Source organism: Actinophytocola sp. (assembly GCF_035762905.1).
In the GTDB taxonomy this organism is placed as follows: domain Bacteria; phylum Actinomycetota; class Actinomycetes; order Mycobacteriales; family Pseudonocardiaceae; genus DASYTH01.
In genome coordinates this window covers 1-51254 of the sequence record NZ_DASUCC010000025.1, presented here as the reverse complement: position 1 = coordinate 51254, position 51254 = coordinate 1, and the positions used below count along the sequence as shown (strand labels likewise).

Annotated in this window: 44 protein-coding genes; 15 read left to right on the top strand and 29 right to left on the bottom strand. The window is 70.1% G+C overall.

What is annotated here, in order from left to right; translation table 11 throughout:
* From VFV67_RS03505 to VFV67_RS03495, 3 genes are all read right to left on the bottom strand, one after another.
* Window positions 1-408: calcium-binding protein (locus tag VFV67_RS03505; RefSeq protein ID WP_414636161.1), on the bottom strand; the 408-nt coding region annotated here is incomplete at its 3' end.
* 139 nt (window positions 409-547) lie between these two features.
* Window positions 548-793, bottom strand: coding sequence for a UBP-type zinc finger domain-containing protein (locus VFV67_RS03500; protein ID WP_326467126.1), 246 nt, complete (start codon window positions 791-793; stop codon window positions 548-550).
* Between the two features lie 81 nt (window positions 794-874).
* Window positions 875-1777, bottom strand: a complete 903-nt coding sequence (locus VFV67_RS03495) for a LysR family transcriptional regulator (protein ID WP_326467125.1) — start codon at window positions 1775-1777, stop codon at window positions 875-877.
* A gap of 1353 nt (window positions 1778-3130) precedes the next feature.
* Between VFV67_RS03495 and VFV67_RS03490 the strand changes: the two genes are divergently transcribed.
* Window positions 3131-3271 (top strand): hypothetical protein, encoded by a 141-nt coding sequence (locus tag VFV67_RS03490; RefSeq protein WP_326467124.1) that lies wholly within the window; start codon window positions 3131-3133, stop codon window positions 3269-3271.
* A 399-nt stretch (window positions 3272-3670) separates the two neighbouring features.
* Here VFV67_RS03490 and VFV67_RS03485 read toward each other — a convergent pair whose 3' ends face one another.
* Complete coding sequence (locus VFV67_RS03485; protein WP_326467123.1) at window positions 3671-4219, bottom strand: carbohydrate kinase family protein; 549 nt, start codon at window positions 4217-4219, stop codon at window positions 3671-3673.
* A 307-nt stretch (window positions 4220-4526) separates the two neighbouring features.
* Here VFV67_RS03485 and VFV67_RS03480 point away from each other — a divergent pair, with 307 nt between their 5' ends.
* A complete protein-coding gene (locus VFV67_RS03480; protein ID WP_326467122.1) occupies window positions 4527-5222 on the top strand; it encodes an SDR family oxidoreductase in 696 nt (231 codons plus the stop codon).
* A gap of 93 nt (window positions 5223-5315) precedes the next feature.
* Window positions 5316-6056 carry a ribonuclease activity regulator RraA gene (locus tag VFV67_RS03475; RefSeq protein WP_326467121.1) on the top strand — a complete coding sequence of 247 codons (741 nt, stop codon included), beginning with the start codon at window positions 5316-5318 and terminating at the stop codon, window positions 6054-6056.
* Between the two features lie 224 nt (window positions 6057-6280).
* Here the strand turns inward: VFV67_RS03475 and VFV67_RS03470 are convergent, their stop codons facing one another.
* From VFV67_RS03470 to VFV67_RS03460, 3 genes are all read right to left on the bottom strand, one after another.
* The gene (locus VFV67_RS03470; RefSeq protein ID WP_414636162.1) at window positions 6281-7090 is read right to left on the bottom strand and encodes an NYN domain-containing protein; all 810 of its coding nucleotides are present in this window, start codon (window positions 7088-7090) and stop codon (window positions 6281-6283) included.
* A gap of 59 nt (window positions 7091-7149) precedes the next feature.
* Window positions 7150-7854 carry a VanZ family protein gene (locus VFV67_RS03465; protein ID WP_326467118.1) on the bottom strand — a complete coding sequence of 235 codons (705 nt, stop codon included), beginning with the start codon at window positions 7852-7854 and terminating at the stop codon, window positions 7150-7152.
* A gap of 263 nt (window positions 7855-8117) precedes the next feature.
* Window positions 8118-10199, bottom strand: a complete 2082-nt coding sequence (locus VFV67_RS03460) for an MMPL family transporter (protein WP_326467117.1) — start codon at window positions 10197-10199, stop codon at window positions 8118-8120.
* Between the two features lie 63 nt (window positions 10200-10262).
* On the opposite strand from VFV67_RS03460, the gene VFV67_RS03455 reads away from it, so the two are divergent.
* Window positions 10263-10745 (top strand): MarR family transcriptional regulator, encoded by a 483-nt coding sequence (locus VFV67_RS03455; protein ID WP_326467116.1) that lies wholly within the window; start codon window positions 10263-10265, stop codon window positions 10743-10745.
* A 33-nt stretch (window positions 10746-10778) separates the two neighbouring features.
* Entirely contained in the window at window positions 10779-11738 is a 960-nt protein-coding gene (locus tag VFV67_RS03450; protein ID WP_326467114.1) for a DUF5996 family protein, read from the top strand.
* 148 nt (window positions 11739-11886) lie between these two features.
* Here the strand turns inward: VFV67_RS03450 and VFV67_RS03445 are convergent, their stop codons facing one another.
* The 3 genes from VFV67_RS03445 to VFV67_RS03435 all read right to left on the bottom strand — a co-directional run bounded on the left by VFV67_RS03445 (window position 11887) and on the right by VFV67_RS03435 (window position 15105).
* Window positions 11887-12093, bottom strand: coding sequence for a hypothetical protein (locus VFV67_RS03445; protein WP_326467113.1), 207 nt, complete (start codon window positions 12091-12093; stop codon window positions 11887-11889).
* 62 nt (window positions 12094-12155) lie between these two features.
* Entirely contained in the window at window positions 12156-13076 is a 921-nt protein-coding gene (locus tag VFV67_RS03440; protein WP_326467112.1) for a hypothetical protein, read from the bottom strand.
* Between the two features lie 544 nt (window positions 13077-13620).
* Complete coding sequence (locus VFV67_RS03435) at window positions 13621-15105, bottom strand: serine hydrolase domain-containing protein (RefSeq protein WP_326467111.1); 1485 nt, start codon at window positions 15103-15105, stop codon at window positions 13621-13623.
* 85 nt (window positions 15106-15190) lie between these two features.
* Here VFV67_RS03435 and VFV67_RS03430 point away from each other — a divergent pair, with 85 nt between their 5' ends.
* Window positions 15191-15817: a TetR/AcrR family transcriptional regulator gene (locus tag VFV67_RS03430; protein WP_326467110.1), complete on the top strand. Its 627-nt coding sequence runs from the start codon at window positions 15191-15193 to the stop codon at window positions 15815-15817.
* A 39-nt stretch (window positions 15818-15856) separates the two neighbouring features.
* Here the strand turns inward: VFV67_RS03430 and VFV67_RS03425 are convergent, their stop codons facing one another.
* The 7 genes from VFV67_RS03425 to VFV67_RS03395 all read right to left on the bottom strand — a co-directional run bounded on the left by VFV67_RS03425 (window position 15857) and on the right by VFV67_RS03395 (window position 27073).
* A complete protein-coding gene (locus tag VFV67_RS03425; protein WP_326467108.1) occupies window positions 15857-16804 on the bottom strand; it encodes an alpha/beta hydrolase in 948 nt (315 codons plus the stop codon).
* The gene (locus VFV67_RS03420) at window positions 16801-20850 is read right to left on the bottom strand and encodes an amino acid adenylation domain-containing protein (RefSeq protein WP_326467106.1); all 4050 of its coding nucleotides are present in this window, start codon (window positions 20848-20850) and stop codon (window positions 16801-16803) included. The genes VFV67_RS03425 and VFV67_RS03420 overlap by 4 nt, the downstream gene beginning before the upstream one ends.
* 13 nt (window positions 20851-20863) lie before the next feature.
* Complete coding sequence (locus VFV67_RS03415; RefSeq protein ID WP_326467104.1) at window positions 20864-22132, bottom strand: MFS transporter; 1269 nt, start codon at window positions 22130-22132, stop codon at window positions 20864-20866.
* Entirely contained in the window at window positions 22122-23354 is a 1233-nt protein-coding gene (locus tag VFV67_RS03410; RefSeq protein ID WP_326467103.1) for an aspartate kinase, read from the bottom strand. Before VFV67_RS03410 ends, VFV67_RS03415 begins: the two co-directional genes overlap by 11 nt.
* Window positions 23351-24193 carry a homoserine O-acetyltransferase/O-succinyltransferase family protein gene (locus VFV67_RS03405; RefSeq protein WP_326467102.1) on the bottom strand — a complete coding sequence of 281 codons (843 nt, stop codon included), beginning with the start codon at window positions 24191-24193 and terminating at the stop codon, window positions 23351-23353. Before VFV67_RS03405 ends, VFV67_RS03410 begins: the two co-directional genes overlap by 4 nt.
* Window positions 24190-25557 carry a diaminobutyrate--2-oxoglutarate transaminase family protein gene (locus VFV67_RS03400; protein ID WP_326467101.1) on the bottom strand — a complete coding sequence of 456 codons (1368 nt, stop codon included), beginning with the start codon at window positions 25555-25557 and terminating at the stop codon, window positions 24190-24192. Before VFV67_RS03400 ends, VFV67_RS03405 begins: the two co-directional genes overlap by 4 nt.
* A gap of 172 nt (window positions 25558-25729) precedes the next feature.
* Window positions 25730-27073 (bottom strand): SidA/IucD/PvdA family monooxygenase, encoded by a 1344-nt coding sequence (locus tag VFV67_RS03395; RefSeq protein ID WP_326467100.1) that lies wholly within the window; start codon window positions 27071-27073, stop codon window positions 25730-25732.
* A gap of 301 nt (window positions 27074-27374) precedes the next feature.
* Between VFV67_RS03395 and VFV67_RS03390 the strand changes: the two genes are divergently transcribed.
* A complete protein-coding gene (locus VFV67_RS03390) occupies window positions 27375-28214 on the top strand; it encodes a helix-turn-helix transcriptional regulator (RefSeq protein ID WP_326467099.1) in 840 nt (279 codons plus the stop codon).
* 34 nt (window positions 28215-28248) lie between these two features.
* Here VFV67_RS03390 and VFV67_RS03385 read toward each other — a convergent pair whose 3' ends face one another.
* Entirely contained in the window at window positions 28249-29199 is a 951-nt protein-coding gene (locus VFV67_RS03385; protein ID WP_326467098.1) for a hypothetical protein, read from the bottom strand.
* Window positions 29200-29445: 246 nt separating this feature from the next.
* On the opposite strand from VFV67_RS03385, the gene VFV67_RS03380 reads away from it, so the two are divergent.
* Window positions 29446-31032: a Na+/H+ antiporter gene (locus VFV67_RS03380; RefSeq protein ID WP_326467096.1), complete on the top strand. Its 1587-nt coding sequence runs from the start codon at window positions 29446-29448 to the stop codon at window positions 31030-31032.
* A gap of 380 nt (window positions 31033-31412) precedes the next feature.
* On the top strand, window positions 31413-33017 hold the full coding sequence (locus tag VFV67_RS03375) for an FAD-dependent oxidoreductase (protein WP_326467094.1): 1605 nt from the start codon (window positions 31413-31415) through the stop codon (window positions 33015-33017).
* On the opposite strand, the gene VFV67_RS03370 is transcribed toward VFV67_RS03375, so the two are convergent.
* Complete coding sequence (locus tag VFV67_RS03370; RefSeq protein ID WP_326467093.1) at window positions 32995-36504, bottom strand: ATP-binding protein; 3510 nt, start codon at window positions 36502-36504, stop codon at window positions 32995-32997. The genes VFV67_RS03375 and VFV67_RS03370 overlap by 23 nt on opposite strands.
* 222 nt (window positions 36505-36726) lie before the next feature.
* Here VFV67_RS03370 and VFV67_RS03365 point away from each other — a divergent pair, with 222 nt between their 5' ends.
* Together VFV67_RS03365 and VFV67_RS03360 are read left to right on the top strand one after the other, a co-directional pair.
* Window positions 36727-37503, top strand: a complete 777-nt coding sequence (locus tag VFV67_RS03365; protein ID WP_326467092.1) for a hypothetical protein — start codon at window positions 36727-36729, stop codon at window positions 37501-37503.
* 75 nt (window positions 37504-37578) lie between these two features.
* Window positions 37579-38364: an endonuclease/exonuclease/phosphatase family protein gene (locus VFV67_RS03360; protein ID WP_326467091.1), complete on the top strand. Its 786-nt coding sequence runs from the start codon at window positions 37579-37581 to the stop codon at window positions 38362-38364.
* A 125-nt stretch (window positions 38365-38489) separates the two neighbouring features.
* Here the strand turns inward: VFV67_RS03360 and VFV67_RS03355 are convergent, their stop codons facing one another.
* Entirely contained in the window at window positions 38490-39461 is a 972-nt protein-coding gene (locus VFV67_RS03355) for an aldo/keto reductase (RefSeq protein WP_326467090.1), read from the bottom strand.
* A 192-nt stretch (window positions 39462-39653) separates the two neighbouring features.
* Here VFV67_RS03355 and VFV67_RS03350 point away from each other — a divergent pair, with 192 nt between their 5' ends.
* On the top strand, window positions 39654-40190 hold the full coding sequence (locus VFV67_RS03350) for a DinB family protein (RefSeq protein WP_326467089.1): 537 nt from the start codon (window positions 39654-39656) through the stop codon (window positions 40188-40190).
* 22 nt (window positions 40191-40212) lie between these two features.
* On the opposite strand, the gene VFV67_RS03345 is transcribed toward VFV67_RS03350, so the two are convergent.
* The 5 genes from VFV67_RS03345 to VFV67_RS03325 all read right to left on the bottom strand — a co-directional run bounded on the left by VFV67_RS03345 (window position 40213) and on the right by VFV67_RS03325 (window position 43316).
* The gene (locus VFV67_RS03345) at window positions 40213-40503 is read right to left on the bottom strand and encodes a hypothetical protein (RefSeq protein WP_414636160.1); all 291 of its coding nucleotides are present in this window, start codon (window positions 40501-40503) and stop codon (window positions 40213-40215) included.
* 41 nt (window positions 40504-40544) lie between these two features.
* A complete protein-coding gene (locus VFV67_RS03340) occupies window positions 40545-41798 on the bottom strand; it encodes an acyl-CoA dehydrogenase family protein (protein ID WP_326467087.1) in 1254 nt (417 codons plus the stop codon).
* Window positions 41799-41962: 164 nt separating this feature from the next.
* A complete protein-coding gene (locus VFV67_RS03335) occupies window positions 41963-42181 on the bottom strand; it encodes a hypothetical protein (RefSeq protein ID WP_326467086.1) in 219 nt (72 codons plus the stop codon).
* A 75-nt stretch (window positions 42182-42256) separates the two neighbouring features.
* Complete coding sequence (locus tag VFV67_RS03330) at window positions 42257-42907, bottom strand: SRPBCC domain-containing protein (RefSeq protein ID WP_326467085.1); 651 nt, start codon at window positions 42905-42907, stop codon at window positions 42257-42259.
* 1 nt (window position 42908) lies between these two features.
* Window positions 42909-43316, bottom strand: a complete 408-nt coding sequence (locus VFV67_RS03325; protein WP_326467084.1) for a metalloregulator ArsR/SmtB family transcription factor — start codon at window positions 43314-43316, stop codon at window positions 42909-42911.
* Between the two features lie 203 nt (window positions 43317-43519).
* Between VFV67_RS03325 and VFV67_RS03320 the strand changes: the two genes are divergently transcribed.
* The gene (locus VFV67_RS03320) at window positions 43520-44527 is read left to right on the top strand and encodes an RNA polymerase subunit sigma-70 (RefSeq protein ID WP_326467082.1); all 1008 of its coding nucleotides are present in this window, start codon (window positions 43520-43522) and stop codon (window positions 44525-44527) included.
* Window positions 44528-44569: 42 nt separating this feature from the next.
* Here the strand turns inward: VFV67_RS03320 and VFV67_RS03315 are convergent, their stop codons facing one another.
* Window positions 44570-45136, bottom strand: coding sequence for a dihydrofolate reductase family protein (locus tag VFV67_RS03315; RefSeq protein ID WP_326467127.1), 567 nt, complete (start codon window positions 45134-45136; stop codon window positions 44570-44572).
* 894 nt (window positions 45137-46030) lie between these two features.
* The gene (locus VFV67_RS03310) at window positions 46031-46612 is read right to left on the bottom strand and encodes a TetR/AcrR family transcriptional regulator (protein WP_326467081.1); all 582 of its coding nucleotides are present in this window, start codon (window positions 46610-46612) and stop codon (window positions 46031-46033) included.
* Window positions 46613-46694: 82 nt separating this feature from the next.
* Here VFV67_RS03310 and VFV67_RS03305 point away from each other — a divergent pair, with 82 nt between their 5' ends.
* Together VFV67_RS03305 and VFV67_RS03300 are read left to right on the top strand one after the other, a co-directional pair.
* Window positions 46695-46901: an SRPBCC domain-containing protein gene (locus tag VFV67_RS03305; RefSeq protein WP_326467080.1), complete on the top strand. Its 207-nt coding sequence runs from the start codon at window positions 46695-46697 to the stop codon at window positions 46899-46901.
* Window positions 46898-47725 (top strand): SDR family NAD(P)-dependent oxidoreductase, encoded by an 828-nt coding sequence (locus VFV67_RS03300; RefSeq protein WP_326467078.1) that lies wholly within the window; start codon window positions 46898-46900, stop codon window positions 47723-47725. Before VFV67_RS03305 ends, VFV67_RS03300 begins: the two co-directional genes overlap by 4 nt.
* A 53-nt stretch (window positions 47726-47778) precedes the next feature.
* Here the strand turns inward: VFV67_RS03300 and VFV67_RS03295 are convergent, their stop codons facing one another.
* On the bottom strand, window positions 47779-49788 hold the full coding sequence (locus tag VFV67_RS03295) for an ABC transporter permease subunit (RefSeq protein WP_326467076.1): 2010 nt from the start codon (window positions 49786-49788) through the stop codon (window positions 47779-47781).
* On the bottom strand, window positions 49785-51215 hold the full coding sequence (locus VFV67_RS03290) for an extracellular solute-binding protein (protein ID WP_326467074.1): 1431 nt from the start codon (window positions 51213-51215) through the stop codon (window positions 49785-49787). Before VFV67_RS03290 ends, VFV67_RS03295 begins: the two co-directional genes overlap by 4 nt.
* Window positions 51216-51254: the final 39 nt, after the last annotated feature.

The following is a 51254-nucleotide window of genomic DNA, read 5'->3' as shown; positions in this document are numbered from 1 at the left end:
GTCCTGGCTGCCGTCGTTGGAGGCGCCGACGAGGATGTCATTGCCGGCGCTGCCGGAGATGGTGTCGATGCCCAGCCCGCCGGTGAGGGTGTCGGCGCCGGTGCCGCCGGTGAGGGTGTCGTTGCCGTCGCCGCCGTTGATGGTGTCGTCGAAGTCCGAGCCGGTGATCGTGTCGTTTCCACCGTTGCCGTTGATGGTCTTGGCGGGGTTGGTGCCGCCGCAGTCGATCGTGTCGTTGCCGGGGCTTCCGGTCACGACCGTGTCGGTCTGGGTCACGCCGGGACCCACGACGCAGTTGACCGCGGCGGACGCGGTCAGCGGGGCCAGTGCCCACATGAGGGGGACCGCAAGGGTTGCGGCCATGGTGACGACGATCCCCCGGCGGATCTGTTGATGGTGAATCCTCACGATGTCTCCTTTGGAGTCGCACCGAATCCTCGGAAAGTCCGACGGGGTGCGTCCACTACGGAGCAGACCACGGCAGGCGCGGTGCTGACGATGGTCAACCCTGTCTCGATCGAGACGGATCGGCACTCGACATCGTGGTTTAGACCGGCCGCGCGTCGGGGTAGGACCAACCAGACATCCGTTCGGACCCGATGACGGTGGCGATGGGATGGTCGGTCTCGGCGTAGTGCTCGGCGGCGTGGTCGTTGGGCGAGCCTTCCGCGCAGCCGACGTGACCACAACTGGCACAGATCCGCAGGATCACGCCGTCGACGCCACCGGCCAGGCACTCCTCGCAGCAAGCGAGGTCTACCCCCGCGACCGGGTGGTTCCTCGATTCGCCCATGTGCACCAGCTCCCGCCCTCCCGTTGAGCATGGGACCGGGTGGGACACCGGACAATGGCCAATGCCGTATCGATCGATGCGCTAGCTGGGCGCGGTCCGCGCGAGCTGATGGGCGATCTGGATCAGCGCTTTGAGCACCGGGGAGTTGTCGCCGGCCCGCCAGGCCAGCCCGACGTCGAGCATGGGGGTCGGCTCGACGAAGGGGCGGTAGACGACGCCTGGCACGCGCAGCTGACCGGCGGTGCTGGCGGTGACGATGGTGACGCCGGCGGCGGCCAGCACGCCGCGCACCATGCCCTCCTGGCTGACCTCCTCGGTGACCACGTTCGGGCGGTGGCCGTTGCGGCCGAACACCGAGGCGATGATGGTGTCCCAGGAACCGGGCGACCAGTGCCGGGCGAACCACACCAGCGGCTCGGCGGCGACCTGCTCGGCGGTGACCGCGGCCAGCGTGGCCAGGCGGTTGCGCTCGGCCGCGGCGACCACCAGCGGCTCGGAGGCGACCCGCAGCCAGGCCAGATCGTCGAAGTCGCCCAGCGGCATCCAGAAGAACGCGGCGTCGATGACCCCCTCCCGCAACTGCACCCGGCACGCCTCGTCGTACTGCGTCGACAGGGTCAGCTCAACACGGGGACACTCGGCCCGGAACCGATCCACCACGACCGCCGGCGCGCCACGATCGGACCCGTTGGCATAGGCCAGCCGAAGCCGACCCTCCTTACCACAGCCCGCCTGACGCACCAGCACGATGGCGTCATCAGCCCGGTCGAGGATGCCCCGGGCCAAACCCACCAGCAGACGGCCCGGCTCGGTCAACCGCACCCGACGACTGGTGCGGTCGAAGACCTCAACCCCCAACTCGTGCTCCAGCCGCCTGATCTGCTGACTCAACGCCGGCTGAGCGATGTGCTCCCGCTCCGCCGCCCGCCCGAAATGCAGCTCCTCAGCCACCGTCAGGAAGTAGCGCAACTGGCGTAACTCCACGGGCTCCTCCCTCGTCCCACAAAGGCACCCACACCGGCACGAACCGCTCTCGGCACGGTGCAGACGGCAGGGCGGGGGCAGCGGCGGGGCACGACTCCCGCCGGCCGGTCCGGCCGGACGAGGGTCGTGCCAATCCAGCTCTGGTGCTAAATGGGAAGCAGGGCGCTGACGGCACCGACAATGCCGAACACGGTACCGGTGACGATGCCGATGACAGAGTCGATCAGACCACCGAAGATGACGATTCCCATGACGAGGTTCTCCTTTACTGCTAGGTCCTCCAAGGGTCTGGTGCTCTAAATGGGGAGCAGGGGCAGGATGACCGCGCTGGCGGCGCTGGTGATGGCCACCACGGCGCCGTTGACGATGCCGAGGACGGAGTCGATCAGACCGCCGATGATGACGATTCCCATGAGACGCTCCTTCGTAGTGGGTGGAACATTATTGTGCGTTGTGCGGACGAGTGTGCTCTCCCTGGCACGGTGGTCAGCCGGGCATGGCGGTCAACGTTTCAGCACGCGTTGTCGATGCCATCGCGAGGCGCGGTGTCGTTGGTTGCCAGGCACCTGATTGCAGGGCACCGCGCGGCGGCGCCGAACAGTACCGGACGATGGTGCGGGTAGGCCGCATGCCGGCTTCTTCCTGGCACACCATGAGGAATGACCGCACCGGGTGTGGTTCGCCAAACGGAGGAGAACGTGGACTACCATTGTTCGAAGCCACTGTGGAAGCTCTCATCTACGCAAAAAAAAAAAAAGAACCTCGGCTCGTGATCTGTGTTTGCTAACATCGCGCACACAGGTCACGCCACCGGGGTCCAGGGCAACACCGTGCAGCCTACCCCGCAGAAGGGATAACAGATACCCCAGTCCCCCGTATGGGGGGGTACCTCCTGGTCCGCCCGAGGAGCTAAGGATGCACCCGATGTGCATCCCTATCAGGTTCGATGTACTGCTAGTCAGCCCACCGATCCTGCCAATCGGCGTGGCTGATGAAACACAGACTGCGATAGCAGAACATCAAATGACCAGTTGGTGAACTGCCGGCCCTCGTCTATTGGCCGCCACGCGGAGACCCGCACCGAACGTCCAACAGCGGCGACGCCCACTAATGTCGGCGAGTAGGGGCACCCTGCCTAACGCCAGCGGTCGCGGGCGACGGCCCGGATGATCGCCGAGACGAGTCCGGTGATCGAGGTTCTATCGACCTCGGGTGTTGTCAGGTCATCCGTCCGGGCCACGGCCGATGCGCGGAGCGCGTGGGCCAGGTCGGAGTGGGGGTCGAACAAGGTGTGCATCCCGGTGATGGACAGGGGCAGCAGGACCGGGCGGGTGGGCGCGACCAGGCGCCGCCATGCGCGCGAGCCTGTACCGGGCGCTGCGCCAGGCGATGTCGGCCGTTGCCATCCTGTGGACCGACTGTGACCACGAGGATCGCGGAGACGTGGCGTGGGTGGCGTACCAGTGGGCAGCATTGATGGGTCCGGCGTGGTGACGGCTCGATGGTTTCGGAGGCTGGGGTTCACCGCGGTTGCGGGCCGCGCAGCACGGGCTCGAAGCACATCGCGCCGCGCTTCGCCCGCGGCGCCCGGGTGAATCCACAGCAACGAGAGATCGGGGTTGGCCAAGCTGTGCGATCAGGTCGGTTAGTAAAGCGAACCCGACGGTGATGGCGGTGTTGCCACGAGGTCGCGCGGCGATGTTGACCAAGGGCTGTGGCGTGGACGCCGGGCTGGCGACGGCGATCGGCAGGACGTGTTGACGCGCGCCCGGTGCTTTGCCGCGCCCAACCACGACCGTGCGCCGAGCCGGTATCGAGCCGACTGAACCGGTGAGCCCATCCCCCGCACCTTGCCCCAATTCACGGGCAATCGTCACGCTCGACACTCCCTTCCTACGAGCGGGTCACGCGGTGTCCAGTGATAGTGACGAGATGTGGCGGTTTCGTGGCAGGCCGGAAGTCAGCTATGTTGATCGAGTCGCAGGTAGGTGTTGGCGAAGACGCGGATGGCTTGGGCGAACACTGCGTGGTCGTCCGGTCGTGGTTTGGCGATTCGTTGCAGGGCGAATCCGTCCAGGATGGCGACGAGGTGTCTCGGTGCTCAGCCCCTGCGCGACCTGGGCAGCGGTGGCGCAGCCGGGCAGCGTCTGTGAGCGACGCGCCGTTGGTGCTGGCCATGACGAACCCGGCCGAGAACGCGTCACCGCATCCGGTTGTGTCGACGACGTCGATCTTGAAGGCCGGCACCTCGATGACCTCGTCAGCGGTCACGACGATGGCGCCCTTGCGGCCTTGCGTCACGGCGACGCATCCGACTCCTGCTTCGATGAGGGCGCGAGATCCCGTCACCAGGTCCTCGGCCCCGGTTAACCCGAGTACCTGCTCGTCGTTGGGCAGCAGGTAGTCGGTGTGTGGCAGGGCGCCGGCGATCCACTGCAGCATTCCCGGGTCGCCGGGGGCGAGCATGTCGACCGAAGTGGACAGTCCGGCCGCCTTGGCCCTGGGCGCCGCACTGTGCTGCCGGCGCCCGGTCCGTAGCCACAGAACAAGAATCCATTGCCTGCCGCGCCCGGAATCGGTGTCAGGATGGGCGTACCGTCATGCACAGGGTTCGTCGCGGGCCGGCCACCTGGTGCCGGCTGCTCGCTTGTGATCAACGAATCGGCCGAGCATCAGCCGATCGCGACCTTGAGAGGCTCGAGCGGCCGCGCCCTGCCAGGCAAGCTGGCCAGTCAGAAGGAGCTCGATCATGAAGATCACCGTCTTCGGCGCCAACGGTGCCACCGGCCGGTTGCTGACCAAACAGGCGCTGGCCGCCGGTCACACCGTCACCGCCGTGACCCGCCGACCAGCCGACTTTCCGATCACGCACGAACGCCTGCGCGTCGTGGCGGCCGACGTACACCACGCCCCCGCCGTCGACCACGCCATCGAGGATGCCGACGTGGTGCTGTCCACGCTGGGCGTGCCATTCACCCGCAAACCGATCACCGTCTACAGCGACGGCATCCGCACCATCACCACCGCAATGTCCCGGCACGGCATCAAAAGGGTGGTCGCGGTCAGCTCCAGCGCCACCGAGCCACACCATCACGCCGACGGCGGCTTCCTACTCAACCGGGTCCTGCAGCCCATGGTCACCGCGACGATCGGCAAGACCACCTACGCCGACATGCGGCGCATGGAACGACACCTGCGCGACAGCGACCTGGACTGGACCATCATGCGCTCCTCCGGCCTGTTCGACGCGCCCGCCGTGACCAGCTACGCACTACACGAGAACCAAGCGCCGGGCATCTTCACCAGCCGCGCCGACCTCGCGGCGAGCCTGCTCGAACAGATCTCCGACACCCGTTTCCTCCGCAAGACCGTCGCCGTCACCACCACCGAGGGCACCCCAACGCTGTTCCAACTGATGCGCCGCGAAGCCTTCAAGAAAGGCTGACCGCCACATGGCCATGGCCGGACTACGCTCGGACCGGAATCTCATCGAAACTCTCCGATAGTTACGGTCTGCGCGGACGAGGGAGCTACCGGCGTGGTCGAGACGCACGACATCGTTCGCCCGCCTGCTGGGCTCAGTGCGGCCCTCGGGGCCATCGGCAGCGCAACGGCCAGCGCCGAGCTCAGCCGCATGGGCATCCGCAGCGCGTTCATCCAAGGCCCGGTTTCGGTGACCCCCGGCGTGCGCGTGGCCGGCCCGGCGCTGACGCTGCAGTTCCTGCCGAAGCGGGAGGACCTTCACCCCGTAGCCGAGTACGACGAGCCGGAGAAGCAGCTGCACCGGCACGTCATGTACCACGCCCAGCCCGGCGACATGATCGTCGTCGACGCGCGCGGTGACATGAGCAGCGGCGTGTTCGGCGAGATGATGCTGACCTACTTCAAGGGCCGCGGCGGCGCCGGCGTGGTGATCGACGGGTGCCTGCGCGACATCGGCGAGGCCAAGCAGCTCGGTCTCGGGCTGTGGATCCGGGGCGCCACGCCGAACTTCCACGCCCAGACCAACATCGTCCCGACCGCCGTCAACGTGCCGGTGGCGTGCGGTGGCACGCTCGTCGAGCCGGGCGACATCGTCGTCGCCGACGACGACGGGGCGGTCGTGGTGCCGATCAAGCTTGCACCCACCCTGCTGGCCGTCGCTCAGGAGCATGCGGAATGGGAGGAGTTCTCCCGGATCCGGCTGGCCGAGGGCGGCGACATGCGGCTGTACTACCCGCTGTCGGACGAGGCCCGGCCCGAGTACGAGCGGTGGCGCGCCGAGCAGGGCCCGGCCTGACGGGCGCTCTCAGCTCCGCAGCCGGTCGTGGCTCGACTCCCCGTCCCAATGCGTCGTCTCGGCGAAGAACACCGGATGAGCGTGATCGTCGCGGTCCAGCGGCACGGTGCACATGAGCACGACCGGGTTGGCGCTGCTGGGAGGTGCGGGCCGGAGGTCGCAGCATCCCCGAGGCGCTCGCCGCGGCCGTCGGGCCGACCGGATACGTACTGGCGACACCCCCGTCATCGAGAGGTTGATCTACCGGTTGGGGTAGTTCGGCCGGGCTTGGCGGAACGGCGCCGCTTGTCCCGGGCGTAAACGATTGCGGGTTTGCCGTCGCCGGGGCTGCGGCGGTCCAGTTCGAACAGCGTTGTCGCCGCGAGCAGGTCGCTGAGCTTGGCGTATCCGTAGCTGCGGGAGTCGAAGTCGGGCTGCTGGTTGGTGATGATGTGACCCACCGAGCCCAGCGGCGCCCAACCGTCCTCGTCCGAGGCCCCTTCGATCGCGTTGCGCAGCTGGTTGAGCAACGCGCTGTCCCGCTTGAGTTGCGCGGCCGATACAGCCGGCTTCGACCTCGGTGTCTCGTCCGGCGCGGCGACCGGATCCTCTGGGTAGGTGAGGTTCTCCACGTAGATGAACTTGTCGCAGGCCGCGACGAACGGCTTGGGCGTCTTGCGTTCGCCGAACCCATACACCGTCAGGCCGGACTCGCGCAGCCGCGCCGCCAGCCGGGTGAAGTCGCTGTCGCTCGAGACGATGCAGAACCCGTCGAACCGATCCGAGTACAACAGATCCATCGCGTCGATCACCATCGCCGCGTCCGTGGCGTTCTTGCCGCTGGTGTAGGCGAACTGTTGGATCGGCTGGATCGACTGGGCCAGCAGCTGATCCTTCCAGCCCCGCAGGCTCGTGCCGGTCCAGTCCCCATAGGCACGCTTGACATGCGCGGTGCCGTACTTGGCCACCTCGGCCAGCAGTCCCTCGGTGATCGACGGCTGGGCATTGTCCGCATCGATGAGAACCGCCAGCCTCGCGGCGTTTTCACTGACCATGCCTACCCCTCCCGTCCACCGCCCGCGCAGTGTATGACTGTGCACACCGGACGCGCTGCTCAGCCTCGCGGTGCCGGTGCGGGGTGAGGCTGGTCCGAGGGCGTTTGGGCCGTGGTGCGCCACCAGCGGCGCGACGCCAACGCGGCCAGCACGGCGCCGGCGGCGTTGACCAGTACGTCGTCCACCGAGGACACTCGGTCCAGTCGCAGAACGTACTGTGCGGTTTCGACCAGGACCGAGCAGCCCGCGGCGAGCGCCAGGATCCGCGGCACGGAGGCCAGCGCCGCGAACCGTATCGGGCCGAAGAACCCCAGCGCCGCGAAGACCAGCAGGTTGCCGGCGATCCCGACTGGGCCCATCACGAGCAGGTCCCGCAGCGGTACCAGGCTCACCCGGCCGGGGACGGTGCCGGCCCCGGAACCCGGCATCATGATCATCCACAGGAACGGCACCGTCCCGTAGACCATGCCCACCTCGGCCAGCGACATCCGCCACGCCGATGTGCCGCCCGCGGCACGCCGGCGGCGGGCCAGCGCCCACACCACCAGGGCGGCCAACGGCAGCGTGACCAACGTGATGAACACCACGCCGTTGAACGTGTCGAAGCAGCCGTGCCACCGCCCGGCCATGCACGTCGAAGCGGACATCATGAGCGGCCGCCGCACGACGAACACGGCGCTCGCGACGCCGAGGATCGCCAGGCCGAGGAGCACGATCCGGCGCGTGCGGCGGGGCGGTGTCGACCGGGACACGTCGTGGTTCATGCCTCCATTGCAGACGCAGGGCTGTTGCGGCACCGTATGCGTTTTCGATACGCCCGCAGTCGGCGGCGGGCGACCCTTCCGAACCCAGCTTCCGGGAGCCAGCGGACCACCGATGAGCACGCCGACCCAGGTGACAACGTGCACCGCGGCGACCAGCACCGAGAGCCGGCCAACCAGGCGGGAAGAGCCTTATCGCGCAAGGACAACACCGCGCGATCCGGGAGCCCGCACGGCCAGGTTGAGCACGGTCCAGGCGATTCCGGTCAGGGCGGTGGGCTGGTCGCGGGGCGGCTGAGGCGGGAGGGCCACCAGACGTGGCGTCCGATGTCGACGGTGAGGGCGGGCACCAGGAGGGAGCGGACGACGAGAGTGTCGAGGATGACACCGAAGGCGACGATGAAGGCGAGTTGGGCGAGGAACAGGATGGGCAGGACGGCGAGGGCGGCGAAGGTGGCGGCGAGGACGAGGCCGGCGGAGGTGATGACGCCGCCGGTGATGGTCAGGCCGCGCAGGGTGCCTTCGCGGGTGCCGTGGGTCTTCGCCTCCTCACGGACGCGGGTCATCAGGAAGATGTTGTAGTCGATGCCCAGGGCGACCAGGAAGACGAAGCCGAACAACGGCACGACCGGGTCGGCGCCCGGGAAGCCGAGGATGTGGTTGAACACCAGCGCGGACACGCCGAGGGTGGCGGCGTAGGACAGCACGACGGTCGCGACGAGCAGCACCGGGGCGAGCAGCGCGCGCAGCAGCAGTGCCAGCACGGCGAACACGACCAGCAGCACGATCGGGATGATCACGGTCCGGTCGCGTTCGGAGGTGGTCTGGGTGTCGAGCAGGATCGCGGTCGGGCCGCCGACCTTGGCCGACGCGTCCGGTACGGCGTGCACGGCGGTGCGGATGCGGGCCACGGTCGCGGTCGCGGCAGCGGAGTCGGCGGGGTCGGTGAGCACGGCGTCCACCCGGGACAGACCGTCGACCTGGCGGGGTGAACCGTCGGCCGCCACCGTGACCCGGGTCTCGGCGACCCCGTCGACCCGGGCCGCCGCTGCGACCTCGTCGATCCGGTCGGCCTGCGCGATGATCACGGTGGGCGTGCCCGCGCCGGACGGGAAGTGCCGGGACAGGACCTGCTGCCCGGCGACCGAGTCCACCGGGGTGAGGAAGATGTCGGACTGGGCGGTGCCGGATGCGCGCAACTGCGGTACGAACGCGGCCGCACCCAGCAGCACCAGCGCGGTCACCAGCCACACCACCCGCGGCCGCGCCGAGATCACGCGCGCGACCCGGGCCCAGATTCCGGTGCCGTGCGGGTCGTTCGTGCCGGGCCGGGGACGCTGCGGCCAGAACGCCGACCGGCCGAGCAGCGCGAGCACCGCGGGCAGGAACGTGGTCGAGGCGAGCAGGGCGGCGGCGATGCCGATCGCGGCGACCGGCCCGAGCGACTTGTTGGAGTTGAGGTCGCTGAACAGCAGGCACAGCACGGCCAGGATCACCGTGCCGGCTGACGCGGCGATCGGCTCGATGGTGGCCCGCCAAGCGGTGCGCATCGCGGCCAGCCGGTCGTCCGTCGTGCGCAACTCCTCCCGGTAGCGGGACACCAGCAGCAGCGCGTAGTCGGTGGCGGCCCCGACCACGAGGATGAACAGGATGCCCTGGCTCTGCCCGTTGAGGTCGATCACGCCGCGGTCGGCCAGCAGGTAGATGGCCAGGCTCGCCAGTCCCAACGCGAACGCCGCGGACGCCATCACCACCACCGGCAGCACCGGGCTGCGGTAGACCAGCACCAGGATCAACGCGACCACCGAACCGGCCACCACCAGCAGCAACCCGTCGATGCCGCCGAAGGCCTCGGACAGGTCGGCCACCTGCGCCGCCGGCCCGGTCACCAGCACGGTCAACCCGTCCGGCCGGCCCTCGGCGAGCACCTCGCGGATGTCCGTGACCGCCTCCGACACCTCGGTCCGATCGTCGATCGGCACGATCAGCCCCAACGCCGCGCCGTCCTCGGAGGCAACCGGAGGGATCGGCTGCCCCGCCGTGATCCGGGTGGCCCGGTCAGCGAGGTAACGCCGGTCATCGTCGGTGAGCCCGCCCGGCCGTTCCGCCACGACGATCGCCGGCACGGTCCGCTCGGTGTCGAACCGCCGCTGCAGGGCGGCGACCTCGGTGGCCTCGGCCGACTCCGGCAGGAACGCCGCGCTGTCGTTGACCGCGACCTCGCTCAGCTTGCCGGCGAACGGCCCGCCGATCCCGCCGAGCACCAGCCAGGCGACCGCGACCAGGGCGGGAAGCAGCCAGTGCGCCCGCCGGCGGAACACCGTCGAACTGGGCACGGCCACCTCCACGATAGATAATTCTACAATCGCATATTTCTATCATCGAAACAAATGGTGTGGTAAGGATGGCCGGTGGCACAGGACCAGGATCAGGGCTCGGATGCCGAACTGGCACAGCTGCTCCGGCAGCTCGTCGTCGAAACCGACCGGTTCGCCGAGATGTTCGGCGCGGCGCACGGCATGCACCGCACCGACCTCAACGCACTCACCGTGATCATGGACGCCGCGCGGCGCGGCGCCCCCATGTCACCGAGCCAGCTCGCCGCCGCGCTGCACCTGAGCGCCTCGGCCACCACCGCCGTGCTGGACCGGCTCGAAGCTGCCGGACACCTGCACCGCGACCGCGACCCCACCGACCGGCGCCGGGTCGAACTGGTGATGGCCGACCACGCCATGCAACTCGGCCAGCGCTTCTTCACCCCGCTCGGCGCCGAACTCGCCGAGGCGTGGGCGACGCTCACCGCCCGGGAACGCCGTACCATCGCCCGATTCCTCGCGGCGAGCATCGACGCCACGGTGCGGGTGCGCACCCGGCTCGTCCAGCCGCGACCGTGACCGGCTCGCCAGCGACCGTGCCGCGAGGCTGGCATGGTTGACGCCATGGAGCTGTTTCCCTCGATGCCGCTGGCAGCGTGGCAGGACACCAAAGCCACCCTGCACCGCTACGTCCAGGTGGTCGGCAAGATCCGGCTCGCCGCCAGCAGCCGGCGCAACCACTGGTGGAACGTGCCGTTTCACCTCACCGGGCGAGGGATCACCACCCGTCCCATGGGGTTGGTTGACGGCAACCAGATCTTCACCATCGACTTCGACTTCGTCGACCACCAACTGATCGCCAGCACCACCGACGGCACGGCGATGTCCTTCCCGCTTTACGGCCAGTCGGTGGCCTCGTTCTACCGCGACCTCCTCGCTGCCCTGGACGCGTTGCGCGTCCGGGTGACGATCGCGAATGCCAGACCGTTCGACCTACCGGACGCGAACCGACCGTTTCGCGACGACACCGAGCACAGCGCCTACGACCCCGCCATGGTCACCCGCTACTGGCAGGTGCTCTCCCAGGTGAACCTGGTGCTCGAGGAGTTCGCGGCGCGGTTCTCCGGCAAAGCCAGCCCCGTGCACCACTTCTGGCACACCTTCGACATCGCGCACACCCGCTTCTCCGAGCGCCACGTCGACCAGCCCGCGCAGGCCGACCCGGTGACCCGGGAGGCCTACTCCCGGGAGGTGATCAGCTTCGGCTTCTGGTTCGGCGACGACGCCTTTCCCGAGCCCGCCTTCTACTCCTACACCGCCCCCGAGCCGCCCGGCCTGACCGGCGAACCACTCCACCCCGCCGGCGCGGAATGGATCACGCAGCGCGACAGCCACCTGGCCGTACTCCACTACGAACGAGCCCGCGCCGAGCCCGACCCACGCGGCGCAGTCCTCGCCTTCTACGAAAGCGCCTACCAGGCCGGCGCGCGACACGCCGACTGGGACATCGCGCGGCTCGCCTGTCCCGGCGGGATCACCGACCCCCAGCCGTCATCACCCACTCCGCCGTAGCCGATGGTTGGCGACAGGACTGCCGGAGTGCGCGGGTGGTCCGGCGAGGTCCGGCTACTGCTGCAGGCGACGGCGGCGGCCACGGTCGCGTGGGTGATCGCCAAGGAGATCGACCCGTTCTTCGCGCCGGTCGCCGCCGTGGTCGCGCTCAGCTTTCGCCCGCGGCGAGCGCGGCCTGAGCGCGGTGCGGCTGCTCGCCGGTGTGTGCATCGGGATAATCGCCGGTGAGCTCATGGTCAGCATTCTCGGCGGCGGCTACCCGAATATGGCGCCGGCCATCTTCATCGCGGTGCTTGCCGCGTTCTCGCTGGGGCCCACCGAACCAGGACATGGTCGAACCTCCTGCGGTGATCATCGATACCCTTGTGATCGCAACCGTTCGAACGCATCGCTGCTCGTGGCGGCGTTTCACACTCTCTAGGCGTTTGCTCGGCGGAGGCGTTCGGGTGCCTGTGCGCGGACGGCGTCAGAGGACACCGGTGGATCGGCGTGCAGTGCTTCCCATCGGAGGTCGTGCGCTGCCGGCCACAGGCTGGCCGCCCATGCGATCTCCTGTTCCTCCGCGGTGAACCGGCGCCCCCGAAGGTCCTGATAAGCGGCCAGGAACGCCGCGGAACTCTCGATCGGCGGCAATGTGGCCGGCCCGGTCTTGGGGAACACTGCACTCGCCGCTCCCACCAGTGCCGCCTCTGGCTGCCATGCCAGGCTGTCCCAGTCATGCACGGCCCACACCTGGCTGTCGTGCCAGCGCAGGTTCTGCGCTTCGAAGTCGGCGTGGCCCAGCACGCATGGCAGGTCGGCGGCCAGCATCCGCGCGCGGGTCCGCTCGGCCACCTCGACGACGTAGGCCGGCACCACGCTCTGGTCCCGTTCGTCAAGGAACCCGATCGCTGGCCATACCCCGGAATCGGTGTGGTCCCAACGTACCCAGCGCGGATTCGGCAGCGGCGGCGCGACGGTCACATGGACCAGTTCGCCCATCAGCCGGGCGAACACCTCCGCGTAGCGCACGGCGATCTCCGGCGAATCGCCCTGCAGCAGCTCACCGCCCGGCCGGTACTCCTCAGCGTGCACGGCCAGCGCACCGACACCGACCGCTGGCGTGAGCGGCTGGGCACACGGAAACCCCCGCTGCGCCAACCGGGCCTGCGCGGCAACACACGACGTGGCCCGGCCGTCGTCCTCCCGGGCCTTCACCACGACGTCGCGGCCGCCGGCCAACCGCAGCCCGAACACCGCCGATATCGACCGCACCTCGAACAGCACGCCGACCGGCCCGTCTCCCAACTGGTTCACACACCAGGTCGGCAGCCAGTCCGGCAGATCTTCCAATGGCACGATGACGACTGTGCCATATGTGCCGGAGACGATCTGGACGTGCCAACGACAAGGCCCAGGCACGAGATCACAAGCGCCGCAAGGTCATTCCTGCTGTCAAGCACCGTTCGTGGCGCGAGCGAGAAGCCGCGCCGCCACCGACCGGGAGGGGCGCCAGTCGTCGAATGAGAAAGCCGATGCTGGGAACGGTGGGTACACGGTGCGCAGGCGTACGCCTCGATCAGGTCACGGACCAGCCAGCGCAGGCTGGACTGACGCCGGCCGGATTCGCAGGCATGGGACGAACTGGTCGAGGCCGCCGTCGACCAGCCGAACCCACGTCATCGACTGCGCGGTATCGTGCTGTCCGTTGAGGACGGACGCTGGTTGACGCGGTAACCGCCTGGCGGGCCGAGCACTTGCCGCGGTTCGGCGAGGAGCAGGGCGAGGCGCGCTGTCTGCAGCACCTGCGCCTGCGCGCTGGCATCTGATACTGGCGAGGATGTAGGCGGCACCCGGGTGGCGGGATCGTCGGATACCTATGGCGGTCGGTGGTGTGGCTGGATTATCGGGGCTTCGGTTGTGCCTGGCCAGAGTGTCGGGTGAGCAGGGTTCGTATCAGCAGTGCGGTGGCGGTGGCGGTCAGTGCGAGCCCGAGGGTGATGATCGCGATGGTGAGGTGGCCGAGGTCTGGCTGGAATCGCAGGATGTGTCGCAGGTCCAGGTCGAACGCGTGCGGCAGCCACCACCCGAGTCCCACGGCGGACATCAGGCCGGCCATGGCACCGGTGGTGGCGCCGAGCACGGTGGGCCAGCTGCGGCGGGATCTCGCGGGGCGTAGGAGTCGGTGTGCCGTCACGGCGAGCCCGACCGCCAGGATCAGGATGACGGCGCCGAGGGCGAGCAGTGGGAGGGTGGCCGATGGGGGCGTCGGCGGGTCGGGCTCGCCGCCCAGGGCCAGGGTGAGCGCGCCGAAACCGGCCGCGTTGAGCGCGGCGTCGTGCAGAAACGACCAGGCGTTCTGCTGGACGGCCACGGCCCAGCCGCGGTCCGGAGCGGTGATCACGAGGGTGTGGTAGCCGGTGACGGCGCCGGCGTGCCACACGATCCGCGTGCCCACCGCGTTCAGGGTGCCGATCCGCCAGCCCGGCCCGTAGTGCCCGCCGGCCGCGACGGGCCCGGGCCGGTGCAGCTGCGCGATGGCGCGCTGCGAGAGCACCGCCGTGCCGCGGTAACGGCCGGCGTTGGTGTGCAGGATGGCCAGGTGGGCCAGGTCGGTGACGCTGCCGGCCAGATATCCGTAGGGGACGCCGGAGGTGTCGAACGTTTTCGGTGCCCGGCGTACCGAGCCGAAGTAGTACTCGTGGCCGGGCGGCATCCGTTCGGCCTTGTGCGCGTCGGTGATGGTGTCGGCCATGTCCAGCGGCGCGAACAATTCCCGGTGCAGGAAGTCGGCAAAGGACAGTCCGGTGACCTGTTCGGCCAGGGCGGCGAGAATCATCGCGTTGGCCGGGCTGTACTGGTGGAGCTGTCCGGGTTGGGCGGTGGGGTGCGCCGAGGCGAGGTCGCCGACCCAGCGGCGGATGCCGCCGGGTGCGTTGTCGTCGCGGTCGGAACGGGCGTAGCCGTCGCGGGGTGAGATCCCGCTGGTCTGCTCCAGCAGGTGCCGCACGGTGATCTTCCCCGCCGTGTCCGGCTCGGCCAGCCGCAGCCAGGGCAGCTGCCTGACGACGGGGTCGTCCAGCCGCACCCGCCCGGTATCGACCAGCCGCATGATCGCCGTGGCGGTGACCGGTTTGGACACCGAGCCGAACCCCATCGGGGTCCGTGGGGTCATCGGCCGGCCCCACCCGTCGACCCCCCACGCCCCGGAGCGCACCACCCGATCCCGATGCACCAGCGCATAGGCCAGGCCAGGAACCTCGTTGGCGCGCATCCGCCCGGTCAGGAACGCCTCGATACGCGTCGCATCCGGCTCGGCGGGCTGCGCCGCGACGACCGGCATGCTGGACAGAACGAGCACGCTCGCGCACCACCGCAGCCACCCCATCCTCAGCACCCCCACCACCGTTACAGTATATTCATATTGGTTCTAATATGGACGTATTGTCAACGCTCGAGCGAACGGTGGCGGGATGGCCCGGGAGGAATACCACGCGCTGCGCCGCCGGCAGGTCGCCGAGGCAGTCGAGCGGCTGGTCGCCGCGCACGGTCTCGACGGCGTGACGGTGGCCAAGACCGCCGCCGAAGCCGGTGTCTCGGTCGGCCTGGTGCAGCACTACTTCGCCAGCAAAGACGACCTACTGCGCTACGCCTACACCCAACTCACCGAACGCACGCTGGCCCGCGCGATCGAGCAGGCCGAGGAACTGGACCGGCACCGCAGCCGCATCCAGCAGGCCCTTGCGCACGCCTTGGCCGAACGCCTCCCCCTGGATGAACCACGACGCGCCGAGTGGCGAGTCGCCTTCGCCTTCGCCACCCGCGCGGTGGACAACCCGAACCTCGCCGCAGTGCGCAACCACACCGAAGCCCAGATCCGGGCCCGCCTCGCTCAGGCCATCAGCAACGGCAAGAAATGCGGGGAAGTCCGCAACCACACCGACCCCGACACGCAGGCGAGCCGGCTGCTCGCCCACCTCGACGGGCTGGCCCTGCACACCTACCTCGACCCCACCGCCCTGCCCGCCTCGGCCGCACTGGCCGCCCTGCACGACTACCTCAGCGGGATCTTCCCCGGCCGCTGTCGCGCCCACGACTGACCAGCTGGCCGCCCGAACTGGGAACTCGCCGGGGAAAGGTCAGGGGGTGAGGGCACGGCGGAGGGTGGCAAGGCGGTCGGTGGCCATGCGTCGGGTGATGGCGGCGCCGATGACGATGGTGGAGCCGTGGAAGGTGGCGGGGTACAGGTGCATTTCGGTGGGGACGCCGGATTGGACCAGGCGTTGGCCGTAACAGAGTGCCTCGTCGCGCAGCGGGTCGAATTCGCAGGCGATGACGCAGGCCGGGGGGAGGTCGGACAGGTCCTCGGCGCGGGCGGGGGCGGCGTAGGGAGAGACTCGGGGGGCGCCGGGAGAAGTGGTGGCGTCCAGGTAGTGGTGCCAGGACAGGTCCGCGTTGCGCCGGTTGAGCATGGGGGTGTCCAGGTACTGGCGCATCGATGGGGTAGCCATGCGGTCGTCGAGCATGGGGGTTTCCAGGTATTGGAAGCACAGTGGGGGGCCGGTGCGGTCCCGGGCGAGCAGAGCCAGGGCCGCGGCCAGGCCGCCGCCGGCGCTGCTGCCGGCGACGGCGATCCGGGTGGGGTCGACCTGCAGGGCGGGGGCCGAGTCGGACAGCCAGGTGAGCGCGGCGTAGCAGTCCTCGACACCGGCGGGGAAGGGATCTTCCGGGGCCAGGCGGTAGCCGACCGAGACCACCACGGCGCACAGTTCGGCGGCGAAGTAGGTGGCCGAGGCGTGCACGGACTCCAGGTCGCCGGTGACGAAGCCGCCGCCGTGCAGGTAGAGCATGGCCGGCAACGGGTCGGTGACGCCGGCCGGGGTGTAGACCCGCACCGGGACCGGCGGTGCTCCGGCCGGTCCGGCGACGGTCAACTGGCGCGACTCGACCGGACGGTCCGGCCGGAAGGCGGGCCACTGGCGCACCTGGCGGCGCAGCAGGTCCCGGGCCGCCGCCACGTCGGCGTACGACAGGTCGGGCAGCACCGGCAGCCACCGGGCCAGCTCGGGGTCGATGCGGTGTCTCATCGTCCGGCCAGGTCGGTCAGGACGGACCCGATCAGCTGCACGCCGGGCGGCTCAAGGAACGAGTAGTGGTCACCGGGCACCCGCTGCCCGCGCACCGGCCGGCCGAGCGCGCCGGTCCAGTAGTCGGTGTCGTCCGGCCCGCTGGTCGGGGTGACGACGACGACGTCGGTGTCCAGCGGCCGGGGGGTGTACCCGGCGATCAACCGGTAGTGCGCCCGGTAGACCTGAAATCTGCGTTCGATCTCCGCGCGCGCCGACGCCTGGTCCCGCTCGCCGGTGATCAACCGATCGGCCAGCCAGGCCAGCTGCTCGACGGCGGTGTGCGTGGCCGGGTCCGGCGGCTGCCCGGTGTCCGGCCCGAGCAGCCGCGCGGCATCGGTGACGTAGGCACCGGCCAGCTCCGCCTCGGCCGTCGGCACCGTGTCGTGCACGAGGGTTGGTGCGTCCAGCAATGCGACGAACGAGACCTCGGCGCCCAGCCGCTCGGCGACCCGCAGCGCCACCAGCCCGCCGAGGGACCACCCGCCGAGCCGGTACGGCCCGTCCGGCTGCACCGACCTGATCAGATCGGCGTAGCCGTCCACCATCTCGGCCAGCGAGCTGACCGCCTGCGATCCCGGTCGCAGGCCCGCGGCCTCGATGCCCCACACCTGGTAGACACCGGCCAACTCCCGGGCCAGCGCCGCGTACCCGTGCACCGTCCCGCCGATCGCATGGATCAGGAACAGCGGTGGCCCGCCGGTCCCGGTGGACAGCCGGACCAGCGGACCGGACGGCGCCGGCTCGGCCCGCGGCGCGGCGGTGACCGGCTCGACCTCCCCGCCGGGATCGTCGAGACCGCTGTCGGCCAGCCCGTGCACCTCGCGGAGCACCACGGCGAGTTGGGCCGGCGTCGGCGCCAGGAAGATCGCGGTCAGGTCGGTGTCCACCTGGAACTCCTCGCGCAGCCGGGCGATCAGCTGCATGGCCTGCAGCGAGTTGCCGCCGAGCTCGAAGAAGCTGTCGTCCACGCCGATCCGGTCGTGGCCGAGCAGCGCGCCGAACGTGTCCACGACGAGCGCCTCGACCACGGTGCTCGGCGGGTTGGACACCTCGCCATCGGCCGCCGCGGCCGGCTCCGGCAGCCGCGACCGGTCTACCTTTCCGTTGGCGTTGAGCGGAAACGAGTCGAGCACCAGCAGGTGTGCCGGGATCATGAAGTGCGGCAGCTTACCGGCAAGGTGCGCCCGCAGATCGGCGCGGGGCGGGGCCGGATCGGCCTTGACGTAGCCGACCAGCTCCTTGTTCCCGTTCTGCTCCCGGACCACGACCACCGCCTGGCGCACCGCCGGATGCTGGGCCAGTACCGTCTCGATCTCGCCGAGCTCGATCCGCAGGCCGCGGATCTTGACCTGGTCGTCGAGCCGGCCGAGGTACTGCAGGTTGCCGTCGGACATCCGGCGGGCCAGGTCGCCGGTCTTGTACAGCCGGCCGTCCGGCGCGTCGCCGTACGAGTCGTCGACGAACCGCTGCGCGGTCAGCTCGGGCCGGTTCAGGTAGCCGCGGGCCACCCCGGCTCCCCCGATGTGCAGCTCGCCGGCCACCCCGACCGGCACCAGGTTGCCGTACCGGTCCAGCACGTGCGCGGTGTAGTTGGCCAGCGGCCGGCCGATCGGCAGCGGATCGGTCTCGGCTCCGGTGCACTCCAGCATGGTGGCCCCGACGGTCGTCTCGGTCGGCCCGTAGCCGTTGACGAACCGCAGGCCGGGCCGGACCCAGCGGCGCACAAGCGCCGAGGAGAGCGCCTCGCCGCCGGCGATCACCACGCGCAGGTCGGGGAAGTCCTCGTCGGCGATCAGTTCGAGCACCGCGGGCGGAAGGCACATGAACGTGATCCGCTCGCGCCGGATCAGCTCGGCCAGCCGCGGCGGCGACAGCAGCGTGTCCGTCCGGCCGAGCACCAGGGTCGCGCCGGAGACCAGTGCGCCGAAGATGTCCAGTACGGACACGTCGAAGTTGAGCGAGGCGAACTGCAGCACCCGATCGCCGTCGGCCAGCGACCAGTGCCCGATCTCGGCGAAGGCGAAGTTGACCGCCTGCCGGTGCTCGATCACCACCCCCTTGGGACGGCCGGTCGAGCCGGACGTGTAGATCACGTACGCCACGTTGGCCGCGGTGGCCACCGGAGCCGGGTTGGCCGAGCCGGCGTCGTCGTCGCCGATCTCCTCGATCCGCAGTGCGGTGGCGATGCCGGCCGGGACGGCGCCGGCGCTGTCCGCGTCGGTCACCACCACCGGCACATGCGCGTCCTCGAGCATGAAACCCAGCCGGTCGGCCGGATACTCCGGATCCAGCGGCAGATACCCGCCGCCGGACTTGAGAACCCCCAGCAGCGCGGCGATCCGCGGGATGCCGCGCCCCATGCACACGCCGACCAGGTTTTCCGGCCGCACGCCGAGTTCACGCAGCCGGTGTGCGACCTGGTTGGCCCGGACGTTGAGCTGGGCGTAGGTGAGCGCCGCGCCGTCCAGTTCCACCGCGACCGCGTCCGGGATGCGGGCCGCCTGCCGTTCGAACCACTCGTGCAGGCACCCCGGCGGCGCGGCCAACGAACTTCCGTTCCACACCGCGAGCTCCCGGACGCGGTCCGCATCGGACAGCAGCGGAAGCGCGGACAGGCGCTGGCGCGGATCGGCGACGATGCCCTCCAACAGCACCTGAAAATGCCGCAGCAGCCGGGCGATGGTGTCCGGGTCGAACAGCGCCGAGGCGTAGGACGCCACGATGCGCAGCCGGTCGGCCAGCGCGCTCGCCGTCAGCAGCAGGTCGAACTTGGCCGAGGTGTTGAACAGCTCCTCCTGCCCGACGGTGAGCCCGGCGGCCGCCAGCCCGGTCTCGTAGCCCTCGGCCACGTTGAAGCCGACCTGGAACACCGGGTGCCGGCTGGGATCGCGGTGCACGCCAAGCGCGTCGACCAGCCGGACGAACGGCAGATCCTGGTGTGCGTAGGCGCCAAGGGTCGCGGTGCCGACCCGGTCGAGCAGTTCGAGGAACGTCGGGTCGCCGGAGCAGTCCACCCGGATCGCCAGTGTGTTGACCAGGTAGCCGATCAGCGGGGTCAACTCGGTCCGGGTCCGGTTGGCGCTCACGGTGCCGACCACGAGGTCGTCCTGCCCGGTGTAGCGGTGCAGCAGGGTGTTGAACGCCGCCATCAGCGTGGCGAACAGCGTGGTCCCGCCGGTGCGGGCGATCGCCCGGAGCCCGTCGAGGACCGCGCGGTCCACCTCGGTGCTCTCCAACCCGCCCGCGTAGCTCTGCACGGGCGGCCGGGGCCGGTCGGTCGGCAGCGACAGGTTCGGTGCCCCACCAAGGGTTTTCGTCCAGTAGTCGACCAGCTCGTCGAGCACCCGGCCGTGCAGCCGGTTCCGTTCCCAGACCGCGTAGTCGGCGAACTGGACCTGCAGCTCGGGCAGTGTCGCCGCCCCGCCGGCCACCTTCGCCTCGTAGGCGGCGAGCAGGTCGCCGGTGAACACTCCGAACGACCAGCCGTCGAAGATGGTGTGGTGCACGGCGATCAGCAGCACATGCCGCTGCGCGGACAGGCAGGCCAGGTGCAGCCGGATCAGCGGTCCGCCGTCCACATCGAACGGCCGGCCCGCCTCCTGCTCGCGCAGCCTGTGCAGCCGCGTCTCGCGTTCGCTCTCGCCGTACGGCGCCAGGTCGTGGACCTCCAGGCGGGTTCCGCCGGGTGGCTCGTCGATCACCTGGTAGGGCCGGCCGTCCTTGGCCAGCAGCCGGGTGCGCAGCACCTCGTGCCGGGTGAACACCGCGTCGAGTGCCGCCCGCAGCGCGTCATGGTCCAGCGGGCCGGTGATGTGCAGCGCCCCGGTGATGTTGTAGGTGGGCAGCCCGGGAGCCAGCGCCTCGATGAACCACAGCTGTTCCTGGCCGTGGGACAGCGGAATCGGGTCCATGCCGGCCGGGCGCGGTCCGATCGGCGCGTTGGCGTTGTTCCGGCCGGACGACACGCGCGCGATCAGCGCCGAACGTTGAGTATCCGAAAGCATGGTCTGCCTCTCCTTAGCTGGCATAGGGTTTGTCCGGCATCGTGCGGATCGTGTAGGCCGGTGAGAACGGGATCCAGGCGATCGGCACCGCCAGCCCGGCAACGCCGATGATCAGCGCACCGCGCAGGCCGACCAGCTCGGCCAGCACGCCGCCGAGGAACGCGCCGAACGGGACCGTGCCGTACAGCAGCAGCCGGTAGCTGGCGTTCATCCGGCCGAGCAGCCGGTCCGGGGTGATGCACTGCCGCAGGGTGAGCGCGGTGATGTTGAAGACGGCCAGGTTCGCGCCGTGCACGGCCAGCGCGGCGGCCAACGCCACCAGCGCGGCCGGCCCGGAACCGTGCGGAACCAGCAGCAGGATCGGGGCGACGCAACCGATCAGTGTCGCGACCCGCAGCGCGCTGCCCACACCCAGCCGGGCGGCGACCCGTGCGGCGGCCAGCGCGCCGATCAGCGTGCCCACCGAACCGGCGGCGAGCACGAAGCCCAGTTGGGCCGGGCTCAATGCCAGCTCGCGCAGCGCGTAGACGCTGAACACCGTGATCACGATGTTCTGGAAGAAGTTGTACGTCGCCGACTGGGTGGCCAGGTTCTTCAGGGTGCGGTCACCGAACACCGCGCGCAGGCCCTCGTGGATCGACCGCGCGAGGCCGTCCTGCCCGCCGGCCGGCGGGCTCGGCTCGCGGTGGGTGATGAGGGCCAGCGGAACGGTCGCCCCCGCGAACACGGCCGCGCAGATCACCAGCGTGTTCGGCGCGGTGAGGACGCCGATCAGCAGCCCGGCCAGACCCGGCCCGGCGATCGCGGCCAGCGAGAAGCTGGTCTGCAGCCGGCTGTTGGCCTCGGTGAGCCGGCCGCGGTCCACCAGGCCGGGCAGGTACGAGGTCGAGCCGACGTCGAACACCACGGTGAGCACGCCGACCAGGAACGCGACGGCCAGCAGCAGCGGGACGGAAAGCACCCCGAGCAGCGCGGCCACCGGGACGACGCCGACCACCAGCGCGCGGGCCAGGTTGCCGGCGACAAGTACCGGCCAGCGCCTTCGCCGGTCGAACCACACCCCCACGAGCAACGACAGCACGATGAACGGCACGAACCGGGCGACGTTGAGCAGGCCCACCTCGAACGCGCTGGCGCCGAGCTCGACCACCGCGGTCAACAGCACGGCCAGCTCGGTGACCTGCGCGCCGAACAGGGAGATCGTCTCGGCGCCCCAGAACTTGGCGAAGTCCCGGTCGCGCAGCAGCGACCGGCCGGCGCGGTTGGCCGGGTCAGCCGGCATCGGTGCTCCCGGTGGGCAGTGCCGCGGCCAGGTCGGCCGCGGCACCCGGCGCGAACGCCTCGTGCAGCGCCCGGACGGCGTCCGTGACCGCCTCGGTGGGCAGGTGGCCGGTGATCCGGCCGGGCGCGCTGCTCACCAGCTCGGCGGGCATGCCACCGGCCGCCAGGATGTCCAGCAGCCGGCCGGCGATCCACGGCCGGTCGATGCTCGCCGGACCGACCAGGGTGACGCTGCCCAGGTCCTCGCGGATGCCCGGATCCAGATCCGCCGCGGCCAGGGCGGCGCCGACCGCGGCGGCGGACCCGTCCGCGGTGAACCGCAACCGGGGGCCGACCACGCTGGCCGCGGTCATGGTCAGGCCGTCCCGGTCCAGCGCCGCGGACACCTCGGCCGGCGACGCGTGCGTCAGCGTGTACACCGGATCCCGGGCGATGTGGGCGATCCCGCGCAGGTGCCCGGCACCGGCCGGCATCGCCCGGATCCAGGTGCCCGGCTCGGTGGTGAAGCTGGACCGGACGTGGATGTCGATCCCGTGCTCCACCGCGAGCTCCACGGCGCGCGGTTGCAGCACCCGGGCGCCGGCCCGAGCCAGCCGCAGCATCTCGTCGTGGCTGACCTGCGCGAGCATCCGGGCGTCCGGCACGACCCGCGGGTCGGCCGTGAACACCCCCGGCACGTCGGTGTAGATGTCGCACTCCCCCAGGCCAAGCGCGGCGGCCAGGGCGATGGCCGAGGCGTCGGAGCCGCCCCGGCCGAGCGTGGTGACGTCACCGGACTCCGACACCCCCTGGAAGCCGGTCACCAGCACCACCGCGCCGGCGTTCAGCTCCGCCTCGATCCGGTCCGGGGTGATCCGCAGCAGGCGGGCGCTGCCGTGCACACCGTCGGTCAGCATCCCGGCCTGCGCGCCGGTGAGCGAGACGGCCCGCTCGCCGAGGTCGCGCACGGCGATCGCGCCGAGCGCGCAGGACATCGCCTCGCCGGTGGACAGCAGCGCGTCCAGCTCCCGGGGTTCCGGCTCGGTGGACAGCTGCTGGGCCAGCCGCACCAGCCGGTCGGTCGTGCCGCCCATTGCCGACAGCACGGCGACCACCTGAGTTCCCTTGCGCAGCGCGGCAACCACGCGCGCGGCCATCCGGCGCAGCTTCTGCCAGTCGTCCACCGACGTGCCGCCGAACTTCCAGACCACCCGCCGGCCCGTGCCGGGTCGCCGCACACTCATGAGGCGCCCCGCGCCGCCGCCGGGACGGCCGCCGGTTGGCAGACCAGCCGGACCCAGTTGGCGAAGAACACCATGCTGTGGCTGCGCCACCGGTTCACCGGCCGGTCCAGCTCGACGCCCGCGGGCGGCCGCACGTTGGGCAGCCCCAGATCGACGTCGCGCCGGTACTCCTCGGCCAGCCGGCCGGCCGCGTACTCGGGGTGGCCGATGTGCATCAGCACCTTGTGGTCGGCGGACTCGGCGATGACCGTGCCGGCCCCGGCGGACCGGGCGATCACCCGCACCCGGCCGGCGGCCGCCAGACGGTCCACACAGGACTCGTCGAACCCGGCGTAGCGACTGTGCGCCGTCCAGAACCGGTCGTCGAGCCCGGTGGCCAGCGGGTGGTCGCGCACCAGCAGCTCGGTTTCGAACACCCCGGAAACCTTGTCCTCCCATACGGTGTGCGACATGTCGAGGAGCAGGTGCCCGACCGCGAGCGCGCCCCAGCACAGGCCGAGGACCGGAATCCCGCGCATGGCGGCGTAGCCGACGATCTCGGACAGCTCGGGCAGGAACCGGACCTCGTGGAACGGCAGGTGCTCGACGGCCGCACCGGTGACGACCAGCCCGTCCAGCGGGCCTTCGGCCAGCGCGGCGGCCAGGGGGCGGTAGCGCCGGTCGATCGACGCCCGGTCATCGAGCGCGTACCTGCGCTCATTCACCTTGAGCCACACCGGTTCCATCGGCGCGGCGAGGGCGAACTGAGGGAGCAGCATGGTTTCGAACTGCTCGGCCCTCGGCATCAGGTTCACGAAGCCGATCCGGGGCACCGCCGGCCGGCCGGCCACGGCCCTCATCGGACCGCCTCCGCCAGCTCGGCCTCGACCGTGTCGAGGGCGACGCCGATGATCGCCAGCGCGTCGGCGGTGACCTCGGCCGTGACGTTCAGCGGCGGCAGCAGCCGGACCACGCAGTCCTCCCGACCGCCGAGTTCCAGGATCAGGCCACGGCGCAGCGCCGCCCGCTGCACCCGCCGGGCCACCTCCCCGGCGCCGGCCCCGGCGTGTCCGGCCAGCTCGATGCCCAGCATCAGGCCGCGGCCCCGGACGTCGGCGATCAGCGGGCTGGCCTGCTGCATGCCGATCAGTCCGGTGAGCAGCTGATCCCCCCGGTCCCGCACGTTGGCCAGCAGGTTGTCCCGGTGCAGCACGGTGAGGTAGGCGTTGCCGCTGGCGAAGGCCAGGTTGTTGCCGCGGAAGGTGCCGATGTGGCTGCCCGGCGCCCAGGTGTCCAGATGGTCCCGGTACAGGATGATCGACACCGGTAGGCCCAGCCCGGACAGGCCCTTCGACGCGACGATCACGTCCGGCTCGATGCCGTACGGCTCGAACGCGAACCAGGTGCCGGTTCGGCCGCAGCCGGTCTGCACCTCGTCGATGATCAGCGGGATGTCGTGCTCTGCGGCGATATCGGCGATCCGGTGGACGAACTTGGCCGGCGCCGGGATCGACCCGCCCTCGCCCTGGACCAGCTCCATGATGATCGCGGCGGGTTTGCTCACCCCGCCGTGGGTGTCGGCGAGCGTGTTGGCCAGCACCCGCGCGCAGTTCACCGAGCAGGTGTCCGGCGTCAGCCCGACCGGGCACCGGTGGCAGTAGCCGAACGGGGTGAAATGAACTCCGGGCAACAGGTTGTGCAGGCCGTCCTTGGGCGCGGTCTCCGACGTCAGGGACAGCGCGCCCTGGGTGGAGCCGTGGTAGGAACCCTGGAAGGCGACCACCCCGCCGCGGCCGGTCGCCTTCTTGCAGAGCTTCACGGCGGCCTCCACGCCGTCGGCCCCGGTCGGCCCACAGAAGTGGATCTTCATGCGGTCCCGCAGGCCCGGCGGGAGCATGCCGAGCTGCCGCCGGGCGAACTCCGCGCGCACCGGCGTCGGGAAGTCGAGGCCGTGGGTGATCAGCCCAAGCTGGTCCCGAACCGCCGCGACCAGCTCCGGATGGTTGTGCCCGAGGGCGAGTACGCCGGCGCCGGACAGGAAGTCGATGTAGGTGCGACCGTCCACATCGGTCACCACGCTGCCGGTCGCCTCGGCGATGGCGATCGGCAGCCGGCGCGGGTAGGTGCGCGCGTTCGACTCGATCTCGGCCTGGATGTCCAGCAGCGACTGGGCGTTGCGATCGGGCACGGACAGGTCGGGCTGGGTGGCCGGCACCGCAGTCATGGCTGGTCCGCCTCTCCGGAATTTACCGTGGTGGTCACGTTGGGTCGGCACCGTCGATTTCGGCGTGTGCCGGTGGCTGGGTCGCGTTCCGTTCCCCTTGGGTGCGGTTGGCGGCCACCCGGCTCGAACAGGCTCCGCGCCCAGCGGCGGCTTGGCGTTGACACAAGGGGTGTCATGACGCCTCCTTTCCGGCCAGCGCCGCATGACCCGGTGCGCCGTTGCGGCCGGCGGTGGCCAATGCGACGTGCAGGCTCTCGGTGATTGCCTTGGAGCGCAGGGCAAGCAGGCTGAACGACCCGGCGTCGCCGAGCCCGTGGCTGGTCTCGCAGAGGCCGTTGACGTAGATCGGCGGCACGCCGGGCTCGGTGCCGACCCGGTAGTCCAGGCCGACCGACAGCCCCAGCTCGTCGTCGATCCGCAGCACCCCGGCCAGCCCGGCGAGCAGCGCCGGAACGCGCTCGGCGCGGTCGTGCCCGCCGAGGTCGCGGTAGCCGGTGGCCAGGACCACCCGGTCCGCCGTGATCCGCTCCCGCTCGCCGGTGATCTGTTCGGTCATCGAGATCGTGACCGGACCGGACGAGCGCCACGCGCCATCGATGTACTGGTTGGTGCGCATCGTGACCCGGTTGCGGCCGTCCAGCTCGTCCTCGTACATCAGCGAGTAGAGCCGGTCGATCACGTCCCGGTCGGCCGAGGAGTAGTTGGTCGGCCGCAGCTGGGTGCGCAACCGGTCCTTGCCGGCCGGCGAGGCGTGAAAGTAGTAGTCGACGAACTCCGGGAAGTACACCTCTTCGGAGAACGGGCTGGTGTCCTTCAGCCGGTAGCCGAAGGCGGTCATGATGTTGACGATCTTCGCCCGCGGGAATCGCGCGGCCAGATCCAGCACGATCTCGATGGAGCTCTGGCTCGCGCCGACCACGGCCAGGGTGCCGTCATGGTCGGCGGGCAGGCCGGCGATCCCGTCCAGGTACGTGGACGAGTGCAGCACGTCCGGCCCGACGAGCCCGGCGAAGACCGGGGGGACGTAGGCCGAGCGCCCGGTGGCGATCACCACCGCGCCGGCGCGGATCAGCTCGCCGCCGGCCGTCTCGACCTCGACCGCCGGGTGCCCGCCGTCCGGCCCGGTCAGCCGCACCGCGGCGACCTCCATGGCGTAGTCCACGTCGGCCGGCACATGATTGGCCACCCACTGGACGTACCGCGCATACTCCTTGCGCAGCGGATAGTGGTCGGGCAGGTTCAGATACCTGAACAGCCGGCCGTTCTCGTGCAGATAGTTGACGAACGTGTAGCGGCTGCGCGGATTCCGTGGCGTCACCAGGTCCCGCACCGGGTTGTTCTGGATATCGGCGCCGTCGAGCAGCATGGCCGGCTGCCAACAGGGTCCGGACTCCTTTTCCAGAAACTTTACCCGCGCCTGCGGCCACAACTCTTCGAGTGCGATTGCCAACGCGATGTTCGCCGGTCCGAATCCGATTCCCACCACGTCATACCAGCTGTCTCCCCGTGCGGGCATGCATGCTCCATCGTTTTCCGAATAGTGGTTGTGTTTCGAGGAATTCGGCCGCCAGCCTAATCGCGGCGGCGGCCCGATCCGGGCCGTTGCGCAATCCGGATCGGGCCAATGGCCGGATCCGGCCACAAGGGGGTACACTCGCGGTCGCGGCGGCCTCGGAACCAGGCAGGGGCAAATGAGAACGGGGCTGACCAGTGTACTCTCAGAGCCGGCGGTGCGGCTCTACGAGCGGCTAATCGTCACCGGCGGCGTACCGCTCGCGGATCAGACGGATGTGCTAGGCGCCGATGCTGTGCGTGAATTGGTCGATAAGGGATTCGCGCGTGAACGGTACGTCGACCGGCCGGTACTCATGCCGGTCGAGCCGATCAGGGCGGTCGACAACGCGATCCTCACCAGACAGCGGGTGATCCTCGACCAATACCAGACGTTGCTGCGCTTGCGCGACGAGATGCAGGCGCTGCAACAAACCTATTTGTCCGCAACGCACCCGGTGGAGGACTCGCCGGACCTGGTGCGGGTGATCACCGACCGGGACGAGATCAGCGCGCTGTCGGTGGAGCTGTGCCTGTCGGCGCAGCACGATGTGGCCAGCCTGGAGACCGGTCGGTTCACCCGGCCGCCGGACCCGCGCTCGGCCCGCCGGCCGCCGGCCGAGGTGCTCGAACGCGGGGTCCGGTTCCGCAACATCTACACCCGCGCCGCGTTGGAGGTGACCGGCGCGCAGGACATGCTGCGCACCAGTCTGGACGCGGGCTGGCAGTGCCGGGTCTGCCCGGAGTTGCCGATGAAGATGGTGCTGGTCGACGAGCGGGCGGCGCTGCTGCCGCTCGGGCCGACCGGGATGGAGGGCGCACTGCTGGTCCGGGCCCCGGTGATCACCGCGGCGTTCCGGACCTACTTCGAGCTGCTGTGGAACAGATCGGTGTCGATGGACGGCAAGCCGTCCCGGTTTCCGCCGGAGCAGGACCAGGTGTTGCGCCTGGTCCTGACCGGAATGACGGACACCGCGATCGCACGGCATCTCGGCATCAGCGAACGAACCGTGCGCCGGCACGTGGGGGCGCTGCTGGAGATCTTCGGTGCGAGCAACCGGGTCACGCTGGCCGTTGCCGCGGTCCGGGACGGCTGGGTGGACTGAGCACCCGCCGCCCCGGACCGCGGATCCCCTGGGGTTACTGCCATTCCCACGGCAGCGACAACTGCACCGGGGCACACAGCCGAACCGGCGTCGAGGTCCGGGCCGGTGGCGGTGCGACCGCCGGAACCGCCGTTCCGCCGTCGGCGGCGACCGGGACGATCACCCGCCCGAACGTGCCAGGGACGACCCGGTGCACCCGCCAGTTGTTGGTATCGAAGAGCAGACACTGCGGTGGGCTGGTCGGGCCGTCCGGCGGCTGTGCCATGAGCATGATTTCGCCGCTGGGGTGGACGCCGAACAGCCAGTAGCCGTCGCCGACCACACCACTCACCCCGAACGGCACCCGGCCGCTCGGGTACCAGATGTCCTGGTACCCGTAAAGCGGGTCCCGCCACAGTCGATAGTTCGTGCCGTTCCAGAAACCTGTGGCGAATCCCCGGGCGGTCAACCCGGTAACCAGCGGACCACGAAACGTATCGAAGAGGCTGTCCGTTTCCGACATCGGCTCGCCGCCCGACGCCCAGTCGGGTTGCCGGTAGGTGCGCAGCGAGCGGCCGTACTCACCGATATGCAGGTAACCCGGCGCCGAGGCGAATACCACGGACTGCGCCCAATTGATCGAAACGCCGACCCGAACGGGTGCCTTCAATACCGTGCCGGCTCGTTCCTGCCGCCGCCACCACAACTCGCCGGCCGGCGTCGTGGCGTAAACCAGGGTGGCCGGGCCCGCGTCGACCGCGAAGACGTGCGAATACGGTCGCCAATCTCCGGCGTCGACGTCGGTTTTCGGGCCGAATTCTCCGGTTGCCGAACAGAACGGCATCTCCATCAGATGCCCGGACCGTGCGTCTACGGCGAAGATGTGCCGGGGGTCACAATCCTCATCGGCAACCGCTTTCGGTGCGAAAATCACCGGCCCGATGAGCAGTACCGCAAAAAACACGCGAACCCGGCCGCGCGCCAGTGAAACCGTAAAGCGTTTCATCTACGTTCCCCCTCAATAGCCCGCTTACGCCGCCAACGTACGTGCGCGCATCGGACACCACCTGTCCGAAACGGGCCATTGGCCGGACCCGGCCGACCGCCGGCTGCGGTCGGCGTCGCCGGGCGCAGCCCGTCGACCGGGCACAGGATCGGCGGCCGGATCCGCGGCGTCCCGGATGATTTGTGCACCGCCCGGCGTTGTTCGACGATGCCGTGATGATCGGGGTGTCGGGTCGGGAGGGGTGCCTTGCTGGGACTGGAGCTTGTCGTTGTGCTGGGGGTGGCGGTGCTGGTGTGCAGTGTGGCCGCGGAGCGGTTGCGGGTCGCGCCGCCGGTGCTGCTGCTGGCCTTCGGTGTGCTGGTGGGGTTCGTTCCGGCGTTGCGGGGGATCAGCCTGCCGCCGGAGGTGATGCTGCTGCTGTTCCTGCCGGCGCTGCTGTACTGGGAGAGCCTGACCACCTCGTTGCGGGAGATCCGCAGCAACTTGCGGCCGATCGTGCTGGCGAGCACCGCGTTGGTGGTGGCCACCGCGGCGGTGGTGGCGGTGGTCGCCCATGAGTTGGGGTTGGGCTGGGGGCCGGCGTGGGTGCTCGGCGCCGCGGTGGCGCCGACCGACGCCACCGCGGTCGGGGTGATCGCGCGGGCGCTGCCCCGGCGGACCATGACGGTCCTGCGGGCCGAGAGCCTGATCAACGACGGCACCGCGCTGGTGATCTTCGGGGTGGCCGTGGCGGTCACCGCCGGCCAGGTGGAGTTCGACGCCGGGCAGGTCGGCCTGCGGGTGTTGCTGGCCTACGCCGGGGGTGCGCTGGCCGGGCTGCTGGCCGCCTGGCTGGCGGTGCAGGCGCGGCGCCGGTTGGACAATCCGTTGCACGAGAACCTGGTCAGCCTGCTGACCCCGTTCACCGCGTTTCTGCTGGCCGAGTCGGTACATGCCTCCGGGGTGCTCGCGGTCGTGGTGTGCGGGTTGACGTTGAGCCAGATCGGGCCGCGGTTGGTCCGGGCCGATACCCGCCAGCAGGCCGAGGCATTCTGGCGGCTGGCCACGTTCGTGCTCAACGGTGCGCTGTTCGTCCTCATCGGACTGCAGGCGCACGCGGTGATCGGCGATCTGGACCGGGCCGAGGTGATCACCGCACTCGGCGCGATCGGGCTGGTCTCGGCGGCCGTGATCGGCACCCGGTTCCTCTGGAACTACACCATGCCGTACCTGATCCGGATGATCGACCGGCGCCCGCAGCAGCGACTGCGCCGGGTCGGCGCCCGGCAGCGGATGGTCAGCGCGGTGAGCGGGTTCCGTGGCGCGGTGTCGTTGGCCGCCGCGCTGGCCGTGCCGGAAACGACCAGCTCAGGCACGCCGTTCCCGGACCGGGATCAGATCGTGCTGATCACCTCCGGCGTCGTCGTGGTCACCCTGGTGCTACAGGCGCTGGTGCTGCCGGCGGTGGTGCGCTGGGCCCGGTTGCCCGCCGACACCGCGCTGGCCGAGGAGCGCCGGCTGGCCGAGGCGACCGCCTCGGAGTCCGCCTACGCCGCACTGCCGGAGATCGCCGCCCGGCTGCAGACCAGCGAACCGGTACTCACCCGGGTACGCGCCGAGTACGACCACCACCGGCAGGTGGTCAGCTCCGCCCCGGACGCCGACGAGACCGAGCAGCTGCTGCGCGCCGAAGCCGAGTACACCGCCCTGCGCCTGGAGTTGATCGCCCACAAGCGCGCCATCGTCGTGCGCCTGCGCGACCAGCGCGACATCGACGACACCGTGCTGCGACTCATCCAGTCCAAACTGGACACCGAAGAGGTCCGCCTGGCCCGCCGGGAGATCCTCGACTAATGCCTCGAGCTCAGCTCGCACGCCCGACCCGCCCGGGTACGCACGGCCTGACGCGTGCTCAGGCGCGCCGGGAGACCAACCCGTGGTTCGGTGCCGACGGTGGGGCCTGTTCCGTCGTGGATGCCGGACGCCGCGGCGGCAGGCCCGGCAGGGAACCGTCGACATGCTGACCAACCTCGTGCCGGGCGCCCGCTGGCACGACGCCCGCCCGGAGATCGACACCCCCCAGCACCGGGAATCCGGCTGCGCGGCCGCGGCCTCACGTTGATGCCAACCACCTTCTGGACCGGACGGCCGATGCTCGCCGACGCCCCCGGCGAGCCGCACACTCGGTCTTTGGGTACGAAACGTTCGGGCGGCCGGCCCGGCGGGGTGAGGCTATGCTCCGAACGGGACGGATCGGAGAGGCTTTGGCATTGGCGAAGGCTTGTGTGGTCGGCGGTGGGGCGACGGGGACCGCTCTACTGTGGACGCTTGCACAGGATCCCGTTGTCTGCCAGCGGTGGCAGGCAACCTTGCTCCACAATGGATCCGCGCTCGGCGGCCACTCGATGACCGTGCCGATCGACTACCGCGGTGTGACCATTCCTGTCGACATCGGCGTACAGTTCGTCGCGCCGATGCTCTACCCCAACGTGGCGGCGATGCTCGGTCTTCCCGAGTTCCAGCAGCGGGTGGGCCTGACGCCCTTCGACGTGCTCGAGGTGGCGTGTGCGTTCCCCCGTAACCCGCACACGGGAGCGCCGCGCAACTGGGGCAATTTTCCGGCATACCAGCACGGTCCGAACTTCGCGCTCTACGACGCGGACATGGCCGCCGACGCCGCTCGCTTCCAGGATTTCATCGAAGCAGCCCTTTTCCTGGGGTGGGGCGAGCGGACACTGGCGGACTTTTTCGCCGACCCACCGATCGTGCTCGCCGACCAGCAGCGGTTCGTGGACTTCCTCGTCTCGCCCTACATGAGCATCATGAACGGCTACGGCAGCGCGGACCTCGACCAGGTGACCTTCGGCGACGTCGTTCCGCTGTTCGCGACGATCCCCGGACTGCCGACGCCGCTGGCGGCGTTCACCAAGCCGGGCACCGGCTGGGCGCGGTTCGATCCTGGAAGCTCCACGTGGGTGCAGACCATGAGCGACCTCGCACAGCGGACGCTGACCGCCGACGTCCGCCTCGGCGCCACGGTCACCGCGGTCTGGACGGACCGGGAGACTCCGGGCAACCCGGTGCACGTGGTCTGGACCGACGCGCAGGGCGAGCACGAGGAGACGTTCGACAAGGTCGTCCTCACCACCGACATGTGGACCTGCGCCGCGCTGCTGGACAACCCGCACAACGCCGCGCTCTGGCGCGAGCTCTACGCCTCCTACATCGACCCGGCGCAGTGGCCGTTGCTCCCCGGCGCGTGCTACATCCACACCGACGAGACCATCCTCTCGCCCGACCTGACCGAGCAGCTCGAGACGCTGCAGTTCACCGCCTACTACGCGCCCACCCGTGCGGCCCCGGGTTACGACCTCGCCCGGACCTTCACCACCTACATCCTCAAGAACCTTCTCGACGACCCCGCCGCCGACGGCCTCTACCTGACGATGTACGGCGACACCGCCGAGAACACCCGGATGCCCGACCCGGCCAGCGTCCTGTTCAGCCAGACGTGGACCCACGGCATGTGGGCGGCATCGTTCATGGGCGGTCCGAAGTCGAGCCTGCACCTGGCCCAGGGCCTCGGCCGGTTCGACTATCCGGGACAGCGAGACACCAACGTCTACTTCGCCGGCAACAACACGACCACCGACTCCGAGGAGGGAGCCCTGGACTCGGCGATGGCGATCGCCAACTACGCCTTCGGCGCGAAGTACCCCATCCCCGGGGCGCATCCCATCGCCGTGGCCATGTTTCTCATCTTCTACCTCGACGTGATGTTCCCGGACGCGCCGCTGCAGCACCGGTTGGCGGCGGTCAGGTCGCTGCACCAGCGCTGACCGCCGCCACCTTGCGCCGCGTCCCCGCGAAGCCGAACCGCCGGGCGGCCTCGTCGGCGCACTCCAACAGCGGGCGGGCCCGCGTCGCGTCACCCGGTCCGGCGCGCCGCATCATGGCCCGCGCCAAGGCCACCTGGGCCTCGGCGGCCCAGTACGGCAGCGGCACCGCCGCGGCCGCGCGCACGGCGGCCGCGGCATGGTCCACGGCGGCCGCCAGGTCGCCGGTCGCGGCGGCCAGCAGTCCGAGCTGGTGGTCGACCGGCCCCTCCCGGACCACCTGGTTGAGCAGGAAAAGCCCGCCGCACGGCCGCAACCGGTCGTAGAGCCAGCCCGCCGCCGCGGCGTCGGCCACCGCGCCGGCGACCGCCGCCAGCGTGCACAGCACCTGCACCTGGAGTTGGGAGGCCGGCGGCGGCGCCGGGTGGTCGAGCAGGTCCGCGGCGACCGCGCGGGCCTCGGCGAGCGAGCCGGACTCGGCGTGGATGAGGGCGATGGTCGGCCTCAGGTCGTAGTCGGAGAACGCCGGCAGGCCGCTCAACAGGGGCAGCAGCTCGTCGGCGCGTCCCTGCTGGCGGCGTAGATGCAGGAGCTGGGCGCCGTGGGCGAGCACGGCATCCGGCTCACCCGCGTCGGACCCGATCCGCAGGGCCGCCCCGGTCGCGGCCTCCGCCTCGGCGTGCCGCGACGACGCCTGCAGGCGTCCGGCCCGGGACAGGGCCGCGACCCAGCGCAGGTAGGGCTCGCCGATCTCGTCGGCGATGCGGCATTCGGCGTCGAGGTGCTCGTCGGACTCGACCGTGCGGCCGCTCTCCCAGCAGGCGAGGCTGCGCAGCCGGGCGGCGAGGAAGCGCAGCCGCCGGTCGGGCGACGTGGCCGCGAGGCCGACCAGCTCCGCGCTGTCGGCCAGCCGCTGGTGGTGGGTCGAGGGAGCCCAGGTCGCCTCGAAGCGCATGGCCAGCACCCGGCCCAGCACGTCCGGGTCGCCCAGCTCGCGCGCGCCGTGCACCGCCTCGTCGGCCAACAGCCGCCTGCGCCGCGCCGCCACGGTGCCCAGCAGCTCGACGGCCAGGGTCGCGCCGAGCAGCGGACGCTGGGGATGGGCGCGGTCACCGGTGGCCGACATCGCGGACTCGAGGAGCGCCACCCGTTCGGCATCGAGCCGGCCGCTGCTGGAGACCGAGCCCCGGTTGTTGGCGACCACGGCACGCACCAGCCGGTCGGTGTCCCCGGCCGACTCCGCGAGCCGCCCGGCGGTCAGCAGCGTCTCGCGGTAGCCCTGGTCACCCACACCCCGCTGGGCCTCGCCGAGCCCGATCAGCACATCGATGTGCAGCCCGTCGCCGGTCGCCTCGCCGAGCCGGGCGACGGCCTCGCGGAACCACCGCAGGGCCTGGTCGGGGGCCAGGTTGGACAGGGCGTGCTCGCCCGCGCGGCGGGCCCAGTCGGCGGCGTGGCGAGCCTCGTCCGGCCGGTGACCGAGCAGCCAGTGCCGGGCCAGCTCACCGGTCCGCGCGCCGCCGGCACCCGGTGCCCCCACCTCCATCGATTGGGCCACCCGCCGGTGCAGTCGCCGCCTGCGGGTCACGCCGACCTGCTCGTAGAGGGTGCGCTGGACGAGCGCATGACCGAAGGCGAAGTTCCCGGCATCGCCCGGCAGCTCGACGAGCAGGCCGGCGGCGATCCCGAGGTCGAGGTCGTCGAGCACCTCGTCCTCGCCGGCACCGACCACCTGGGCGAGGGTGACCAGATCGAAGTCCTGGCCCAGGACGGCGGCCTGGGTCAGCACACCAGCGGCGCGCTCACCGAGCCGGTCCACCCGCCGGATCACCACCTCGCGGACCGTCTCCGGCAGGCCGAGGCCCACCGCCGCGCCGGGCCCGGACGCCGTCCAGCCGGCGGAGGCCGGGCCGGCGGCGAACCGGTCGGCCAGGTGCCGCAGCAGCTCGCGGGCGAAGAACGGGTTGCCCCCCGACTCGCGGCCGACGGCGTGGGCCCAGCCGACCGCGTCGCCGCCGAGCCTGCGGCCCGCGGCCGACTCCACGAGCGGCACCAGGTCCTGGTCGGCCAGCCCGGTGAGCGCCAGCCGCACGGCGTCCGGCTGGCGAAGCAGCTCGTGGACCGTGCCCGCCGCGGCACCACCGGCGGCGAGCTCGGTGTCGCGGTAGGTGACCACCAACGCCAGCCGGCTCGGTTCGGCGGCGGTCGCCAGGTAGCGCAGCAGCAGCAGGGACGGTTTGTCCGCCCAGTGCAGGTCGTCGACGACCAGCAGCACCGGCCGGTCCGCCGCGGCCCTGGTCAGCAGCGCGGTGACGGCACGGAACAGCAGGTGGCGCTCGGTCTGCGGATCGGTGCCCTGGCCGGACCCGGCCAGTGCGGCCCGCGGGCGCAGCTCGGGAACCAGGCGCAGCAAACCGGTGCCGTACACGCCGAGGTGATCGGCGACGAGCTCCGCGGGCAGGTGGGCGGCGAGCTGCGTGAGGCCCTCGACGACCGGCCGGTAGGCGAGCGTCACCTGCTCGTCGCAGCGCCCGTAGAGGACGAGCGCACCGGCCGCGTCGGCCTCGCGGGCGGCATGCGCGACGAGCGCCGTCTTGCCCATGCCCGCCTCCCCCGCGACCAGCACGATGGCCGGCGGGCCGGGCCGGGCCGGGGCCAGGCGCCTGCGGACCGCCTCGAGCTCGTGGACCCGCCCGACGAGCAGCCCGCCGCTCTCGGTGCCCAGCCGGGCCGGGAGGCCGGGACCGCCCGATGTCCGGCCGCCCGGCCCCGGCTCGGCGTGCAGCAGGTCGAGAAACAGGGCCTCGGTTTCCGGGGACGGGTCCGTGCCCAGCTCGGCGGCGAGCAGTTGACGACACTGCTCGTAGGCCACGAGAGCCTGGGCCCGGTTGCCGCCGCCGGCGAGGACGGACATGAGCAGCCGGTGCGCCGACTCCCGGAACGGATCGAGGTCGATGACCTCCCGCGCCGCCACCGCCGCATCGGCGGGCAGGCCGGCGGCGAGCCTGGCCTCGGACAGGGCGTGCAGCGCGCGGATGCGCAACTCCCGCAGCCGGGCCCGGCGCTCCCTGATCCACTCCCCGTCGGCCTCGAGCAGCAGCGGCCGTCCGGTGATCCGGTCCGCCTCAGCCAGGCGTCCCACCGCCTCGGCGGCGCGGCCCGCGGCCAGCGCCCCGATGGCGTGCTCGACCTCCAACGCCGCCTCCTCCAGATCGACCACGGTGCACCCGGGCAGGCTGAGCTGGTAGCAGCCGGAGGTCGCGCGGACGGACGACCGGCCGTCAAGGCCCGCGTCCTCGAAGGCGGCCCGCACCCGCGCGACCGCGGTGCGCAGCACCGACTCCCACGACGGCGGCGGCTCCTCGCCCCACAGCAGCGCCGACAGCTCCTCGCGCCGGACCGGCCGGGCGCGCTCGAGGACGAGCATGGCGAGGACGACCCGGGCCTGCTGCGAGCGGAGCTGACGACGACCGGCCGGGACGCCGTCCACCTCGATCGAGATCTCCCCGGTCAGCGTGATGTGCAGCGATCGCGTGGTTGACGCCTTCCGTGCGGGTCCCGGCGGGTGCCGGCGAGGCCGATTGTGTCGGCACTTCGCCCGGCGCGCGATCGGAGCCGGTCTGCGCCGGATCTGCGGGCGGTCTGCACCCGATTCCTAGCGTCGGAAGCACCCGCAGGACCGTCCTGTGGCGACACCCTCGAAGGAGCGATCATGGCCAACTACACCGTCTCGGTCCTCATGTCGAAGGAGACCGTCAACAACCTGTCCCAGAACAACTTCGTGCTGTACGGCTTCAAGGCCGTGCGGACCACCCTGCCCGGTGCGCCGCTGGTGTGGTTCCAAACCACCGCCTACGGCGAGACGACCGAACTCAACTGGACACAGAGGTTCCGCGCGTACACCTCCAGGAGCAAGATCGTCCCCGGTGGGCTGATCAGGGCGACCAACTCGTATGACATCGACCTCGGGCAGACCCTCGAGGTGACGGACAAGAGCGGCACCGGCTCGGTGGTGCTGGCCGGCAACCCGGGCGCGGTGTCGATCCTCAATCAGACGAGCACCGAGTTCACCTGCGGCGTCTCGGAGATGCAGCCCGACGGCGGGGTCACACCGATGTGCGCGTTTCCCCTGTTCGGCAACAACCTCGACGTCATCGCTCCGGTCGAGCGGATCCTGCTGACCTTCTCCACGACCCCGGTCAACACCGGCACGGTCATCTACCAGGCCTACAGCCCCGGCGTGCTCATCGATCTGACCGGCACGGACAGCCGCACGGTCGGCTACGACATCAACGCGGGCTGGTCGTGGGGCGGCGGGGCCTGGGGGCGGCAGATCGCCCCGTCCCAGAACCTCGTCCCGCTGCTGATCGAGACCAGCACGGACCTGAGCCAGCAACCGCGGACCGGTCTGCCGCCGGCCACCGAGGTCGCCACCGGGTCGCAGGTCGCCACCGGATCGCTGGTCGCCGCCAACGGCAGGGCCGGCTGAGCCGTCGCGCGAACCCGCGCCGGGTGTCCGGCGCCCGGCGCGGGTCCGTGGCACGAAACCGAGGAGGGATCGATCATGCCCAACTACCTGAGCTGGAACGTCTACCACGGGACCATCGGCGGGGTCACCCCGGTCCAGCGGATCGTCCAGATCGTCACCGTCGGCATGCTGAACAACGTCGACGTCATCTGCCTGCAGGAATGCCCACAGACCATCCTCGACGGCGCGATCGGGCCTTTCGGGACGCCCGGCCCGGCGTCACCGGTCGTGCTGGCGCTCAACGCGGGCGCCGCAGGCTGGGCGGCGTTCTACTCACTGCGGCAGGCCTGGAGTGAGAACAATCCCAACAACCCCAACAGTTCCGTCACCGCCGACGGTTATCTGATCTTCTACCGGAACGCCACGTTCGCGGGCAACGGCGCCTTCGGCTACTACCAGCCGAACGCCTTCGTCGACCTGATCGGCAACTACCTGCGCCCTCCGGTGCGCCTGCAGCTCAACCTGGCCGTCGGCGGTGTCGTCACGGTGATGAACTGGCATGCCAACACCGGCGCACCGCAGGTGGCCTCGGCGATCGCCGCCCTCAACGCACTGCTCGGCAACGCCAACGGGCAACCCAACCTCACCGTTGTCCTCGGCGACTTCAACTACGGCGGCCCGCTGAACAACCTGTTCGCCGGGCTGGCCCCGCCGTTCAAGAACTGGGACGACTGGTTCGTCAACATCACGAGCCCGACCGGTGCTCCGGTCTCCGCCGGCCTGGACCACATCCTCACCAGCCAGCCGTCGGTCGAGATCCTCGCCGCCGTGCTGACCTTCAAGAGCGACGCCTACCACTATCCACTCGCCGTCAGCGTGTAGCGCCGTCGCCGCCGGCCCCGCCGGAGACGTGCGGTGCGGATCAGCCGGGCGCCCAACGCGAAGGCGACGATGGCCGGCGGCAGCGCGCCACCGACGTCCGCGCCGGCGCTGCTGCCCGGGTGGCGTCAGAGCTGGAGTAGTCGGTCGATCTCGGCGAGTTGGGTCGGTGTCAAGGGCCCGGCGGTCAGTGCGCCGGCGTTGTCCTTGGCCTGGGCCGGGGTGCGGATGCCGGGGATCGGGACCGTGCGCGGGCTGCGGGCCAGGATCCAGCCAAGCGCGCCCTGGGCGAGGGTGCGACCGGCACTGGTCAGGATGTCCCGGATGGCGTCGAGGCGGCGCAGAAACTCCGGCGACGGGCGGCCGTCGCGGAAGTAGGCCACCCAGGTCTGCCCGTCCGTGCCCCGCACATCGCGGGCCGCCAGTTGGGAGTTCCGGTCGTACCTTCCGCCGAGCAGGCCCATCGCCAGCGGAGCCCGGTTGATGCTGGCCAGATCGTGCTCCGCGCAGACGGCGAGCATGTCCGGGGCGTCCTCGAACACGTTGAGCACGTGCTGGGTGGCCGTGCAGTGCGGGCCGGCGGCGAACGCGGCGGCCTTGGCCGGATCGTCGGTGCTCCACCCGTACCCGCGGATCAACCCATCGTCCACAAGGGACTCCAGGGTGGCCAGGATGTCGTCGACCTGCTCCGGCTCGGCGTCACAATGCAACTGGTACAGGTCGATCCCCTCGGTGCCGAGCCGATCCAGCGACGCCCGGCAGGCCGCGCGGATGTAGCCGGCGGAGGTGTCCGTTCCGATCCGCGCACGGCTCGCCTCGTCGAAGGTGTTGCCGAACTTCGTGGCGATCACCACCTCGTCGCGGCGACCGGCCAGCGCCCGCCCCAGCACCCGCTCACTGTGTCCCGCGCCGTAGGTGTCCGCCGTGTCGATCAGCGTGACACCCAGGTCGAGCGCCTGACGCACCGCGGCGATCGACTCGCCGTCATCGACCTCGCCCCACCCCGCCTCCCGGCCACCGGCACTGAACGGGCCGCCGATCGCCCACGCCCCCAACCCGATCGCGCTCACCTCGACACCACTGCGCCCCAACTTCCGCATAGCCGAACAGTCTGCCGGCTGGACCGCGCTCCAGGTCAACCCAGCGCGCCACGCACGACGGCACGACATCCGCCGCTTGCCGCCCACCCCGGGCTTCCGAGTCTTGACGCGGATCAGTCAGCCTATCGGTAGATAGCCGAAGCTCGGTGAGCCTTGGACATTGAGGTAGAAGCCAAGTGTGGGAAGGACGACATGCTCGAGATCGCCGAACTGCTGACCGAATACGACCGCGCCCGCACCTACACCGACGAACTCTGGCGCGACCTGTCCACCGAGGAACTGCACTGGCGTCCCCGGCAGGACTTCAGCCCCATCGGCTGGCACCTCGGACACCAGGCCCACGTCGCGCACTTCATGATCCGCAACCTGACCGCCGCCGAACCCAGCCCGGCACCGGACCTGGACGGCGTCATGGACTCCGCCAACCCCGAAGCACACCGGCTGCCCCTGCCGGATCCCCGGCGCATAGCCGATTTCCGGTCCACCGTCGCCGAGCGCGTCCACGCCAGGATGAACGCCATCGGCGCCGGCACGGTAGGCGCCCCCGCACAGCTCACCATCGTCGCGCAAGCGCTGCTCACCGCACTGATCAACCACGAATACCAACACGACCGCTGGATCGGCGAGGTACGCAACCGCGACCTCGGCCACCCACTCCCGGACGACCCCACCTCCGACCGGATCACCACCGTCGACGGATACCTGGTCGTGTGCGGCTGGAACCCGTGAAACGGGCGGTGCTCGCCGCCGGTTACCGCCGCGAGGTCGGGTAGCGGCGGTCGCGGGCGGACCAGCAGCCCTGGTGCCAGTGCCGCCGGTCCTCGACCGTTCCGGTCTCGGTGGCCGGCCACACCACCAGATGCGCCACTCCGGGCCGGATCTCGTGGTCACAGCCCGGGCACCGGTACACCTTGCTCGCCCACTCCCCCGGTACCCGCTGCACGATCCACTCGCCGTCGGCCGCGGACTCCAGCCGGCGCGCGCTCACCCCGCCGGCCGTGGACCGGGGCTCGGCGCGGTTGGCTCGGTTACGGCGCGGCACGACGCATCACGGTATTCGACAGTGCGGATCGCGGCACTTGCTCAACGTGCGCTGCGGGTGAACCCGAACAGGTGCTGGGCGACGCGGCGTAGCTGGATTTCCTCGCTGCCCTCGGTGATCCGGTAGCGGCGGTGGTGGCGGTAGATGTGCTCGAACGGTTTGTGCCGGCTGTAGCCGAGTCCGCCGTGCACCTGCATCGCGCGGTCCGCGGCCTCACACACGAACCGGTTGGCGCGGTAGTTGCACATGGAGACTTCGGCCGAGAGCTCCGTGGTCCCGCTGAGGCCATCCGGCTGCTCGTCGAGATGGGCGGCTGTGTCGCGGATCAGCGCACGCAGCATGGCGGCCTCGGTGTGCAGCTCGGCGAGCGGCCATTGGATGGCCTGGCGGGTGGCCAGCGGCTGGCCGAAGGTGACGCGCTCGCGGGCGTAGCGCACCGCCTCGGCCACGCAGTACGCGCCGGCACCGAGGCTGGCGGCGGCCTGGCGGATGCGATTCTCGTGGACGAAGTGCTGGGCCAGGTCGATACCGCAGTCCACCTCGCCCACGACCGCGGAGCGCGGTACCCGTACGTCGGTCAGTCGGACCTCCGCGTGGTCGGAAGGCATGTTGAACGTCCACCACACGAACGGCACCTCGAAGCCGGGAGCATCGGTCGGCACCAGGAACGCCGTGATGCCCATGGCGTCGCCGGGCGAGCCGGACGTTCGGGCGAACACGAGATCATGAGTGGCGCCAGGCAGTCCGGTGTTCCAGCGTTTGGCGCCGTTGATCACCCAGTCGTCGCCGGAGCGGATCGCGCTCGTCTGCATCCAGGTGGCGTCGCTGCCGTGGTCGGGCTCGCTGAGCGCGAACGCGATGGGCCGGCGGCCGGTGATCGCGTCCTCGATGTGTTCGGCGCGCTGCTCCGGCGTGCCGAACCGGTGCAGCAGCGCGACGACCGGGAAGTTGCCGACGACGGACGACTCGTCCTGCAGGTCGTTGTGCAGGCCGAGTCCTTTGGCGGCGAGGTGTTCCCGGATGATCGTCATGGCCAGGTTCGAACCGTCGCGTCCGCCCAGTTCCACAGGCAACGCGTAACGCAGGAAGCCGGCTCGATCGGCCAGCAGCCGCGCCTGGGCGAGCAGTGCCCGCCACTCCGCACGCGGCACCCCACCGGCCTCGAAGTCGGTCCTGGCCCACTCCCGGCGATGGTCGAAGAACCGGGCGTTGTCGTCCATGTCCTGTAGTGGAACGATTTCCGCAGTGATGAACCCGTCCAGGTCGGCCAGGAAGCCGGCGACATCATCGGTCACGCTGATCAGAATATCGGCGCGGATGACCGCGGGTAGCGCATCGTTGAGGTCGCGTATGCGACCGATCCCAGGTTGAATGACTCGTTCCGTGAGTCCGCGGGTTCGTGGTGCATCCGGCTCGGGTCCGCAGCCCGCAGGACAAGCTCGGGTCGAGCACCGTGTCCTTATATGAGGTCGAATTTCTTGCTGGAGAACAATTCCGGGACCTCGATGCGTGCGATGACGCCGGAATATCGCGGGGATGCAGGTGCATGGCGCCAGGCGCTCATGCGCGGCTCAAGCTCGCCCAGCTCCTCGACATGCTTCCCGAACGGCTCGCTTTGGCCCGGTCCAACCGGTTGCCGCACGACGACGACTTCGACGAGTTGATCGTCGAGCGGCACCGCAACGCCTCAACCGTGATCACCAGCAACCAGGGACTCTCCGTCCCTTTCCGTCGCTAGCGGATTCACAGAACATCACCTCGAGCCCAAGTCCGGTACGTAGAACTTCGTCGTGGCCTCGACCGCGGCCGCGACCTGTTCCGGGTCGCCGCCGGCGGCGAGATGAGCCTGGCCCCAGGCCGCGGCGCTGCGCCGGCTGAACTCGCGCCCCTCGGGCGACTTGTCGAACTCGGCCAGGTTCTCGATCTCGTCGTCGGCCAGGAGCCGGGCCAGGGCGAGCAGACCCAGGTCCCAGCCGACGCCGCCGGCGCCGGGGCCGTAGGTCGGGAAGTAGTGCGGGTCGACGACCGACGCGTGGATCAGCTCGAACTCGGTGTCGCCGGTCGGGCCCGGGGCCAGGCGCACCTCGACCTCGCTCGTGCCCTCCCAGGCATCGGCGTCCGGGCCGAAGAGCCAGGACACCTTCAGCAGCCGCGGCGGTTCGCACCGGAGGATCTCGCCGTGCCCCATACCCTCCAAGTCGAACTTCCCGCCCAGCCGGAGATCCCCGGTGGCCGGTTTCAACCAGCGGCGCAGCCGCTCGGGGCTGGTGATGGCGTCCCAGACGTCCTCGACCTCCGCGTCGTACCGGCGCCGGAGCTCCACTGTGTACGCCTCGCCGGCCGGCACGCTGCCCGTGCCCATCACCCGCTGCACGGCGGCCAACTCGTCCAGTACGTCCTTCATGTCATGTCCTCTCGGTAGGTGGATCGGTCCTGCCCGGATCGGTGCGGAACCCGGCCGGCTTGGCGAGCGCTCCACTGGCCCGGGTCCGGCGTGCGCGCCTGCCCCGGGCCAGCTCGGTGCCGAGGGCGTCGAGGCGTTGTTCCCAAAACCAGCGGAACCGGTCCAGCCACGCATCGACCTCGCGCAACGGCGCGGGCTCAACTGTGTAGAACCGGTGGGTGCCCTCGGCCCGCACCGACGCGAACCCGCTGTCGCGTAGCACGCGCAGATGTTGGGAGACAGCGGGCTGGGAGATGCCGAACTGGGCCCGGATGACGTCCGTGACCGCCCCGGAGGTCTGCTCACCGTCGGCCAGCAGTTCCAGAATGCGCCGGCGCACAGGGTCGCCAAGAACGTCAAACGCGTGCACGACGAGCGAATGTACCGGCTTCGACTTATATAAGTCAACACTGTAATTCGGCGGCGTGTCGGGACCCGGAACACCTCCCCTGGATCGACCCGACCCCTCCGTCCTGACGAACGGCTCGGGGTCAGCGGCTTGGCCGATCAGAAATCCTCCGCCACGTCGTCAGTTCTGGTAGCCCTCTGGCACCGGTGGAAGGATTGATGACCATGACCGACGCTAGACCGCTGGGCGCCGACGAGGCCACGTTCATCGCGGCGGTCCGCTCAGGCGATACGGCGCGGTTCGCGCTCATCACGGAGCGCCACCGGCGTGAGCTGCAGGTGCACTGCTACCGGATGCTCGCGAACTACGAGGACGCCCAGGACATGACGCAGGAGACGTTGCTGCGAGCGTGGAACAAGCGGGAGTCGTTCAAGGGCCACGCTGCGCTGCGGACCTGGCTGTACCGGATCGCGACGAACGTCTGCCTCGACTTCCTGGACAAGCGCAAGGACCGCACACCCGTACCGTCCGAACTGTCGGACTCCGGCTCCGAGCTGCTGTACCTGCAGCCCTACCCCGACCGGATGCTCCCCGAGGACCCGCAGGAATCGGTGGTGGCGCGGGAGACGATCGAGCTGGCGTTCATCGTCGCCGTCCAGCACCTGCCGCCGCGGCAGCGGGCGGTGTTCATCCTGCGCGACGTCCTGGGCTGGCCGGCGTCCAAGGCCGCCGATGCCCTCGAGCTGACCGTCGCATCGGTGACCAGCGCACTGCAGCGGGCGCGCGTGACGATGCGCGAGCAGCTGCCCGACCGCCGCCTCGACTGGCGCAGCCCCGCCACCCACGAGCTGTCCAATGACGAGCGCGGCGTGGTGAAGTCCTACATCGACGCCCATGAGCGCAACGACCTCGACGGGCTGATGTCCCTGCTGCGCGACGACCTGCGCTTCGCGATGCTGCCCGAGCCGGGCACCTTGATCATGACGGCCAAGGATGCGGTGGACGGCTGGGTCTCCGGTGGGCTCTTCCAGCGCGGCCACGACGACTGGCGCTGTATCGCCACGATGGTCAACCGCATGCCTGCCGCCGTGCTGTACCTCCGCACCCCCGACGACCCGCAGTACCGGCTGTTCGCCATCGCGGTCCTGCACATCGTCGACGGGAAGATCGCCGAGCTCACCGGATTCGATGCCACCGACAAACCATGGCTGGACCTGCCCCCGACACTGTGATCACCTGACCTGGCCGCACGAGCCGAGCATGTGGCCCGTTGCTCATCGCCTCGTCTCGTATCGCGTCAGCACCACGCCGCCGGGAAACGTCCGCGTCTCCACGAGGTTCAGGTTCACCCAGCTGTCCAGCGCCGTGAAGAACGGCGTGCCGCCGCCCACCAGGACCGGGTAGGTGGCCAGGGCGTACTCGTCGATCAGCCCGGCCCGCATGGCAGCCCCGGCGAGCGTCGCGCCGCCGATGGTCATCGGGCCGCCGTCCTCGGCCTTGAGCCGGGTGATCTCGGCGACCGCGTCGCCGGTGACCAGGCGGGTGTTCCAGTCGACCTTGTCGATCGTCGAGGAGAACACCACCTTCGGCGTGTCCCGCCAGTTCCGTGCGAACTCGATCTGCGCCGGGGTCGCGTTGGGCTGCTGGTCGCCGGTCGGCCAGTAGGAGCTCATCGTCTCCCACAGCTTGCGCCCGTACAGCGTCAAGCCGCTTGCCCGCTCATGGTCGAGCCACCACCCGAACAGCTCGTCGCTCGGCGGCCCGCCCCAGCCGATGTCGTCGCCGGTCGCGGCGATGTAGCCGTCCAGGGCCACGTTCATGCCGAAGATCAGTTTCCGCATCATGCCAGCCTCCCGTGAGTCGATCTCATACGTACAGACGGGCGCGGCACGAAAACCTAATCTGTGCGCGTGCTGCGTCCGCCGGTGCGGCTGCGCTTCGGGCTGCCGGCCGCGGCCCACGGCGGCCGTTTCCAGTGCGATCTGGTCGCTGATGCCCTCGAAGAGCACCACGGCCACGGCGGTTGTCGACCTTCGCCAGGGCGTGGGCCATCGCCCGGGTCGTGGCGTCAGGGCCACTGTCGTGGCAGTGCCCTGGCCTGCGTTTTGATGTCCCACACGCTCACTCTGCTCGAGGTGTGGGCGCTGTCGAACTCCACCACGGCGAGCTTTCGGCCATCGTCGCTGAATACGACGTTGAGCGCGTTTATGCCGAGGACGGAAGTTCTCGCGGCTGTTCGACGTTCGAAATGTCCCATAAGCGTGTATGGCCGTTCCGCCATCTCGCTCCGGAGAGCGTCGGGTTGTTGTCGGCGCGGACATCGACGGCGTCGTCGATGCCGCGCGGGCCGTGGATTGTCGACAGGACCGTGGTGTCAACCCGGGGTCCGGCGCCGGCGCTGAGGTTCCCGTCGGGCGCCAATGCGGTCGCCCACGACCTTCCGAACGATGGCATTGCAGGAAACGGGGCCCGCCTTCGGCGCGGCCAACGCATTCCTTCAACCGGAAGGCGGTGGCAATTATAGATATGAAGGCATTGGAGATAGGGATATCCGTTCCAGCGCGGCGCTGATAACATCTATTGGATGAGCATTTCCGGCGATTGGCACCAGCTGGGGTACAATTTCGCGACCTTCGACGTTTGTTAGCTGGCGTCCGCTTGTGCCGGCCCGGCCGCGGGCGTGGGGTATCCGCGGCCTGGCCCATTCGAAGGCCACCGCCACTCGGCCTGGGTGATCATGGCGGTGCGGCGAGGGTGTCAATCCACCGTTCGAGGTGCCGCACTTGGCCAGACATGAGTTCGGGGTCGCGCAGCGCGCTGGTCAGCAGCGCGCCTCCCTGGACGCCGGCGAACAGGGCGGTCGCGAGCTCGCGCGCGTCACGATGGCCCAGGTTCTGCAGCTGGATCTCCATCCACTCGAGGATGCGCCGGATTGGTCGGGCCGCCTCGATGTCCAGGCCGTCGTCGCGCCGGTCGAGCTCGGCGGTCAGCGTGCCGAACGGGCAGCCGTAGCGGGCGACCAGGTCGCGCATCTGCTCCCACCGGCGCACCAGCGCCGTGAGCCGCTCCGCCGGCCCGGAAAGCTCCGCCAAGGCGCCGAGCATGGCATCGACCTGGCCGACCTGGGCTTCGATCACGGCCCGGACCAGGTCGTCCTTGGTCTTGAAGTAGTAATAGATATTTCCCACGGGAACATCGGCCGCGTGCGCGACGTCGGCGAGCGTGGTCGCGGCGACACCCTGGCGGTGCAGCAACTCGGCCGCGCCGGCGACCAGCCGCTCCCGCTTGCCGCCGCGCGCGGTGCGTGAGTCAGTCATCTCACTCAGACCCTAGCCCGCCCGGGGTCAAGACTGCTACGGTCGAGTTAGTCAGTCATCTAACTAACTCGTGAGGAATTCGATGAGCAGTTCCGATGACACCGTCCTGGATCCACCGCACCGACTCGTGATCAGCTACCGCGGCCGGTACGATCCCGGCCTGGCGGCCGAGCCGTCCAGCCGGGTCAGCTGGCTGATCGAGCCCGATGCGGATGGGGTCACTCTGCTCACCGTCGTCCACGACCAACTCGACACCGCACCGAAGACCGCCGAGGCGGCCGAGCGATGAGCGCCCTGTCCACCTACGGATCCTGGGCCGTCATCACCGGAGCCTCCTCCGGCATCGGCCGCGCTTTCGCTGAACACTGCGCGGTTGGTGGACTCAACCTGGTGCTGGCCGCACGCTCCACCGACCGGCTCACCGCACTGGGCCGGGACCTCACCCGGGTCCACTCCATCGAGCACCGCGTCGTCACCGTCGACCTCAGCCACGCCGACGGCGCGGCGGAACTCCTCACGGTCTGCCAGGACCTCGACGTGGGACTGCTGATCTCCAACGCCGGCAACGGAAACCCCGGCCGGTTCCTCGACCAGGACCTACCCGACCTGCACCAACGCCTCATCCTCAACACCACCACCCACCTGGACCTGGCCCACGGCTTCGGCCGCCGGTTCGTCCAACGCGGCCGCGGCGCCATGGTCCTGGTCTCCGCCCTCGGTGCGATGCACGGGCTGCCCAACATGGCCCACGAAAGCGCCGCGAAATCCTACGTCCTCAACCTCGGCGAGGCGCTGCACCATGAACTGAAGCCGGCCGGAGTGAAGGTCATCGTCATGCTCCCCGGCAACGTCGACACCCCGATCATCGACCGGTTCGGCCTGGACCGAACCAGCCTCCCGATCCGACCCCTTCCCGCGGCCACCGCCGTCCGACAGACCATCCACGCCCTCCACACCGGACACCCCATGATCGTGCCCGACCGGCGCCTGCGTCTGCTCACCCGGCTCACCCCACGCCGAATCTCCATCCGGCTCAACGGCCGCATGCTCGGCCAAGCCGCCACCAACCTCGCCACCCGAGACACCGACCCGCGCACCGAGGCCCACCCCTAGGTGAAGTCAGACCGTCCAGGTGGGACGGTCAACCCGATGACCGCGGTGCACGCTCATCCCTTCACGGCCCCTGCGGTGAGGCCTTCGGTCAGGAATCGTTGCCCGAACCCGTACATGAGCACGACCGGGATGCTGATCAGCAGCGAGGCCGCGGCCAGTTGGCCCTGCGGTACGACGTCGCCGAAGATCATCGATTGCATGCCGACGGGCAGTGTCTTGTAGTCGTCGTTGGTGATGAACACGAAGGCGAACAGGAACTCGTTCCAGGCGTTGGTGAGCGTGAACAGTGCGACCGCGAGCAGGCCGGGCTTGGCCAGCGGCAGCACGATCCGGACGAACGACCCGAACCGGGTGCAGCCGTCGACCAGCGCAGCCTCCTCGAGATCGGCCGGGATCGTCTTGAAGTAGCCAACGAGCAGCCACGTCGCGAACGGCAGGGTGAACGTGGGGTAGGCGAGCACGAGCGACCACAACGAGTCGTTGAGCCCGATCCCGCTCATCAGCTGATACAGCGGGATGAACAGCAGCGCGCCCGGCATCACGTAGGTGAGCAGGATCGTCACCGTGAAGCTCTGCGAACCCCGGAACCTCAGCCGCGCCAGCGCGTAGCCGGCCAGCGCCGCACAGATCAGGGCGATCACGGTGGACGCCACCGACACCAGGATCGTGTTGACGTACCAGGTGCCGAACGCCTTTCCCGTGAACAGGTTGGTGAACTGCTCGGTGCTCCACGGGGTCGGCCACAGGTCGTCGGTGCGCGCGACGATCTGGTTGTCGGACTTGAAGGCCGTGACCGTCATCCAGTAGAGCGGAACCAGCACGAAGCCCAGCAGACCCACCAGCGCGACCCCCGTGCCGGCGCCGCCGACCAGGCGTGCGGCCAGCCGGTTGCCCCGCGCGGCGAGCGCGGAAACGACCCAACCGACGGCGGCCGCGAGCACCACGAACACGCCCAGCACGAGCGCGGCCTTCCACACGATCTGCGGCGACGCCCAGACCAGGATGAGCGTCGAGGCCACGACGATCACCCACGGCAGTGCTCGGCGCTGAGCGGGAGTCAGCCGCCTGCGCCCTGTGTCGCCTGCGCCCGGCAGGTCGCTGCGTCGCATCATCCGCACCAGGATCACCACGAGGATGGCGATGATCGGCAGCATCACCAACGTGACCGCGGCGCCCGCGCCCAGCTGCAACTGCTGGATGGCCTTCGAGTAGGCCACCATCACATACGGGGCGGTGGCGTCCCCCGGTCCGCCCTGGGTCATCAGCCAGATCAGGTCGAAGTTGTTGAACGTCCAGATCGACGACAGCAGCACCGTCACGATCATGATGTTGCGCAGCCCCGGCAGCGTGATGTGCACGAAGCGCTGCCACGCCGAGGCGCCGTCCACCATCGCCGACTCGTAAAGACCGCTGTCGATGGCCTTGAGCCCGGCGAGGAACGTCACCGTGAAGAACGGGATGCCCTTCCAGACGTTGACCAGGATGACCGCCGGCATCGCGAGCGCGGGATCGGACAGCCACTCCGCGGGCCACCTGTCGACGAGCCCGATCGCGGCGAGGCCGGGCCCGATCCCGGAGTCGGTGAGCAGGACGTTGACGCTGCCGAAGATCGGGTCGAACAAGGACCGCCAGGTGAAGGCCGTGACGACCGTCGGCACCACCCACGGCAGCAGGATCACCCCTGCGATGATCGCCCGGCCGCGGCGCATGTGGTGCAGCATCAACGCCGCGATGAGACCGAGGGTCACTTTGAAGATCTCGGCGTACGCGGTGAAGACGAACGAGTTGAGCACGCCCTTGTGGAAAACCGCGTCGTCAATGAGGGCGGTGTAGTTGTCCAGCCCGACGAAGACCGTCTCGGCACCGTGGCGCTCCGTGGCGCTGGTGAAGATCGAGCTGACGATCGGGACCAGGATCAGACCTGCGACCAGCAACAGCGTCGGCCCGATGAACACCGCAGCGAGGCGCCAGTCGCGCCCGAGCAGCCGCTGCGATGTGGTGAGCGAGGACGACGCGCTCGGCGCCGGACGGGCCGGCGCCGGCCGCTGACGCAGGACGGTCACTGCTTGTAGCCCTGCTGTTCGAAGACCTGGACGATCCGGGCGTGGGTCGAGGCAACGGCCTCGGCCGGCCGGGTGCCCTGGATGACCGACTGCATCATGTCGGTCAGCAGATAGGCGGCGGTGGCGGCTTGCTCGCCGGGGCTGGGGGCCTGGGGGAACGCGTAGCCGGTCTTGGTGGTCAACGGGAGCCGCGCGCGGGTCTGCTCCCGCAGCGCGGCGAAGGCCGGGTCACCGCTGGTGTAGTACGGGTCGGAGTCCCATACCTTGTCCCACGCGGGGTTGACCAGGCACGGTGCTCCCTTCGCGACACCGAGCAGTGCGCTCCCGCTGACCATGTACTTCGCCACCAGCTTGGCGAGGTCGGGGTTCTTGGCTCCCTTGAACACGACGAACGAGTTGGACTGGCCGAACGCGAGGGGCTGGTCGATCGCCGGTCCGGTGGCGCCGTTGAACGGGTGCGTGTTGGCGTAGACCGGGTTGTTCTTGGTCTTGGAGTCGGCGTAGACGCTGAACTGGTTGCGGGTGTAGCCGAGGATCCCGGCGAGCCAGTTCTCGTTGTTGCTGGAGTCGGTCCAGGCGGCCACCCCGGGCGGCAGCATCGGCTTGTACTTGGGGTTGGTGTAGATGTCGGCCAGGAAGGTCACGGCCTGGACCGTCTCGGGGGAGTCGAACGTGACCTTCCTGCCGTCGTTGGAGGCGACCGACCCGCCGTAGGCGTTGATCAGTGCCTCGATCATGCCGTTGGCGTCACCGGACCGGTTCACGGTCATGCCCCAGCCGAACCGGCGCTTGGACGGGTCGGAGATCTCCAGGCACAGGTCCCGCAGTTCCTCCCAGGTGTAGATCTCCTTGGGGGTGATTCCCTTGTCTTGCATCCAGTCCTTGCGCAGGAACGACCCGATCCCGATGAAGTGGTACGGGATCGCGAACCACTTGCCGTCGAAGACACAGAAGTTCTTCGCCTCCGCACAGGGCTCGCCGTACTTGCCGGTCAGCGCCTTGACGACGTCCGTCACGTCCTCCAGGTCGCCCAGCGCCTGGAACTGCGCGACGAACCGGGAGTCGGTCATGAACGCCAGGTCGCGCGCCACCCCGCCCTTGACCTCGGCGTCGATCTTGGCCACCACGTCACCGGCGTCGGCCTGGACCAGGCTGTTCTCGATCTTCGTCCCGGTGGCGTCGGCGAACTTCTTGATCGATCCGTCGAGCTGATCGTTGGCCGCTGTCGAGTACAGCTTCTGCGACAGCAGCCCCATCGAGGTGCCCTTCATCGACGCCGCGGCGTCGAGCAGTTCCTTGGGAACATCCGGTTGCACGCTGGTGGGCGAGGCGGACGTGCCCCCGCACGCGGCCAGGCCGGCCGCGCCGAGCACCCCCGCCCCCATCCCCAGGAAGTCGCGCCGGGACCACACCGGGCGTTCCTTCATGACCATTCGCCTCCTTCATCTCCCTCACCGCCGGGGCCC

Excerpts from the sequence above, each read along its gene's own strand:
- VFV67_RS03330 (WP_326467085.1), bottom strand. The coding sequence starts at position 42,907 with ATGAAGGACGTACTGGACGAGTTGGCCGCCGTGCAGCGGGTGATGGGC.
- VFV67_RS03415 (WP_326467104.1), bottom strand. The coding sequence starts at position 22,132 with ATGCCGGCTGACCCGGCCAACCGCGCCGGCCGGTCGCTGCTGCGCGAC.
- VFV67_RS03405 (WP_326467102.1), bottom strand. The coding sequence starts at position 24,193 with ATGAGGGCCGTGGCCGGCCGGCCGGCGGTGCCCCGGATCGGCTTCGTG.
- VFV67_RS03385 (WP_326467098.1), bottom strand. The coding sequence starts at position 29,199 with ATGAAACGCTTTACGGTTTCACTGGCGCGCGGCCGGGTTCGCGTGTTT.
- VFV67_RS03305 (WP_326467080.1), top strand. The coding sequence starts at position 46,695 with ATGAGCAGTTCCGATGACACCGTCCTGGATCCACCGCACCGACTCGTG.
- VFV67_RS03350 (WP_326467089.1), top strand. The coding sequence starts at position 39,654 with ATGCTCGAGATCGCCGAACTGCTGACCGAATACGACCGCGCCCGCACC.
- VFV67_RS03360 (WP_326467091.1), top strand. The coding sequence starts at position 37,579 with ATGCCCAACTACCTGAGCTGGAACGTCTACCACGGGACCATCGGCGGG.
- VFV67_RS03435 (WP_326467111.1), bottom strand. The coding sequence starts at position 15,105 with ATGGGGTGGCTGCGGTGGTGCGCGAGCGTGCTCGTTCTGTCCAGCATG.
- VFV67_RS03465 (WP_326467118.1), bottom strand. The coding sequence starts at position 7,854 with ATGAACCACGACGTGTCCCGGTCGACACCGCCCCGCCGCACGCGCCGG.
- VFV67_RS03420 (WP_326467106.1), bottom strand. The coding sequence starts at position 20,850 with ATGCTTTCGGATACTCAACGTTCGGCGCTGATCGCGCGCGTGTCGTCC.
- VFV67_RS03290 (WP_326467074.1), bottom strand. The coding sequence starts at position 51,215 with ATGAAGGAACGCCCGGTGTGGTCCCGGCGCGACTTCCTGGGGATGGGG.
- VFV67_RS03480 (WP_326467122.1), top strand. The coding sequence starts at position 4,527 with ATGAAGATCACCGTCTTCGGCGCCAACGGTGCCACCGGCCGGTTGCTG.
- VFV67_RS03395 (WP_326467100.1), bottom strand. The coding sequence starts at position 27,073 with ATGCCCGCACGGGGAGACAGCTGGTATGACGTGGTGGGAATCGGATTC.
- VFV67_RS03365 (WP_326467092.1), top strand. The coding sequence starts at position 36,727 with ATGGCCAACTACACCGTCTCGGTCCTCATGTCGAAGGAGACCGTCAAC.
- VFV67_RS03450 (WP_326467114.1), top strand. The coding sequence starts at position 10,779 with ATGGTTGACGCCATGGAGCTGTTTCCCTCGATGCCGCTGGCAGCGTGG.
- VFV67_RS03320 (WP_326467082.1), top strand. The coding sequence starts at position 43,520 with ATGACCGACGCTAGACCGCTGGGCGCCGACGAGGCCACGTTCATCGCG.
- VFV67_RS03485 (WP_326467123.1), bottom strand. The coding sequence starts at position 4,219 with ATGCTGCAGTGGATCGCCGGCGCCCTGCCACACACCGACTACCTGCTG.
- VFV67_RS03315 (WP_326467127.1), bottom strand. The coding sequence starts at position 45,136 with ATGCGGAAACTGATCTTCGGCATGAACGTGGCCCTGGACGGCTACATC.
- VFV67_RS03470 (WP_414636162.1), bottom strand. The coding sequence starts at position 7,090 with ATGGTCAGTGAAAACGCCGCGAGGCTGGCGGTTCTCATCGATGCGGAC.
- VFV67_RS03490 (WP_326467124.1), top strand. The coding sequence starts at position 3,131 with ATGCGCGCGAGCCTGTACCGGGCGCTGCGCCAGGCGATGTCGGCCGTT.
- VFV67_RS03425 (WP_326467108.1), bottom strand. The coding sequence starts at position 16,804 with ATGAGACACCGCATCGACCCCGAGCTGGCCCGGTGGCTGCCGGTGCTG.
- VFV67_RS03375 (WP_326467094.1), top strand. The coding sequence starts at position 31,413 with ATGCTCCGAACGGGACGGATCGGAGAGGCTTTGGCATTGGCGAAGGCT.
- VFV67_RS03430 (WP_326467110.1), top strand. The coding sequence starts at position 15,191 with ATGGCCCGGGAGGAATACCACGCGCTGCGCCGCCGGCAGGTCGCCGAG.
- VFV67_RS03300 (WP_326467078.1), top strand. The coding sequence starts at position 46,898 with ATGAGCGCCCTGTCCACCTACGGATCCTGGGCCGTCATCACCGGAGCC.
- VFV67_RS03355 (WP_326467090.1), bottom strand. The coding sequence starts at position 39,461 with ATGCGGAAGTTGGGGCGCAGTGGTGTCGAGGTGAGCGCGATCGGGTTG.
- VFV67_RS03400 (WP_326467101.1), bottom strand. The coding sequence starts at position 25,557 with ATGACTGCGGTGCCGGCCACCCAGCCCGACCTGTCCGTGCCCGATCGC.
- VFV67_RS03500 (WP_326467126.1), bottom strand. The coding sequence starts at position 793 with ATGGGCGAATCGAGGAACCACCCGGTCGCGGGGGTAGACCTCGCTTGC.
- VFV67_RS03410 (WP_326467103.1), bottom strand. The coding sequence starts at position 23,354 with ATGAGTGTGCGGCGACCCGGCACGGGCCGGCGGGTGGTCTGGAAGTTC.
- VFV67_RS03445 (WP_326467113.1), bottom strand. The coding sequence starts at position 12,093 with ATGATCACCGCAGGAGGTTCGACCATGTCCTGGTTCGGTGGGCCCCAG.
- VFV67_RS03310 (WP_326467081.1), bottom strand. The coding sequence starts at position 46,612 with ATGACTGACTCACGCACCGCGCGCGGCGGCAAGCGGGAGCGGCTGGTC.